Here is a 57671-nt window from a genome sequence, read left to right on the forward strand (position 1 = left end):
CACAAGCCCAAGTTGGCAAAGGGCGTAAACAATGCCGAGCGTGTCCCCAACAAAACTTTCACCTGATTTGATTGCACCATATACCAAGCGCAATGGCGTTCTTTATCAGTTAAATCTGAGTGCATTACCGCCACAGGTTGATTCAAAAATCGCTCAAACCGATCAACCGTTTGTGGCGTCAAACCAATCTCCGGCACCAACACCAACACCTGTTTGCCTTGTGCAATCACCTCTTCAATCATACCGAGATAGGTTTCGGTCTTACCGCTGCCCGTCACCCCCTCCAATAAAAAGGCATTGAACCCCTCGTTTTGCAACACCATATCCACAGCCGCTTGCTGCTGCTCATTTAACGCATGATTCACTTCTTCATTTCGCTGCCAGGCATGAAGACAATTTTTTTCGGTTTTATCCACCCAGCCCATTTCGTGAAAGCGCTTCATCGGCACACGCCAACCACTCAAACAAGTCGCTATGGTTGATTCGGTTACAGGGTAAGGGTGAGATTTAAGAAATTCCAATAAGTTCAGTTGCTGAATCGCATTCGAACGAATTTTATCTGTCGCTTCGGCACGACCCGAGTCATTCAATTGCCAAGCAGTGACACCATCTAATACAACCGATTCACCTTCTTTCAAACGCTTCGGCAAGGCCGTTTGCATTACATTACCGATTGGCTCGTGATAGTAGTGCGCCGCCCATTGCAAAAACTGCAAATCCCGCTCTGAAAAAATCGGTTCGCCATCCACTATCTCCGTCACCGCACGAATCTTTTTCGCGTCCAGCTCCGTCGTTTCTTTTATCGACATGACAATACCAATCAGTTTTCGATTACGAAACGGCACCCAGACACGTCCGCCCACTACAGGCAGAATCTGCTTATCATCATAAACATATTGGTAATCCAGCGGCGTTAAAAACGGCCCCGGCACGGCGACTTGAATAAACATAAAGGGTCAATTTACATTAAAATGGCGTTTATTTTACGTTAACTTATCCATACAAAAAATGATTCTGATTAATTGCGACATGGGTGAAAACCTCACACCCAACCCAGACGCTTTAGTAATGCCGCACATTCATCTGGCAAACATCGCCTGTGGCGGTCATGCCGGAGATGCAACCAGCATAATGGAAACGCTCGCGCTGGCAAAACAACATAGCGTAAAAATCGGCGCGCATCCAAGCTATCCAGACAAAGACAACTTTGGTCGCCAATCGCAATCACTTTCAGAAGCAGCATTACATCAAACACTCACCGAACAAGTCTCTGCGTTGGAAAATCTTGCCAGTAGTTTAGGTTTGCAACTCCACCACATCAAACCGCATGGCGCGCTTTATCTCGATATGATGCGTTCCGAACAAATCTTTCTACAACTGCTGTCTTTTTGCCAAGCTTTCAATCAAGGCAAAGCGCAACCAATCAAGCTTATGATACAAGGCGGCCTAAAAGATAAAGATTACCAAACCCTTGCAGATACCTATAGCATCGAGCTTTTGTTTGAAGCCTTTGCCGACCGAGCTTATTTGCCAAACGGTCAGCTTGCCCCACGCAGTCAACCAAATAGCCTATACCAACACACCGACAATATCATTGAACAAAGCTGGCAATTTCACAAAACTCATCAGCAAGCATCTACCCCGAACACCCTGTGCTTTCACTCAGACAATCCTGTTTCGGTTGATGCCTTGATTGCCTTTGCAAAAGAACTCAAAGAATCCTCATGACGTTTCATTACCAAATCCAACCCGCTGCGGAAAACGCTTTATTACTGACGTTTACCTCCACCAGCAAAGCTGATGCAGGGTTAATGGATTTTTTGCCCGTATTACAAAAGTTCATTCCTCAGGTTGAAAGTACTTTTGCCGAAAACTTACGCGAGTTGGTGCCGTCTTATCACAGCTTATTATTGGTGTTCAAAAACCCGAATCTTGCCTCAGCAACCCAGCAATTAAATGATTTATTGATCGAGTTGCAGCAAAACCCTACCGACCCCAGCCTGGCAGATTTTCAAGGTCAAACGCATACTATTCCAGTGTGTTACGATCAAAGCTTCGGGCTCGATTTACTCACGCTTGCCGAGCAAAAATCACTGTCGATTGATGAAATCATCCAACTGCACAGCCAACAAACCTATCAAGTTTGCGCCATTGGTTTCGCCCCCGCTTTTGCTTATTTAGGCGAAGTAGACGAACGCCTTGCCTCACCCAGACACGCCTCGCCACGCTTAAAGATTCCCGCGGGCAGTGTCGGCATTGCAGACCGACAAACCGCCATCTACCCCAAAGCTTCTCCCGCTGGTTGGCAAATACTTGGGCAAACGCCGTGGGATTTATCGCTCACCAACCCCGATAACCTCACCCGCTTTCGTGTGGGCGACCAAGTGAAGTTTGAGCCGATTAGCCTTGAAGCGTTTCTCGCCATTCAAAACGGAGAAACATTATGAACACCCAAACTTGTACAGGCTTCAAGGTAATAAAAGCCGGCTTTCAAGCAAGCATTCAAGATGCCGGACGTTTCGGCTATCAACAATTCGGTTTGGCGACTTCCGGCGCGTTGGACGATGTCAGTTATGAGTGGGCAAACAAACTGCTCGGCAACGCCGACAATGCCGCCGTGTTGGAAATCCCCTACGGGCATGTCACTTTGGTTGCCAATGCCGCAACGCGCATTGTCATTACCGGTGCCAATCTCGGTGCCACCTGCAATGGCAAGCCAGTGCTTCGCTACCAACCTTTACAGATAAACGCGGGGGATAAAATTGAATTTCATCAGGCGCAGACTTTAGACGGCGTTCGGGCTTATTTAGGCGTGGACGGAGGCTTTCAAACCGAGGAATTTTGGGGCAGTCGTTCGGTGAATTTTCGTGAAGGCATTGGTCGTGCAATTCAGGTAGAAGATTGTTTGCCGTTTAGCCCAACTACAGAAGAAAAAGAAGCGCCCTATTTTCCACAATCCGAGTTAACGGAATATTTGGAATTCGGAGATGTGGTCACCTTGAGATTGCTACCCGCACACCAATTCTATGACTTTGACGAAGCGCAACGCCAAGCGTTTTTCAAACAAACCTTTGAAGCCTCAAATGAATTCGACCGTACCGCTTGCCGCTTAATTGCCGAGCAAGAAATAAAACCGCCCTACACCCAAATGGTGTCACAAGGCATGACACCCGGCACCGTGCAAATACCACCATCAGGTCACCCCATTATCATGCTAAAAGATCACCCAACCATTGGCGGCTATCCCAAAATTGGTACGGTGATTGCAAAAGATTTGGCTAAACTGGCACAAAGCCAGCCTCGACAGAAACTCCACTTTAAGCTAGTATCTTTACGTAATTAGTTTCAAGGCAAACAAACTATCAAGGAAGATAACTGGTGTTAAAGTCACTTAAAATAGCTCTACTTGTATTGTGTATTTCTTTCATTCCAATGACTCTGTGGAATGCTGGATACCTCTTTACTTCCGAATCATGCGATCCTAAATTTGGCTGCCAAGGTACATTTTTCTTAAAAACCTATATCCTTAGTTTCAGCGTAATCCTTTCTACCTTTACAATAACTATTGCCCACTACTTCATTCTTGGTAGACATAACATTCAAAACACACGTAAAGTCATTATTTTTACCTTTATTTTTGCTTTGATATTGGGAGTTATTGGCAATGAATCTATAATGATTGCTCAAAAAATAGGCATTGCAACTTTAATTGCCTTATGGGTAGCGATTCCACTATTTATCTCCATAGGCTTTTTTGAGTCCGAAAAAAACAAACTCGAACAATCAACTCAACACTCTTAACCCCAACCTGGCAGATTTTTCCAATTAATAAAGAACTTTTACCAAAATATTCGCTCTTTAGTTGATCATTTAGTTTAATTAAAAATCACCGCCTATTTGTGACTATCAATGTAAGCAGAGGAAAATATATGTTCGGACCTAATCCAAATGATAAAGAACCCATGAAAGGTTTTCCTCAAGTCGGCTTTTTGAAAAACTTTATTACGCGAGATAACATCGAAGTGGGTGATTACACCTATTACGATGACTTGGACGGGCCGGAAAACTTTGAGAAAAATGTCCTCTATCACTATCCGTTCATCGGCGACAAACTCATTATTGGAAAGTTCTGCGCCATCGCAACCAATGTGAAATTCATCATGAATGGTGCCAATCACAAAATGTCCGGCCTTTCGACCTATCCTTTCGGCATTTTCGGTCAAGGCTGGGAAGCGGCAATCCCTAAACCTGAAGACTTGCCTTTTAAGGGAAATACCGAAATCGGCAACGATGTTTGGATTGGGTATAACGCTACGATTATGCCCGGCGTCAAAATCGGGCATGGTGCGATTATCGCAGCAGAGTCGGTTGTGGTTAAAGACATCCCTCCCTATGCCATAGTTGGAGGAAATCCTGCTCAAGTGGTTCGTATGCGCTTCAACCAAGACGAGATAGACAAACTGATTGATATCGCTTGGTGGGAATGGCCTGTCGAAAAAATCACTAAAAATCTCTCTGCCATTACTGGCGGCGATCTTTCTTCACTACAAAAAGTAACATAAAGTTTAGGCTTGAATTAACTCAACCATTGGCGGCTACCAAAAATCGGAACAGTGATTGCCAAAGAGTTGGCGAAGCTAATGCAAAGTCAGCCAAGACAAAAAATTCAGTTTAAACTTACAAGCGTTTAAAACGAGCGCCTACGCCTTGACCGTCATAGGAAAATACGTCTCATAGCCATTACCCGTAACAATCAAATGAAACGGCGACTTGTTTCGAGCGATTTCTGATTCCACAAGAGCGCTTTGGGCTGCGGGATTTCCCTTTAACATCTCATATTGATTACTGTATTCAGTGTAGTGCTCGGCTGCTCGATGCAGGCTTGATACTGCAGATATTTTCGCGTAACGCTGTTGCAATTCAGGGTGATCTTTGAACATTTGCTCAATGCGCTGTTTATCAGGATGATCATTCGCAACCCGTACATACCCCTGACGATCATTCGTTAACGCAACTTCAGGTGGAACATGAATTCCTGCTTTCTCTAGTAGCTGGCGAACATCCTCTGAAAAGCTTTTTGTTTCTTTTTCTAATTCCGCTCGAGTCGGCAGCTCCAGTGGTGGCAATTCAAGTTTAGTCGAATTAAATGCTACTTGTCCGTTTGCTGCTTTTTGCTGCGGCAAAGCTGTTGGATATACCGTACTTGATGTGGCTGTCACAGATGTCATGATAATTCCCCTTGTTTAATGACTATCCAGCACCCAAAAGAAAAGCAAAAGACATTCCATAATAATCAACAAGGTCAAACTCGATTGATTTGTGAAGTCCATTCATACCCCAGCCTGGCAGATTCTTATGTGTAACAACAGAAGGTTTACCTTCGCAAGCTATCCCTGATAAGGTAGTTTTAGCAATTTTTATATACTATAAAATTTCAGCTACCTGGTTATCCGCATAGTGCTTTACATCTTCTCTTGGGTTGATTCCAAAGTAAGCGGAATAATCCCGACTGAATTGTGAAGCGCTCTGGTAGCCGGCTTGAAAAGAGGCCGTGGTGACATTCATTTTATTAAGTAACATGAACTTTCTAGCATGTTGCAGACGCTGTATTTTGATATAGCGTAAGGGGCTGACTTGTGTCATGTTTTTGAAGTGCTTATGAAAAGTCGATACCCCCATATTGGCGTATTCGGCAAGTTCATCGACACTCAAGTCTTCAAAAAGATGTTCGTTAATATAGGAAATCGTTTTAGAGATTTGATAAGCGGCTCCGCCACTATAGGCGTATTGCAACAAAACATAATTGTCGTTGGAGTGCAGCAATCGATAGAGTATTTCTTTCAGGTAAAGGTCTTCCAAAGCAGAGATATCTTCAGTTTTTTGCTGAAGCTTTGCCAACCTCACCACAACTTCTAATAATTCTTCTGTGATGTCATTTGATCCCATTGCAAGATCAGTATGGTTTTTATGTTCTATCTGAAAAGAATATTCCTTAACGGCTTCGAGAATTTTGGGTACCGAGAAAACAATCTGCAAAGATAAAAAAGGGGTTTCCGGCGATGCCTCGGTAATTTGGCCTGTCACCGGCAAGAAGGCGGTTGATAGCAAATATTTTTGCGGACAATACTCAAACAAATACTGGTCAAGGTAGACATTCTTGGCGCCTTGAACAATCACAAACAACGCCGGTTCATAAACGCTCTGCAACGGCTTGGTTATCGTAGAAGACTTAAACACTCGGACGGACGGAACCGCAGTTTGATTCAATCCTTCGTTTAAGTCTTCTGCAACAAGCAGCGCTTTCAATTGTGTTAATAAATCTGCTGTCATAATCAAACTATAGTAGCGTACCGCCTGACAATTCTACTCTCTGCCCATTTAACCACTTACAGTCATCAGAAACCAGAACGGCAAGTGCCGCACCAATATCATCCGGCAACCCTGCTCGCCCTAATGCGGTTCTAGAGGCAGTCAAATCATTCACTTCTTGGTTGTCTCTCACCAAACCACCACCAAAGTCGGTTTCAATAGCGCCAGGTGCGATCGTGTTTACCGTAATTTGTCGGTGACCTAATTCCACCGCCAGATAACGTGTCATCACTTCTACTGCGCCTTTCATTATGGCATAAGCACCAAAATTCGGGAGCGTGAAGCGAGTTAAACCGGAAGAAATATTCACAATATTGCCGCCATCTTTAACACTAGACAATAACTTTTGCGTCAAAAAAAACGGTGTCTTAATGTGAATATTCACCATCTCATCAAACGTCGTTTCAGTCGTGTCTGCAATGGGTGAATACGCACCTATCCCTGCATTATTGACCAATAAATCCAGTTGGTCTGTTTGCCAATTTAACTGCATTGCCGCTCTGACATCTGACACAAATTGATCTAACGTCGCCGGAGCGGAAGCATCGAATTGTAGAGCAACCGCTTGCTGACCAAACCCCTCAATTTCTTTTACGGTTTCTAGCGCTTGCGCTTCTGACTGCTTATAGGTCACAATCAAATTATAATTTTTTTGAGCAAGGTGAACCGCCATACTCTTGCCTAGACCTCTACTACCACCTGTTACAAGTGCAACTTTCATTGGTAAACTCCTTTTAAAATGACTTCGATTTTTTGATAAAACCTGCTGGAATCAGCTAAAAGTCATACTAAAGAAGGGTTGCCAACAATCCTATACAGATTATCTTCAATTCTTGCCTGATTCTCTAAATTCAATCAAAAAGTTCATTCCCCCAGCCTGGCAGATTTTCATAGCCATATTTCATATGTCGTTTTTCTTCAATAAATCCACTTAACGAGTGCCTACCATTGAAGCTGTCTAACACAGGAGGCACACTATGACTAAACGCATCAACTACGCAGCTATTTCGCCGGAAGATGAAAGTAAAAAACCAATAAACTTGTATCATACATTCTAATAATGATAGTATTCGCTTACCTTGTCGCGACACTCTAACAAAACAGGCCATTTTATGGCGCTTAGCGAGCTTTAACCAAGTGCAGCAATAGCGAAATCAATGCAGTTTTAAATCATAGCTTCAAGGCAAAAAACTTATAAAAACTCTAAAGATAAAGAGGAATTATCATGTCTGAAACAAAATTTTCTAACCCTGCTCCGCTAGGCTTAATCTCCTTCGGTCTGACCACTTGGATGCTAAGCATGGTGAATGCTGGCTGGTTTACTGGTCACAGCATGGGAATGGTTCTATCACTAGCCTTCGCTTTCGGTGGTACAGCTCAAATCATCGCTGGTATTATGGAGCTACCACGAGGCAACACTTTTGGTACGACTGCTTTCATCAGTTATGGTGCATTCTGGTGGTCTTTTGCTTTGTTTGTGCATTTCTTCGGCGCAGGCGTGCCAGCAGCTTTTGTTGGCTGGTATCTGTTTATGTGGGGTGTTTTCACTTTCTATATGTGGATTGCCACTTTCCCTGCTCCAAAAGCACTACAGTTGGTTTTCCTAGCGTTATGGATCACCTTCGTACTGCTTGCAATTGGCGAATGGACGGCTTCTATCACTTGGCATCACGCCGGTGGTTATGTAGGTTTGGTAACGGCCATCCTAGCGATTTATTTGTCAGCAGCTGAAGTGATTAACGAGCAGCATGGTCGCACGGTTCTGCCTATCGGCGCTAAAGCTTAAGCGTCTTTAAAATAAGGTTGCCTACACCAAAAGCGTTTCGCAGGTAAAGGCAACCTCACACAGCAATCATTAGGTGGGGGCAAAGTAGATTTATTTTGAGCGTTCACACGAATGCTTTTACCTTGCTTCCCCAGCCTGGCAGATTTTTACTTCACAAACTATTATTTTGTCTGCCCGCCTTTCCATTTGGCACCATTCATTCTTATAATGCACCATCCTATATTTTCAGAGAGCACTCTATGTCCAACACCCGACTTGCCTATCTTTTATTAATCCTCACCACTTTCTTTTGGGCAGGTAATTTTGTGCTCGCGCGTGCGGTGCATGCGAGTGTGCCGCCAATTGGGTTGGCGTTTTGGCGTTGGTTTGCGGTGGCAGTATTTATTGTGCCTTGGGCTTGGAAAGACTTAAAACAGCAATGGCCTGTCATGCGTGCGCACCCTTGGTTGATGCTGACATTTGGTGTCTTTAGTGTGGGGGCGTTTAACACTCTGGTGTATATCGGCTTGCAAACCACTACGGCGGTGAATGCTCTATTGCTATTGTCAGCAGGGCCTGTATTTATCATGCTGTTGTCGGCAATCATTCTTGGGCATGGGCTTAAGGCTGTTCAGGTTGTTGGGCTGACCATCTCTGCTGCCGGGGTATTAATGGTGCTGACACATGGCGATTTATCAAACCTTGCCGGTTTTGAAAACAATGCGGGGGTGCTTTGGGTTTTGGGCGGAGTAATTAGTTGGGCGCTATACTCGGTATTGCTTCATAAAAAACCTAGCGGCATTGGTGGGCAGGGCTTCTTCGCGATGACGGTTATTATCGGCGTGATCGGACTCTTACCTTTTTACCTGATGGAAACCTTTGTACAAAACAGACCAGTTCATATTGATATGAACTTGGTGCTTACAGTCGCTTATGTTGCTATTTTCGCTTCCATCCTAGCTTATTTGTTTTGGAATAAAGCTGTGGAGTTGATTGGCGCAAACCGTTCCAGCCCGTTTATTCATTTGATTCCTGCTTTTGGTTTAGTGCTATCTGTGCTGTTTATTGGTGAGCAAATTACGACCTCCGGCTTTGTAGGGCTGGCGCTTATTTTTGCGGGGCTTGTGGTGGCTGCGGGTAAATTTGGATTAGGAAAACAAGGCTAGAAAATGTTAAGGCTTTCAACCGGACAAATCATTCCCGAATCCGAAATCACTTGGCACGCCATGCGCGCGCAAGGTGCCGGCGGGCAAAACGTAAATAAGGTTGAAACAGCGATTCATCTGCGCTTTGACATCAAGCAGTCATCTTTGCCAGAAGACTTCAAGCTACGGTTGTTGAGAAAATCTGACCGACGCATTACCAAAGATGGCGTGATTATTATCAAAGCGCAATCTCACCGCACACAAGCAGCAAACAAAGAAGAAGCACTACAGCGATTACAAGCGATATTGGAAGAATCCGCGGTGCGACCCAAGGCGCGCATACCGACTCGCCCCAGTAAAAATGCACGCCTCAAACGCGTGAATGAGAAAAAACAGCGCGGCCAAATCAAAAATCTCCGGCAACGAGTGCGACATGACGATTAAAATAACCCCATCTCTTCATACTCATAAAGACTAACCAGATAATTGTATGACCGATTCCAGACCCATTGGCGTATTTGACTCAGGCATTGGCGGCTTGCCCATAGCCAAAAAAATTCGTGAATTGTTGCCAAACGAAAACCTGATCTATGTTGCAGACACACACTATGCTCCCTATGGCGAAAAGTCGGAAGACACTATTCTGCAACGCTCATTAGCTGTGACAGACTTTTTACGCTCACAAGATGTGAAGGCCATTGTCGTTGCTTGCAATACCGCCACCATGGTCAGTATTAAAACCCTTAGAGCGGAATATGGCGAAAAATATGACTTGCCATTTATTGGTGTAGAACCAGGCGTAAAACCTGCCGCCATCCATACCAAAACGGGCGTTATTGGTGTATTGGCAACAGAAAAGACTTTGACCAGCCATGCGTTTGATGCACTGGCAAAACGCGTAGCGGGCAATGCTCACATGGAAATACAACCCTCTCCCAAACTGGTTCGCTTGGTGGAAAATTTACAACTGGATGATGACGCAGCCGTCAAAGCCGTGGAAGAATATGTTCATCCATTGATAGAAAAAGATGCAGACACCATTATCCTAGGTTGCACACACTTTGCCCACCTAGCGCCTGTGATTGAAAAGGTAGCGGGAGACAAGGTTTCGGTTATCAGCACCGAACTGGCAGTTGCCAAAGAAGTAGTAAGACGCCTAAAAGTGGAAAACCTGTTAACGACACAACCGGATTTCGGAACAACAGAGTTTTTCAGCAATGGAGACTTGGCGCTTTTCCAACAACAAATCCAATACCTATGGGGAATAGATGCGCAAGCACAGCGCTTCTAACGCCACTCTGTTTACCCCAGCCTGGTAGATTTTGCATTTAAAAATCTACACTCGGTTCACCTAAGAAAAATATTCTTGCTGATTCAACAACAATGAATTCTCTAAATATAAACAAAAATGCAAAAATGTCTTGCTAAAATCCTAACCAAAATAAGCACAATCAGTCTAGTTTCAATCCTAAGGAGTCATACGTGGATACCTACAACAAGCTCAGCAAACAAACTATTTTTCTTCACTGGGTGGTCGCCACCTTTATGATCGCACTTCTGGCAGTCGGTGTGTATATGCACGAGACCAAAAGCTTCTTTTTATACTCTTGGCACAAGTCTTTCGGTGTGTTGATTGTTGTGTTTGTCGTTTGGCGTATTGTCAACCGCATGAAAAACGGCTGGTTGGAACCAGTTAGACAATACACGCCGATTGAAATCAGCCTATCGAAAATTGTACATTGGTTGCTGATTATCGGTACCATCCTGATGCCTATTTCCGGGATGATGATGTCTGGTCTGGGCGGTTACGGTATCCCGTTCTTCGGTTTAGAATTAGTCGCACCAAATCCGAACCCTGACGACCCGACTAAAATGATTCCGCTGAATGCGCCTTTGGCTCAAGCGGGTAAAGTAGTACACAGTTTGGCGGGTGATATTTTGATTGGTGCGGTGGCATTACATATTGCCGGTGCATTGAAACACCACTTCATCGATAAGGACAACACCCTGAACCGTATGAAAGGCGCAGACATTTCCCCTAAATAATCAATAAGCTCTCCTAGCTTAAAATTTATGCGCTTCAATCAACCTCGTTGAAGCGCATCTTTTTATTTACAACGCCCAAACTGGGTAGATTTCAAGTAGAGTTCCGCTAAGCTAATTGAGCAGGCCGTCCAAGCAGATAGCCTTGGAATAGATCCACCTCTTTATTTTCCAACCAACGTTTTTGAGCTTCGGTCTCGACACCTTCAATCAACACTTTCAGGTTCATAGCTTTCGACATAGCAATCATGGCTTTAACCATCTCCTGCGTTTCGTTCGAGGTTTCTATGTCGTTAACAAACTCACGGTCAATTTTCACAATATCAATTGGAAGTTTCTTCAATATCGCCAATGATGCATACCCAGTCCCAAAATCGTCCAACAGAATATGGCAACCTTCTTTCCTTAACTTCTGTAAGGCATCAATCGTCGCGCTTACATTGTGCATAATAGCGGTTTCAGTGACTTCAAAGTTGAATCTATTGATGGGAACCGACTTGTTATGTGAAATGGCACAGAGTTTTTCAACCAGTTTAGGGTTATCCAATTGCACAGCTGACAGGTTGATGCCAATCTTTATATTGTCATCCAATCTCTTTGCGTTAATGTCATCACACACTTTTTCAAACAGCGCAAACCCTAACTGAGAAATCAAACCATTTTGTTCCGCATATTCAATGAAATTAATAGGATAAATTAACTTACCATCATCGTTTTTTAGGCGTATCAACGCTTCATACTCCACAGGGGTTACAAAACTGTCTTTGCGAAAAATTGGTTGATAATGCATTTCAATATAACTTTTAGGCTTCTCTATCGCCTGCCAAATCAAACGAGCCATTAAATTCATTTCTATGAGGTCTTGCTCATCTCTTTCTTCAAAGAGCTGGCAACTATTCCTACCCTGCTCCTTGGCGCGGCACATAGCCGAATCTGCTCGACGCAATAATTCTTCGACATTATCGCCATGTTCCGGGTAGAAGGTTACGCCAATCGAGGCTGTCAAACGATGTATATGCTTACCACGAACATAGGGTTTGGATAGCCTTCTAACCAAACTTTCCGCCATTTCTTCGACGCTTCTATCACGAACAATTTGCGTCAAAACGATCACAAATTCATCCCCACCAAATCGGCATGCCAAGTCCGGCTCTCGTATATAGGAAGAAATCCTTTTTGAGGCTTCTTGCAGTATCCAGTCACCTTCACTATGACCAAAATGATCATTCACATATTTGAACTTATCCAAATCTACGAACAACACGGCAACTTTTCCACCATTGTTTTTTTGTGATTCGATGATACTTGTTTCCAAATAGCGTGTGAGCAAGGTGCGGTTTGCCAGTCCGGTAAGTGAATCATAATAGGCCAGTCTATCAAGGCGTTTTTCATCGGCTTTTTTCGTACTCATGTCGGCCATAACACCAACATAAAATGGCTTACCGGAAAACTCATCAACAATTTTGGAAGCCTGCAACCAACCAGGATAAATGGTTCCGTTTTTTCGCCGACTCCATATTTCACCTCTCCAGCTCCCTTCATCATCCAGACTTTTCCATAAATTCTGGTAATAGTCATCATTATGAACACCGGAGCGGAATAAAGTAGGTCGCTGATTGATCACTTCCATTTGTGCATAGCCAGTAGTTACTGAAAATGCCCTATTCGCCTTAATGATTTTGCCTTGCTCATCCATTAAAAGTACACCATCTCCAATCTGGTCAATTAAGGCATTTGCAAGGTGTAAAGAATGAATATTGGAAGATTCTTCGGTTAATGGGTTGAGATACACCAAACAATAAGATTCTTCAGAAGGGTCCAGCTTGAGCAACTGGCTATGCAAAGTGAAAAAACTGCCGTCATGCAGCTCGAATACATGGTTTTGATGAACCACTTGATGGCCGATGGATTCATCCCTTGTATTAAGGAATCTTATAAAAATTTCCGTGCTATCAGAGGACAACAAATCATGGAAGTGCCTGCCGACAATACTTTCTGACAAGCTTAAAAAATCACAAGCCGGCGTATTGATAAAAACAATTTTTCCATTGGGACATAGAAGAATGGCAGGTGTCAGACAAGACTCAAACAGGGCGTGATAGAACCTCAAGCTTTTAAACGGCTTCCTTTCCAAAACGTTACTTGCAGTAAAATTCGTTCTTTTTTGTTGGCTCACCATAACTAATCCTTATTATGGGCATCCTATTAGATCTAGCTAGCGTCAAAATATATGAATTTATAACTTTAAACACCCTTAACCACTCGCTCAGGTCATTTTCAGGTGTTTCACATTAATCTTCTGCAGAATTCCTTCCTTTAGAAGAACATATTACAATCTACATAAATAAAATTTATCTATCTATATAAATAAAACTAAATTATTTTAAACAAAACGTATGTATTTTTACTTAAACCTACCCATAGGTAGGCGATTAAAATTCATTCTAGCATAAACATACCTACTAATAGGTATGTTTTATTGTGAGACTTTATGAATCAAAAAAATAAAAAACAAAAGAAAGAATGGATTCGCAATGTGTATCTTCAGATTGGGCAAAACGTCAAAAGGTATCGTACAGAAAAAGGATTTTCTCAAGTTACGCTAGCACATGCATTAGGACATGATTCTGTCGGCGTAATATCAACAGCTGAACTTTGCTTAAACGGCAAACATTTCAATATTGAACATTTAACAAAAATCGCCTGTGTTTTGGAGATTGATATTTGCTGCCTTTTCGAAGGGGTAAACGAACTCGCCGACGCTCAAAAGAAAGCATCAACAGATTGCTGACCCAGTCAGGCAGGTTTTTTGTATCCTGGGTACAAATGATCATTACCACAAAGGACTTCCAGCTCCCAAACAGCTTTTGAAGAGCGTCTCCGTTCAAATATTTATTATTCGGACAATGATAATTCTAGGTCTACTACTCTTTATTTATACTCTCGCTGATTTCTGCCACCCTATTCCCAAGAGGTTCAGTAATGTGACTAGCCACCTTGGCTTCGCAGACGATGATCTGATGTTTAGGGCAACGACTGCGTTTTCAGTTTGTTTTGAGTGAATTCATAAAGCATAGGTGTGCCTGTCGGGATTTCCAACTGCAGAACATCATCTTTAGACAGGTTTTCGATGTGCATCACAATCGAACGCAAGCTGTTACCGTGCGCAGACACCAGTACATTTTTGTTCTCAGCCAATAGCGGCATCACGCTTTCTACAAAAAAAGGAATAGTGCGCTCCGCAGTCTCTTTTAAACATTCACCATTCGGTGGCGGCACATCATAACTTCTTCGCCAGATATGCACCTGCTCATCCCCGAACTCTTCCGCCACTTGCGCTTTGTTTCGCCCTTGTAACCCACCGTAATAGCGTTCGTTCAAATGCCAGTTGTGATACACAGGCAACACATTCGCCAGCGTTTCCTCGCTGTAAATACCGGTTTTGTCCTTCATCTCCGGGTCGTCATGCAACACCACCGGGGTTTTCTCGCTATGCGATTGCACCAACGCAATCATCGCGGTTTCCATCGCGCGAATCTGCATAGAGCTGAACACCACATCAAACTCAATACCCGCGATTTTCTGCCCAGCGGCTTCCGCCTCCTTGATGCCGTTTTGCGACAAAGGCACATCCACCCAACCGGTAAAGATATTCTTCAGATTCCACACGGACTCACCGTGCCGCAATAAAACTAGCTTTGACATCACGCACCTCAAACAAAGGAAGATAGAGTTTTATCATAATAATTTTGGTGATTGTTTTGTATGGAAGAAGTCGTGAGATGAATGTTTACGACACATAAAACACCTTTCCTGAACGAACTATATAAACATGACGGCACGAAACTCCCTACAACATCTTAGCGAGGTGTAAACCTTGTATCTTCCAATCCACCCTTTGTTAGAAAATATTTAACTACTCATTTACAGTAAATAATTATCGTATTACAATAATTTTTTACTGCAATTCAATTTTAAACATTTGGTACTCTAATGCTATATGAGGATTTCTTAAATGAATCAAAATATTAATAAAATTAAAAAACTCAGTTCCACACTTCGTTTACTTGTAAGGTTTTTGATTGTTGCCATTCCTTCTTATTATTTAATCTATTGGGTTTTTATCAATCAGCTTCCAACGACTCTTATTAGCGTTAATACAGAACCTAAGATGATTTTGGAATATCCTTTAGAAGTAAAATTTCAAATAATCGGTTTCCTGTTTGCCTTACCAGTCTTACTGTCGTTGCTATACGGCTTGGTAAATGTCGACAAACTATTCATTTTTTACCAAAAGGGCGTAGTTTTTTCATATGACCAAGTTAGACTTTTTAAAAACATTTCAAAAGCTTTAATTTTTTGGGTAGTGGCTTCCACTATTTATCAATCCGCTAAAAGCGTTTTATTTACTTTACATAATCCTCCTGGGGAAAGAATGATAACTATTGGATTTGGCTCGGCAGAAGTCATGATTTTAGTTGTTGCGGCATTGGCTATTTTAGTTGCTTGGACTGTCGAAGAAGGACAGCATTTGTCAGAAGAACAAAAATATACGATTTAAGGATTAATACATGGCAATTATTGTAAATTTGGATGTTGTTTTGGCAAAAAACAAAATGAGATCAAACGATTTAGCAAAGCTGATTGGAATTACTGAACAAAATTTGTCCATCCTAAAAACTGGAAAAGCTAAGGCAATAAAATTGACTACCTTGAATTCCATTTGCAAGCATTTAAATTGTCAACCTGGCGATTTATTAGAGTTTAAGGAAGATTAGGTTTAAATAACTGGATATAAAAAACCGCCAGACCCAACCTGGCAGTTTTTTCAGCATTTAGAATGAATTAGGCGCTTTGAACTTTTTCTTCAAACTGCTTTCTTAAAACCCTCGCGGCTTCAACCATATTGGCAAGCGCGGGTTCGGTTTCTTTCCAGCTGCGGGTTTTGAGGCCGCAGTCCGGGTTCACCCAGAGTCTTTCCGCGGGAATATTCTTAGCCGCCTTTTGAATCAAATCCACCATCTGCTCAACCGTTGGGATATTCGGTGAGTGGATGTCGTAAACCCCCGGCCCGATTTCATTCGGATATTGGAAATCGACGAAGGCATCCAACAGTTTCATTTGCGACTTGGACGTTTCAATGGTGATGACATCGGCATCCATTTTCGCCACGGCTTCGATAATGTCATTGAACTCGGAATAACACATATGGGTATGGATTTGCGTGTCGTTCTGCACCCCGGAAGTGGTGAGGCGGAAGCTGTTGACCGCCCAATAGAGATAATCCTCCCAATCGGAACGCTTCAACGGCAAGCCTTCACGCAATGCGGCTTCGTCAATTTGAATCATGTGAATGCCGGCGGCTTCCAAGTCCAGCACTTCATCTCTGAGAGCCAAGGCAATCTGATTGCAGGTGGTTTCACGGGTTTGATCGTTACGCACGAACGACCATTGCAACATAGTCACCGCACCGGTCAGCATACCTTTCATAATCTTGTCGGTCTGGCTTTGTGCATAGGTTGACCAGTTGACCGTCATCGGCAATGGACGCGAGACATCCCCGAAAATAATCGGTGGTTTAACACAACGCGAACCATAGGACTGCACCCAACCGTACTGGGTAAAGGCATAGCCGTCCAACTGCTCGCCGAAGTATTCGACCATGTCGTTGCGCTCGGGTTCGCCATGCACAAATACATCAATACCGATGCGTTCCTGACGCTCGCAGACATCGCGAATTTCCGCCTGCATGGCTTCAATATAATCCAACTCATCCAGCTCACCGTTTTTGAACTTGCGTCTGGCCTGACGGATTTCCTGCGTTTGCGGGAAGGAACCAATGGTAGTGGTCGGGAACAAAGGCAGATTGAATTTGGTTTTCTGCAACTTAGCCCGGACAGCATAAGGTTCGTCTCGGGTCAGCGAGATTTCATCCAACTTGGCAAGGCGAGTTTGCACCTCGGCATTATGAATCAGCTTGGAATTGGCTTTGGCTGCCAATGCTTGTCGATTATCTTCTAATGCTTTTTTATCTGCCTTGCCATGCAACGCATCATTCAGCAGTTTGACTTCACCGAGTTTCTGTTTGGCGAATGACAGGTAGTTTTTCAACTCGGGATTGAGCTTGGTTTCCACTTCGAGATTGACCGGCACGTGCAACAGCGAACAACTCGGCGCTATCCATAGGTTATCGCCAAACTTGGCTTTGACGTCTTGAAGCTGTTCGATAGCATCGGTGATGTCGGTTTTCCAAATATTACGCCCGTCCACCAGACCAATAGACAAAACCTTGTCTGCCGGGTACCGCTCAACCAAGTCATCCAACTGCTTGGCGCCACGCAAACCGTCATAATGCAGCCCCGAAACAGGTAACTGACATGCCAAATCAAGATTGTCCCCCAGGGTTTCAAAATAGGTTGCCAAAAGCAGTTTGACCGGAGATTGCGCCAGTGTTTGATAAGCGTCTTTAAAGGCGTTTTGCCACTCGGCTTCCAGCTCCAGCACCAAAATCGGTTCGTCGATTTGTACCCACTCAACACCCTGCTCCGCCAAGCGTTGCAAGATTTGCCTATAGACTTCCAACAACGCAGGCAAACGACTGAGCTTAGGAATAGCCGTGCCTTTGTTTTCTGCCAGATACAAATAGGTCACGGGACCAACCAACACCGGTTTGAAATCAATATTGTTTCCATCCTGCTTTAGGGTCAATGCCTCCGCCACTTCATCGAAAAGACGTGTGTCTGTAATGGCGAACTCTGTGTCGTCTTCCAACTCCGGCACAATGTAGTGGTAGTTGGTGTCGAACCATTTTTTCATCGCTCCGGCGTAATCGGCTTTAGACTGTGTTTCACAACCATGTCCTGCACAACAACCATGCCTATCATCAGAAGGCGCACGGCCACGCGCCATACGAAACGCAACTTCCACATCGAAATCTTCTTGACGGAAACGCTTTGGAATCACACCCAGCAACGTACTCATGTTCAACACTTGATCGTAGTAGGCGAAATCATTGACTGGTATCAGCTCCACCCCGGCTTTGATTTGCGTTTGAAAATTCTGATAACGAATTTCTCTAGCTTGCGCTTCGAGATCCGCTAAACTTTTTTCGCCCTTCCAATAGGCTTCTAGCGTAAATTTCAATTCACGAAAATCGCCGATACGTGGGTAGCCAAGATTGTGTAATGCCATGATGTTTGTCTCCTTAAATGGTTTGCTTGATGCACGACTCGCATAGTAAGCTTGGACAAACATGAAAACAAACGAATAAAATTCACATAAACATGAAAATAATTCATAATACTGCTCATGTTAGAAATCAAACACCTCAAAACCATCCTGTCACTGGCGGAAACGCATTCGGTGAATATCAGTGCGCAGCAGTTACACATGACGCAGTCAGCACTGTCGCATCAAATAAAACTGCTGGAGTCGCAACTGGGGCAAAACCTGTTCGAGCGAAAATCCAACCCGATTCGTTTTACCCCTGCTGGTGAAACCCTGCTGGCTTGCGCCAAAGAAGTGCTACCGAAAATCCAGCACACCGAGCAGGTGCTGACGGCAATGGAACAAGGCAACCTTGGACGCTTATTAATTGGGGTCGATTGCCATACCTGTTTCGACTGGCTACTGCCTTTGGTGCAAAGCTACCAGGAGAAATGGCAGGGCGTGGACCTGGATATTTTGAACGTGTTCGGCAACAATCCGGAGCTAAGTGGTGAGTTGACCCTTGCCAAGCTGGATAATCAGGAGTTGGATTTGGTCATCACTTCCGACCCTGAGTCTTCAGAAGACAGAGTTTTTACCCCGTTGTTCAGCTATGAGCAGGTTTGCGTGTTTTCTCCGCAACATGCTTTTGCACAAAAAGACGTTTTACTGCCGAAGGACTTCAAAGATCAAACCCTGATTGTCTATCCGGTAGATAAACAGAAACTCGATTTTTTCCGTCGTTTCTTAAACCCTGCGAATATCAAGCCGAAGGAAATCCGCCACTCACAACTCACGGTGATGATGTTGCAGAATGTCGCTTTGAATCGCGGCGTGTGCATTTTGCCGAAATGGCTTATCAAAACCTTACCAGAGTTCAGTCACCTGCCGACCAAACCGCTCGGTAAAGAAGGCTTGTGGTCAACGCTTTACGTCGCTACTCGCCAAAGCGAACAGAAACGGCCTTACATAGAAGACTTTATCCACTTGATAGCGGATAATATGAACCCTTAACTTTTACATACTTTGAACATGAACGCGACCCTTGCCCTGATTTCGGAAACCGACCCTGCATTGAACACGGCCTTGCAAGCGCTGACGCAAGCGCTCGATTTGCCCTTACTAGACCGGGAATCGGCACTGAAAAAACACACCAATATCAGCAATTACGACTTTCTGTTGGGTTGGTTAAACACAAATGAAAATGTTCTCCCCCCCAGGCTGGCACTTTTTTCCAAAAAAACCGGCCCTGTTTTTATCGACTTTTTAGGGGGCAAAAAGAATCATCGCCGTCAATTCGGTGGAGGCAAAGGTCAACCACTTGCCAGAGCCGTTGGTGCTTCGGCAGAACATCCGCCAAAACTGATTGATGCGACAGCGGGCATGGGGGGAGATGCCTTTGTGTTTGCGACACTTGGTTGTGACGTATTGATGATTGAACGCTCACCAGTTATCGCCGCACTATTACAAGATGCCTTAAATAGAGCAAAAACCGAACTTAAATTGGAACACGAAGGTCAAACAACGAGATTCGATGCGGAAGAGCGTACATTTTTAGAAGAAACCATTGAGCATATGAGTTTGGTGAATGCTGATGCGGCTGATTTTCTCAATAATGAAAAACCTGATGCTGATGTTATTTATCTCGACCCGATGTACCCAGAAAAAAAGAAAAAGGCGGCGACCAATAAAGAAATGACCGCATTACAGGGATTAGTTGGCCCAGACATGGACTCTAGCAATCTACTGGAAGCGGCATTGCAAGTGGCGAAAAAACGAGTAGTAGTGAAACGCCCAACCAAAGCCGAACCGATTCAACTTGCGGATGGTCGATTGCCTTCTGCCAACATCCAAAGCCCAAACACTCGTTATGACCTTTACACGCTAAGTCGCCTCTAAAACCACCTAAAACCTAAACAAAACGCGACAACCCTGAATTTCAATTAGGGAAAAATCTTTATATTTCTTGCACTTATTAGTAATTCTATCCACCTTGATACAAATAATTTATAGCTAATATTACAAGCAACTTATATAAAAAATATTTGGCTAAAATTTTCTATAAAACCTTGTTAAATCAATTGGTTGAAATAAATTATTTTTAAAAATTTAATGCATTCTTCACACAAAATGCTAGAATACTGCTCCCTTCCCCCTCCACCCTACTATTGAACCTACTGTCTTCTACCCATAAAATTGAAAGGTTGATGCAGATCAAAAAAACAATGGAGTTTTCCTATGTCAAATTTGTTAAACGATATTTCGGACGTTTTTAAAAACCTTTGGTTCCGAGATACGAAAGAAGACGTGATCTTCTTGAATGACGCTGCGGTTCGTATTCGTGCGGGGATGTTGTTATTTATTTCTATTTATATGAGTTTCACACTTTGGAACGCTTTTTTTGTCTCCCACTGGGTGGTCGATGGCAATACTGCGGTGGATAGTGGTGATATGGATTGGGATAACAATATTATCTACAGTGTACAAGCGATCAAGCGTGTATATGATTGGACTTTCCAAACCAACTTACTTTGGTATGGTTTATTTGAAATGCTTGCGGGCATGACGGTATTTACTTCCCGTTTCTCCCCTACGATTTATATCGCTGCATTTCTAGCAAAAAGAACAGCAAAACCTATTTGGAAACCTTTGCTACCAAAACGTTTTGCTTGGTCCATTGGTGCCACTATTATTGCTACTTGTTTAATATTCTTTAACCCTGATGTATTTGCGAACTGGGTCAATACTTTAACAGGCCATGAATTATTGCCGACAGATCGTCAATACATGTCTTATTACATTCCATTGAGCTTAGTTTGGGTATGTTTGGGCTTTATGTGGATGGAAGCGGTGCTTGGTTTCTGTGTAGGCTGTAAAGTACATGCTTTACTGGTGAAAGTAGGTGTACTGAAAGATGCTTGTGAAGCCTGTAACAATATTGATTGGGACGAGATTGCGCGTAAAAACCAAGAACGTCTTGCTAAAGAAGCTGCTCAAAACAACAAAGAGCAACACGCTTCTTAACGAATTCCTCCCCCCTTGTTTCAGGATGATTACAGATTAAACGGCACGGATGCCGTTTTTTTATGCCTGCAATTCAAGGGGATTGTTTAGGCAGAAAGATTTTCTTCCGTTACTTTCTTTTTCTCTTTGTGTTTGTCTTTATCATCATGAGACTTACCTGAGGACTTCTTGGCAAAGCCGACCCCTTTTTTGGTTTTCGCTTGTAAATCTAATGAGCCAATCAACTCTCGATAATCCACGCCAAGGCGGTGAAATTCTGCAAAGCTTTTGACTATAACGGCGATAGTATTTGGGACTTCGCCCTTTTTCTTATAAGCCTGTAGGTTCTTTTCACTCACTTTAATTAAGCGGCTAAACTTAGGCAAAGAAATATCCGCATCCAACAAAGTTTTCTTAAACTCAATAAATGTCATAACTCGCCCTCCTTAAATAAATAACAACCACTTTTTTTGATTGCCCGAGTATTCTCTGGCAATTCCGGCGCCGAATTATAACCTCTCTTGCAACCACTGGTTATATAAACGCGTTTGACAAACACTATAAAATCATTAGAATCGTAATAACTTATTACTATTAGACCTATTCTATTACAGTTTTTGAACAATAGTAATAAGAAACCACTTTAACTTTTAACACTCGTCAAGGAGTACCTCATGTCAAAAGCTCTTAAGAAAAAAGCTGTAAAAAAAGTTGCATCAAAAATGAGTAAGAAATTGGTTTCTAAAAAGAAAGCAAAAAAAATCACTAGCAAAGTTGCTAAGGCAGTAATGAAGAAAAAGCCTTCAAGCAAAAAAAGTGCACGTAAAGCGGCTAAAAAAGCTGTGAAGCGTATTGCTTAATTAACGATCAACTCGTTAATTTAATGCAAAAAGCTCCTTAGAAACGTCTAGGGAGTTTTCCATTCCACCTTCATCAAACATCATTCTTCACTTTCTTTTACTGACATCTTCACATTACCTTGTATAAAATGATTAAATAACAGTTAGTTAGCCCTTAAATTGTTATCGGTTTTTTGCGTAAATACTCTAACGCTTAGCTCACCGACAAAGGAGTTTGTGATGACTGAAACAACCACTTCAATAAAGATTCCAGAAAAAATGAAGGCGATTGCAGCGCTTGCTGCTAAAGAAACCAATACAACCAAAAATCTCGTCGAAATATCATTACCAACACCTAGTCCAGCACATCGAGAGCTGTTGGTTAAAATTGAAGCCGTCTCCGTTAACCCCGTCGATACCAAAGTTCGTCAACGTCATGCAACTCAATCAGATGACACTAATCCTAAAGTGCTGGGTTGGGATGCTGCAGGTACCGTAGTTGCCGTAGGTGATGAGGCCATAGACTTTAAAATCGGCGATGAAGTTTGGTACGCTGGAGAACTCACACGTCAAGGATCCAATGCGGAGTATCAGCTGGTAGATGAACGCTTGGTCAGCCTAAAACCGAAAAGCTTAAATTTTGCGGAAGCAGCCGCCATGCCCCTTACAATACTGACTGCATGGGAAATGTTATTTGATCGTTTACAACTTAAGCAAGATGACAATAAATGCCTACTGATTATCGGTGCTGCTGGCGGTGTGGGCTCCATTATGATTCAACTTGCCAAGCTACTAACGCAAAAAATCATTATCGGTACCGCTTCCCGACCAGACTCAGAACAATGGCTTAAAGATTTAGGCTGTCACCATACAATCAACCATCAAGAATTACTCGTACCGCAAATCAAAGCATTGCATTTACCAGCAATCAATCACATTATTTCTTTGAACCATACTGATCAACACCTGGATGAAATTGCAGAACTCATTGCCCCACAAGGTAAATTCGGTTTAATTGATGACCCGCTAACTTTTGATATAAGAGTACTTAAACAAAAAAGCGTATCCGTTCATTGGGAATTTATGTACACCCGTTCTTTATTCAAAACTGATGACATGAACCAACAACACATTATTTTGAATGAAACAGCACAAATGATTGATAAAGGCCTAATCAAATCTACGTTAAACCACCACTTCGGCAAGCTCAATTTAGAAAACCTGAAAGCTGCTCATGAGTTTATAGAAACGCATTCGGCCATTGGAAAAGTGGTACTAGAAGGCTTCTAAGCACCGATTTTAGACAAAATATAAAAAAAGGATTTGCAATCCAACCACTGAGATGTTGTAATAATTATCGTTATGTTCAGTCGTACATAACGTATCAGAAATAATCATTAGGGTATTCGAATTGGCTCAGCCAATTTTTTTATGGTTACCGTTATACCTTTCTGAACATAACGTTTCATCTTTGATGATGAATTACTCTCTTTAGTTTTTATATTTATCTGTCATTTAACTAAAGCTTTTAAGCCAGGGTTTCACCTGGCTTTTTTTTGCCCAAAATCGGGTGACCCCAGCCTGGTAGATTTTGACGAGACTTTTTGACTAAGCTTGACGCAGTAGATTTAAAAACTCGAAACCGTAGCGGCTGAGTTTAGTTTCACCCACCCCGCTAATTTTCAGGAGTTCATGGTCACTTTTCGGCAGGGCGACCGCCATTTCCAGCAAGGTGGCATCACCAAACACCTGATAGGCGGGTTTGTCCTCACTGTCGGCAATCTCTTTGCGTAAGGCCCTCAAATTCTCAAACACAGATTGCTGAGATTCGGTCAGACCTTCTCTTGCAGTCGCCCGACCCTGACTGGCAGATTTTGTCGATTTAATTCGTGGTTTTGCCAGCTGCAGTTCGACCTTACCTTTCAGCACATCACCAGACGATGCGGTCAACTTCAATACAGAATAGTTGCGAATATCCTGCATCAAATAGCCACGGTGAATCAGTTGACGGAAAATACTTTGCCACTCGGCAACCGAAAATTCCTTGCCGATGCCATAGGTGCTGAGCTGTTGATGCCCAGATTGGCGAATGCGTTCATTGTCCGCCCCTCTCAACACTTCAATCACATAGCTCATGCCAAAGCCCTGTTGTAATCGGTACACACAAGACAAGGCTTTTTGCGCGACGACCTTACCGTCAAACAACACAGGCGGGTTCAAACACACATCACAATTACCACAGGCATGATGCATGGGGTCGCCAAAATAATTCAGCAGAACACTACGACGGCAGGTCTGGGCTTCAGCAAACTCAACCATGCTGGCGAGCTTGAAACTTTCTATCCGTTTTTGATCCTCATTGCCGACCTGTTCGATAAAATGCCGAGCCGTCACCACATCCTGCGAACCGTAAAGCAACAAGGCTTCAGACGCCAGTCCATCACGCCCGGCGCGTCCGGTTTCCTGATAATAGCCTTCGATGTTTTTTGGCAAATCGTAATGCACCACAAAGCGGACATTGGGCTTATCGATCCCCATGCCGAATGCCACCGTCGCCACCACAATGCTTACTTCATCTCGCATAAACTGTTGATGCACTTTGTGGCGTATTTCAGCTGGTAGCCCCGCATGGTAAGCCTGTGCGCGATAGCCTTTTTGTTGTAATTGCAACGCCACTTCTTCCACCCGCTTGCGGCTTAAACAATAGACCACGCCACTTTCTTCCGCTGCGTTTCGCTGGTCTAAAAAATCGGCCAGTTGTTTAAATGGCTGTCGTTTTTCCAATACGGTATAGCGAATATTCGGGCGGTCAAATCCGCTGACATGCACCCTTGGCGACTGCAACGACAAACGCTGCACAATATCCTCACGGGTGGCGGCATCTGCCGTCGCGGTCAAGGCAATAAAAGGCACCTGGGCAAACAGGTGACGCAACTGACCGATACGACTGTATTCCGGCCTAAAATCATGCCCCCATTGTGAAATACAATGCGCTTCATCAATGGCAAACAGACTGATCGGCAAGCTCTGCAACTGTTGAACAAAATCCTGATTCAACAATCTTTCGGGCGCGACATACAATAAATCCAATTGCCCGGTATGCAACTGCATCAACACTTGGTTGGCTTCTTCCAGACCGAGAGTTGAGTTGTAATAAGCCGCTTGCACACCATTCGCCTTCAAAGCGCTGACTTGATCTTGCATCAGTGAAATCAATGGCGACACCACGATTGCCGTGCCTTCGCGCAACAAGGCTGGAATCTGATAACACAAGGATTTTCCGCCCCCGGTCGGCATCAACACAAAGCAATCAGCACCCTGCATCACATCCTCAATTACTTCGATTTGATGCGAACGAAATTCGGTATAACCAAAGGTCGATTGCAGACAATCTAATGCCTGTTGCTGACAAAAAACAGAATGGGACTCAAGTGACATAGTGCGGGGGAAAACCTAGATTTTTATTCGAGAAGGCAACAGGATTATTGCTTTGTTTATCGGCAGTATTATACCCGTTACAAGACTATTTATCGGCATCATTGCCAAACAAAACCGAACATTAAGTGGGCGCCGAGCAAACCTCAACACCTACTTAAAAGGGGCAATCTTTGCTTTACCCCAGCCTGGCAGATTTTAATTATTTTTTAACGTCGAAATTCTGCAGTGCCGCTTCTAGCTTACGCGTTGAGCGAAGTGGTGAACCGCTACGTTTAGCCAATAAGGCATAAGCAATAGGGATAACAAACAGACTCAACAGCGTGGAGAAGGTCACACCCCAAAAGAGCACTTCACCGAGAATCTGGCGGGATTCAGCACCTGCACCACTTGATAGAATCAACGGCACCGTCCCCGCTACAGTGGTGATGGAGGTCATGATAATTGGGCGAAAACGCAACTGGGTTGCCGTTACCAATGCGGTATAGAGAGACAATCCTTTATCACGCAATTGGTTGGTGAACTCGACAATCAAAATCCCGTTTTTGGTCGCCAATCCAAGTAACATCACCATCGCGATTTCACTATAGATATTGAACGTCAGCCCATACATTTTCATGGCAAACACGCCACCGGCCAAGGCAAGCGGTACGGTGAGCATAATGACCAAGGGTTGGATAAAGCTTTCAAATTGTGCAGACAGAACAAGGAAAATCACCACCAAACCAAACAGGAAGACAAACACCATCGAGCTGGTGGATGACTGGAAATCTTTTGATTGCCCTTTGTAGTCGATTGTGGCGTCTTCCGGTAGTGTTTTGCGCGTGAGCTTATTGAGATAATCCAATGCTTGCCCAAGTGAATAACCATCATCCAGTTTTGCCGACAGCGTGATGGATTTGATTCGGTTGTAGCGGTACAAACTGGAAGCAACCCCTTCTACCTTGGCACTGACAAACATGGATAAGGGCACCATGCCATTAGTGGTTGATGAGCGTAGGTAGATTTGTTCCAAATCCTGCGGCGATTCAAACCACTTGGAATCCGCTTTGAGAATAATATCGTACTCTTCACCATTGTATTTGATGGTCGTGACGTTTTTACTACCAAGCAGGGTTTGTAGCGTTTCACTAATGTCTTGATAGGTGATGCCGAGCGCTTTGGCCTTGTCGTAATCTACCTTCAGACGAAGTTGTGGTTTATTGGGCTCAAAATCCCAATCCAAACTATTAAGCCCAGGATTGGTTTTAGCGATGGCCTCATCCATTTGGTCTTTCCATTTCGCCAACGCTGCATAACTTGGCCCACCAATAACAAATTGCACCGGCTTTTGAATACGCCCACCAATGGCAGAACGCATCACAGGAATCGCTTTTACCCCCGTTAGATCAGAAAGCTTTTGACGCACTTCTTTCATAATCGTAAAGGCGGACCGACGCTCCGACCAGTCGTTTAACACCACAATCACGAAACCGGAGTTGAAGATTTCGGAGTTGCTGAACGAACGCGGCGCACGCACCAATAATCGCTTGGCTTCGCCATTGTTCACCAACGGCATCAGACGTTTTTCGATTTCGGCCATATAACTTTGCATATAGTCGAAGGTCGCACCTTCAGGCCCCTTCACCATTACAAAGAAAACACCTCTATCTTCTTTTGGTGCATATTCTTTTGGCACCTGTTGACCAAAATACGCCATGCTTGCCGTCAACACTGCCAATATCGTCAACATCAGCCAAGGATAACGCAAATTTTTAATCAACAATTTTCGGAACCAAAATAATCGTTTATCCAGTTTTTTTGGTTTATCTGTTTGGTTTGCACTTGTTTTAGGTTTGCTGCCTTTCAACAACACCGAGGCCAAAGCGGGTGACAAGGTTAAAGCCACCCACATCGAAAACATCACCGCCACCGCGAGCGTGACGGCAAACTCGGAAAACAGCCGCCCGATATTCCCTTCCAAAAAGCCTATCGGCATAAAAACAGCGACCAATACCATTGTTGTTGCCAGTACCGCAAAGCCAACTTGCCTTGTGCCCAAGAAGGCTGCAGCAATCGGTTTATGCCCCATTTCAATATGACGCTGGGTGTTTTCCAAAACCACGATGGCATCATCCACCACCAGGCCGATCGCCAGAACCAATGCCAACAAAGTTAAAAGGTTGACGGAGAAACCAAGCATCCACAGCACCCAAAAGGTCGCCATAATCGACACAGGCAAGGTCACCATCGGTACCATCGCAGCACGGAAACTGCGCAAAAAAACCAGCATGACACCGACCACCAACGCCAAGGCAATGGCAAAAGTCTTGTACACCTCATCAATCGCTTCTTGTACAAACACCGAAGCATCATAGCTCGCGTGCAGCTTTAACCCTTTGGGCAAGGTTTTATTGACCAAATCTTTGCGATCCCGCGCCAGCTTAGCCACCGTCAGGGTATTGGCGGTGGATTGCTTCACAATGCCGATACCCACCATCGGAATCCCGTTACCGTTAAAAATACGACGACGCTCAACCGCCCCCATATAGACCTGGGCGATATCGCCTAAAGTGACCTGCCCGATTTGTTTGTCTTGTTTGACGATGAGATTCTTGAAATCCTGTACCGTTTGCATAGGTTTATCCACATGCAAACTGAGCTGAACCTGACTGCCTTGTAAAGAACCAATTGGCAACTCGACGTTGGCGGAGCGTAACTGATTCTCCACGTCTTGCGTGGTCAGACCGTAAACCGCCATTTTTTGCGGGTTTAGCCAAATGCGCAATGCCAGGGTTTGTCCGCCACCAACACGCACGTTTGCCACACCATCCAGCACGGAAAAGCGGTCTACGATATAACGCTCGGCATAGTCGGTGAGCTGCGGTACGGTCATGCGATCGCTGGCAAGGTTAAACCATAGAATCGGGCTGGCATCACTATCGGCTTTCTGCACTCTCGGTGGATCGGCCTGTTCTGGCAGTTTATTGATGACACGGGAAACCCTGTCGCGAATATCGTTGGCGGCATCGTCAGTATCCCGGTCGATGCTAAACTCGACTTTAATCGAAGAGCGCCCATCGGATGAGGTGGAGTCAATGGAATCAATCCCCGCGACCCCGGAAATCTGGTCTTCAATGAGCTTGGTTATGCGGTTATCGACCACTTCGGAAGACGCCCCGAGATAATCGGTGGTGATGGTGACAATCGGTGGATCGACATTCGGATATTCGCGCAAGCTCATGCGGTCAAACGACATCAAACCAAAAGCAAACAACAATAGAGAAACAACGGCAGCAAAAACCGGCCTTTTAACGGACGTATCGGAAAGCCACATATTATTTCACCACTGCGGTATCAGACGGTTTTTTGCCCGACTTCTTTTGAGATTCCAGCAATTCGGATTGTGGCTGATCGGTTTGCATCACCTTTATTTTGACCGCCTTGCCAGGACGTAAACTCATAATGCCTTGGCTAACAATCACATCGCCAGGGGTAATACCTTTTAGCACCTGCGTTTGTTTGAAACCACGCTCACCTGTTTGAATTTCAACTCTTTGCGTTTTGTAAGAGCCTTCCACTTTGCCAGGCTTTAAACGGTAAACATATTGGTGATCGCCTATCGCTAAAATAGCGCTAGAAGGAATACGTAATTGCTTTTGTGGCGGCAATAATAAGTGTGCTTCCACAAGCATATTGGTTTTCAAACGGCTATCTGTATTAGGCACTCTTGCTTGCACTTGAACCATACGTAAATTGGACTGCAAACGAGGAGCAATCGCAAAAATCGCTCCTTTAAAAATTCGATTCGGATAAGAAGCGGTGGTAAGTTGCACAGGTTGACCGACTTTCAAATCTTTTAGGTAACGACTCGGCAATAACAACTCCACCTTCATTTGACTGGTATCTTCCAAAGATACAATCGTGGCGCCTGCCGACACATACGCGCCAACACTGAATTGATGGAACCCCACTTGTCCTGCAAAAGGCGCATAAAGACGACGATCGGCAACTTGCGCTTCGATAACCTTACGCTTGGCAATCGCAGCTTTCCAATCACTATAATATTGGTCAACCATCGCTTTGGTGACGTTACCACGCCCTTCCACTTCTTTGACACGCTTATATTGTCGGTTGGCTTCTTCAGCCACTTCTTTTGCTTCTTCCAACAAAGCCAGTTGCTCTTGGGCATTCAATTCAACCAACAGCTGGCTCTTACGCACCATTTGACCATCTTTAAAGTGCAGTGCCTTCAACACTTCAGAAACGGAAGCAGCAATATTTACGGAATCCTTTGCCTTTAAGCTCCCCAAAGCGCGTAAACTTTGCTGTACAGGCTTAGAGCTTACTTTGTATGCAATGACATCAATTGCCTTGCCTGCTGCGACAACTTGAGTGCTCGTAGCAAAGACAGAGACCAAAAATAACCGTGAAAAAATACGTGCTAGTAGCGACATAAAAAAGAAGTTCCAAAGTCGAGTAAAACTAAATGAAAGAAATTAAATAGAAGAAAACAATTGTAGTCCGAACCCTTTTCTTTGCAAAGGAGTATCGTGCCAGAAACCTGACATTTTCATGAATCGGGCCTCTCTAACAACAAGTGATTTGACTCGGCAACACCCGATGTTTAGAATCATTACATAACACCCACTTTTTATGGGGAGACAACATCAAATGACATTAACCCTTTCACCTTTTTGCCGAAGCCACAAATCTGTGAAATCACTCGGCTTAATGCTCTTCTTTTTATTTTCTGTAACGACTCAAGCAGCTTTTGCAAATGACTCGTCAAAAGAAATTGATATACAAGCGTTGGTTCGCCATGTAGATAACCTTTGGCGCGGCACCACCTCTCACGCACATATGTCGATGATAGTAAAAACCCGCCATTATCAACGTACGCTCACTCTGGAAGCTTGGTCTCACGGAAAAGACAATTCACTGGTCGTCATTCAAGCACCTATAAAAGACCGAGGCATTGCCACTTTGAAGGTGGGTGAAAACATCTGGAACTACCTACCCAAAATCAACCGTGTCACCAAAATTCCACCGAGCATGATGTCAGGCTCTTGGATGGGAAGCCATTTTACCAATGATGACTTGGTAAAAGAAAACACTTTTGAAGCGGACTATAACGTCAGTTTGACTTTCTCCGGTGAACGCAACGGACAACAAATTTATGAAATCACCGCCATTCCAAAGCCTAACGCAGCCGTGGTTTGGGGCAAAGTGATTATGGATGTGATTCAGTCATCACTCACACCGACCCGTGCCGATTATTATGATGAAGACGGAAGCTTGATTCGTCGCATGACATTTGCAGACTTCAAACAAATAGACGGCAAAACCGTGCCGATGATTATGCGTTTGCAACCGGAAGACAAACCTAATGAGTCGACAACGCTTGAATACAAAGACATCGAATTTGATGTCCCTATTCCGAAAAGCTTCTTCTCTTTGCAGTCCCTTAAAAGACGCCACTAAAAAAGAGTTTTTCAAAGGTCACTATGGAAAAGTGTAATCGTTTTCACTTAATTGCCAAGGTAGAAAATTCATGAAAATTCTTTTTTTCATCGCTTGGCGCAATATCTGGCGTAACCCGCTGAGAAGCCTATTAACGATTTCCGCGCTCTCCGGTAGCTTGGTCATGCTGATTCTTTACTCAGCCTTTCTGCAAGGGATGTCAGATCAAATGGTGAGTTATGCTACCGACATTTCCACCGGAAAACTACAAATTCACCGTAAAGCCTACCTTGACGACCAAGACATCTATGCCACCCTTTCTTGGCAAACGCTTTCAAAACTAGAAAAACAAAATCCAGATCTTAAATTCACTCCTAGACTTTATTCCGCAGGGCTGGCGAGCTCCAAACAAAACTCGACAGGCGTCTTGATAGAAGCCGTTAGCCCAACACAAGAGAATCAAGTCACGCACCTACTTGAGCATTTGCGGACAGGCACTGCGAATTTAGGAATAGCACCGCTAACGTCAGACACTAATAAAGACGAAATTGCGCCGGAAGTTTACTCGGTCCTTGTTGGAACACAGCTGGCAAAAAACCTTAAGCTCACCATCGGTAGTGAATTGATTTTAATGACGCAAGCGGTGGATGGCAGTATTGGGAACGCCCTTTATCGTGTCTCGGGAATTTTGAGTCCATTTGATCCCAACTTTGATCGCATGGGCGTACTTATGTCCGTTCCCGCTTATCAAGATTTAATGGCATTGCAAAACGGCATACATGAAATCGCAATCAAAACACCGAGTGATGCAAATTTAACGGATGTGCAACAACGCCTACAACATCAGCTACAACAAATTTCAACACAGCAGCTGCAATCCGGCAAAACACTCAAAGACCTTGGCGGTAAACCTATTGTTGAAACCTGGAAACAAATCAATCCATCTGTCGCCAGCATGCTATCACTCAGCCATTCAATGCTATTGATTATTGGCGCAATCGTTATCAGCTTAGCGGCGCTGGGCATGATTAATACGCTCATGATGGCCATTCACGAACGTACTCATGAATTTGGTATTTTGCTCTCTATCGGCTTAAAACGCTGGGCACTATTGGCGATGGTGCTACTCGAATCTTTTTATTTGGCAATTTTATCCGCAGTAATCGGCGCGATCATTGGCGGCTTTTTGGCCTTGCACTTTGAACATCACGGTATTGATTTCAGCAGCCAATTACCTGACGGGTACGATTGGGCAGGAGTTGTATTTGAACCTGTAATGAAAGGTGCCATTTCAACTGAACAAATCATCCAAGCGGTCGTGTTGATGTTAATTTTAACGATCATCGCCTCTTTAATCCCAGCACTTCGTACCTTAAAGCTAAATACCGCGGAGGCGATACGATGAAACAAACATCTTATCACCCTACCCCAGCCTGGCAGATTTTAACGGCAACGCTAATCAGAATGGCATGGCGTAATCTTTGGCGTAATCGTAAACGTACCTTAATTACACTCAGCTCAATTGCCATTGGTTTTGCCTTAGCGGTACTGTTTATCGGCATGGGAGATGGTAGTCATAACTCGATGATTCGCAATGCGATTCAACTGGGTGAAGGGCATATCACCATACAACCCAAAAACTACCAGGCTGCCCCCAGCAACCACTTATTTCTGGCCGATGGCAAACGACTAGAACAAACCATCAAAACGCTACATATTCCCGGAAAAGTCATGCCGAGAATCACCATACAAACTCTTGCAAGTACAGCCAATAATGCGGTTGGCGCAGGATTATTGGGGATTGAAACAGATAGCAAAACAGCGCTTGATCCAATGGAAGAAAAGCTCAAGCCAACCCTTGTTTCTGGAGGCTGGCTCAAACCTAACGACAATCGAGGCGTGGTTATTGGTTCGGGCATGGCTCGCAAACTCAAAGCGAAAGTTGGCAATAAAATCGTGCTCATGGCGGGTAAAAAAGGCGGGGATTCACAGGCTTATCTGGCAAAAGTGCGTGGTATTTTCAATGCCCCCCTGGATGAAATGAACGACTTCTTTATTGTGAGTCACTTATCTTTTGCGCGCCAATTTTTATTGGGTGAAGGCGGAAAAGCCTCTCTTGAACCGGTTACCCGTTTCGCTATTTTCCTTAATAACTCCGACACACAAGACGACTGGAAACAGCAACTAAAAATCGCTGTTAATAAAGCTTTTCCAGTAGGCAGCAAAACCGACACTAAAACTGGCGAAGATACTGCAACACCTGTCGTTTTGGATTGGCAGGAAATGATGCCACAACTGATTCAATTCATTGCGCTGGACAATGCTGGCAACTATGTCTTTTTGGTGTTTATTTTAATCATGGTGGTGTTTGGTATTCTGAACACTGTCTTGATGAGTGTACTGGAACGCACACGTGAATTTGGGTTATTGCGCGCGCTTGGCATGAACCGCCGTCACCTGCTTTTTCTGGTGCTGTTTGAATCTTTGTTACTGAGTTTTCTTGCCATTATTGTCGGTTGGTTTTTGGGTGGACTCACACAGCTTTGGTTTAGCCATCACGGCATAGACTTCTCTGCCTTTATGGAAGGTGGTACCAGCTTGATGGGCACGATGATGGATCCAATCATTTATACCGAATTATCTTGGGATCGCGTTAAACAACTGACGATTATTGTATTTGTAACCACATTGATCACAGGCATTTACCCTGCGGTTAAAGCCGCTAAAGTAACGCCAATTGAAGCATTACGCACCTAGCAAAACGAATGACTTACAAAGAATATGGGAGAACAGCATGTCAGACAAAACAGGTGAGGTTATGACAGCCGACAAAAGCAGTGTCGATGCTGAATCGCCTCTACTGGCACTTAGCCATATCAACAAAATTTACCGACAAGGCGAACTTCAAGTTGATGCGCTGACCGATATAGAATTGACTATTAATAAAGGCGAATTTGCTGCTTTAGTTGGCCCATCAGGCTCAGGAAAAACGACTTTACTTAATATTATCGGTGGTTTGGACCGCCCATCACAAGGTTCGGTACACCTTAATGGCGTGGATATGACACAACTTTCAGAATCCGCTTTATCCGATTTTCGCCTTTACCAACTTGGCTTTATTTTTCAGGCTTACAACCTCGTACCTGTCTTAAGTGCTCTGGAAAATGTCGAGTTGATTATGGTACTGCAAGGCATTGATGAAAAAGAACGCAGAGAACGAGCTGAACATTATCTTGGTCTTGTTGGTTTGCAAGATGTACTAAATCGTCGCCCTGCCGCCCTGAGTGGTGGACAACAACAACGTGTGGCCGTTGCACGTGCTTTGGCAGCAAACCCAACATTGGTACTTGCAGATGAACCAACTGCGAACCTGGATTCAGAAAACGCGTTTGCGCTGCTCGACATTATGCATAAGCTTTCGCATGAAGAGAAAACTACCTTTTTGTTTTCCACACATGACCCTCGAGTTATGGAACGTGCCGAACGTATTATTCGTTTACGTGACGGTAAGATTGAGCATGATGGTAATCACAATTCCGGCCATAAAAACCCAACGATGTGATGAATATTCTCAATCATTTGACCCTACGCTTTATTCTACCGATACTCGCTTTTGGCTATGCTTCCGTAAGCTATGCAACCCCACAATTTACGGGTAGAGTTTCCGTATTAGGCGCTTTATCTCACGCAGATGCGGATCAAGTAAGTACCGGAAAAGACACTTATCTACATGCAAACCAACAAGGTTTACGTCTGATGTTAGATGACACTTCTGACCAAGACCAATGGTCTGTTCATTTACGCACAGTTCGCCAGTATTTAGAAAACTACCCCACAACGTCATTACACAGTTCCGATTTGTTTCGCGTGAAACCTTTATCAAATGGTTGGACAGACACCTCCACACACACACAAACCAAAATCGGTTATGTATTAGACCGTGCCGTCTACAGAACCCAATTACCCAAATTTTCACAGCTAATGAATGATGGCTCCGCCAGTGTTTCCATTGGTCGTCAACCGATTGACTGGGGAGCTGGGCGTTTTTGGCAACCGATGAACGTGTTTGGTGGTTTTGCCCCGACCGACCTAGATACCGAATTTAAACCCGGTATTGATGCGGCAACACTCGATATCTACCCAAGTGCTTTCTCTTCACTCACTGCGGCCTATGTGCTTTCCTCCGACAAACAGGCACTGTCAAAAGGCAAAAACAACCTGGCACTGCATTACCGCGCGCAGGTTGGTGATCAATCAGAGTTAAGTTTGCTTGCAGCAGATGTTTTGGACAATCGTATTTTAGGCGGTGCACTTGAAACCAGTTGGCAAGGCATCGGCTTGCGCTGGGAAGGCACGAGAACGCATGATAATACAATGGAAAAAGACTATAACTTTTGGGTAGCTGGACTAGATTATCAGTTCGATAACGGTACTTTGATTATGGCAGAAGTTTACGACAATGAACGAGGGGCTGAGAAAACCAGTGAGCTAAATACCGTGGCTGCACAACCTTGGTTTCGCTATGGGTTACAACCGCAACTCAGTCGTCATGTCGCAGGTGTGAGTATTCAAAAAGATGTAACACCACTTTGGCAAGTGCAATATCTGGCATTATCGAGTTGGCTAAAAGACAATAACAACCAGAACCGTTCATCCTGGCTTCATCAAATCAATGCCACCTATTCACTAAGCAACGAATCAAGCCTGTTACTTTCGGCTCTTTTCACTCAAGGCAAAGGATTGAACAGTAGCCAACAACTCCAGTCTGAGTTTGGTGCCGTTCCCGTCAGTGTCACTGCTAAGTTTGTGATGTACTTTTAAGACGCTCGCAAACTTCTTGTAGCGCAACCGGCCTTGCCAAAAAGTAGCCTTGAATAATATCGCAGCCTAATTCTCTAAGGGTTTGCAACTGAACTTCTTGCTCCACCCCTTCGGCAACAACTTTTTTGCCTAATGCTTTCGCCATGGATATGGTTGCCGCTACAATTGCATAATCATCTTCATTGGTATGCACATGCTCAACAAACTGCTTATCAATTTTGAGGTGCGTACTTTTAAACTGACGTAAAGATGCTAATGAAGAATAACCTGTTCCAAAGTCATCAACTGCAATAGTGCCTCCACTATCCTTAAACTCTTTCAACAAGACTTTCACCTCATCGGAAAGTTCTGCATAAGCTGTTTCAGTAATCTCAAACTCCAGGTCATCAAACTCTAGGCTTGAGTCCTGAATGGCTTGCCGTAACTCAATCAAATCCTCTACGTGATTGAGCTGCTTACCCGACAAGTTGATCGAAATACGACTTGTAAAACCAGCCTGGCGCAAAATAGGTAAATCTCGTTCTACTTCGCCTATTTCCCATAAACATAAATCTTGAATCAGGTTTCGGCTTTCCGCCACGGGAATAAAAACAGATGGCACATTATTGGGCCTAACATTTTCAGGTGCATGTGGCCAGCGAACCAGTGCTTCAGCACCAACAGGTTCCAATGTCATTGCATCAAATTGCAATTGATAGTGCAGTTCGAACTCATTATTTTGTATCGCATGGGTTAAGGAATTAAAGAGCACCATATCCTTATGCACTTTATCCAACATGGAAGGCTCATAGAATACATAAGCATTTCGACCCGAATTTTTCGCTTCATACAAGGCGGTATCAGCTTGAGAAATAATGGTATTACAAGACAATGTAGGATCACAAAATACAATACCGATGCTGGTTGATGTTTTTACATGATGCTCACCAATTTCAAAAGCTGAGTGAAAACTTTTAATAATCTTTTCAGCAACATTGGAGGCCTCAATACCCCCTGTTTCCTGATTCAACAAAATGGCAAACTCATCCCCTCCCATGCGAGCAAACACATCATTATCCCGCAAAATACGACGCACTCGATTCACCACTCTTAACAGCAATTGATCCCCTATTGGGTGTCCTAACGAATCATTAATTTCTTTAAAATGATCCAAATCTAAGTACAAAATAACGGCACGGTGAGTGCTATCTCGTTCCTTTGTCAGCTCTTCGGTCAGGCTATCCAAAAACATGCGACGATTCGGTAGGCCAGTCAGAGGATCGTGGTAAGACAAACGACTGATTCTTTCCTTTTGCTCGACAACTTGCGAAATATCACGAAAGGTAATGACCGAACCAATAATTTCACAATCCTTTTGAATTGGGGTGCTCCAGTATTCGACTGGAAATGATGAGCCATCTTTACGCCAGAGTACTTCATCCGTTACATGATAATCTGCACCGGTACGAATCGGCATCATCATTTTACATTCACTGACGGGAATCTCTCGTCCAGATGGGTAGGTATGATGTATGAGCTCTTGATTAACCTTGCCCACCAACTCTTCTTCTTGATATCCCAGCATTTTTAAAGCCGCAGGATTAACAAACGTCGTCACCCCTTTAAGATCGATGCCAAAAATCCCTTCATTAGCACTGTTTAACAGCAGGTTAGAAAACTCTTGTGCCTTGAAGTAATCGGTCATGTCCACAAAATAACCGTAAAGGGATTTTACCTCTCCATTTTTGTGATATTCAACCTGACTGTAATCATAAAAATCTCGGTAATGACCAGACTTGGTCTTGAGACGATAAGACTGTTCAAAACTATGATATTGGTCAAAAATACTTTCTTCCACTTCCGTTTTAACCCGATCATAGTCTTGAGGGTGGATTAATTTCTCGAAAGAGAAATCCGGGGATAAAACCTCTTCCTGTGTATAACCTAATACGTTTTCAACATTTTTCGATGCATAAACAATCGGCCAACCATCCACCGGCTTCCACTGCAAAATAACGGTTGGCCCGCCAGCAAAAAGGTTACGCTCTGCACGCAACGCCTGTTCAACCGCTTTCGAGTCTGAAATATCATCAATAACCCAAATCACGCCTTTTGATAGGTCAGCGGGCACATTATTATCGATGGCTTTTCCACTAAGACGCGCCCAGAAAAGTTCACCCGTGAATCTTCTAAACTGGTATTCAACATGTATTGATTTTTGTTGTGTTAGCGAATAAAAATAATGTTCACCAAACTCTTTATAGCTTTCTTCCGAAACATGGAAAGATTTAACCGACAAGCCAATAACGTCTTCTAAAGAAGATGCGCCCAGCATTGCCACCATTGTTTGATTACAACGTTCGATAATCCGATTTTCATCGACTTGGAAAATGCCTACTTGAGAGTTCTCAAAAATCGCTGTCACTTCCTGGCGCTGCCGCTCAAGTTGTTCTAAAGCAGCCATCCGCTTTTCAATAGAATGGAAGAAACCAATCACACAAGTCTTATTCTGCCAATTAACCATATTGGCAGTAATTTGCACGGGAATAATCTTGCCATCGCCGCGGACAATATGATTGTCTAACGTAATGACTTCTTTGTTTTCTAAAGCATTTAAATGCTGTTTGAAAGTATTTACATCGTCGGTATTCTTAGGGTGAAGAACCCCTTGGTGTTGCCCAATTAATTCACGACCTTTATAGCCAAAAAGCTTCAGCGCTTGCTGATTAACATAACAAATATGCCCTGTTTCAGGTTCAGCCGCAGCAATAGCAATCGGCATCTCGTCTAACACATCAAATCCGAGTTCCAAACCTTGTTTTAAAATCTTATTTAAAATATTCAAAGGGCGCTCTACTTTTGAATTAATACGATCAATAATCTAACACTTGAGCCAAATCTATTTTAGAAGGTGCAAACCAATAACTTCCTGTCACTGCTTTTGAATACTCAATTAATTGGTCTATTTTTTTATCTTCCGTCAGTCCATACATGCTATCCAATTGGGTAGAGAATCGTCGTAACTCACAACCAAATGCGAGAAACATCAAACCATTCTCCGTTAAATTCCCAAATGCAGTGGAACGACGATAAATTTTCATTGCCACACCGTCAATTTTTAAATCCGTTCGACTGATATGAGAATCGTCTGGCATAGCATCACCTTCCAATTCTTCATTTTCGATTTTGGTTCGACCAACAATGGCTTCTTGGCAATGCAAAGGTACTTGCTGCCATTTAGTCATATCATGCACCCACTTTTGACTTAGTACGAGACTACCACCCGCACCAGGACTCCCTTCTGGAATAACCGCAGCAGCAACTTTTAATTCATCGGTTTTCGGATTAGCAGTTCCATCTTCAAATCCGATCATATCCAAGCTGTGATAATAATTGAAAGCAACCTGCTCAAAAGCCAACTCAGCAACATGTTTCATTTGATGTTGAATCCAAACGGCTTGGTCATAAAGTGCGGAAAAATCATCCGCCTGCAACCAGAAAAACACATCCCTTTGCGTGGAGGGCGCTACATGCCCATGCTGTCCATTTAAGGAATGAAAGTCTTCCAAATCATCGGGCATCATTGTTTTTGGTGCAAGCATTCTCCAAGCGCGTTTACCAAAACTGACTACAGTGTGTACTTTCAGAGCATCTTTAGGGTAACGATTCAAGATCACTTCATCTATCGGGCGTGGTTCCAGGCTTATTGCTAATGCTTTGCGAAGTTGATCAATTTGAGAGTGGGTGAGTTGATATTCAAGAAAATAGGTATGACGGGCGCCTTCGTGAAAAATTCCATTTTGAGACAATGGAAAAGCATCTGTTACCATACTACTTCCTTATAGAGAAAATTAAGTAAACATCTTTAACACAGAATACCAACAAAACACGGATGCTAACTGATTTTGTGTTTTCTATCCGCGACTGCGCAGATTAGATTACCACAGTTTTATTAAGGACGTTGAAAGGGATTATACTCAAACAACCCCAAATAAAAGAATTGAATTTTCCCGGAAGACCCCGGGAAACTATAAATTAATTGTCAGTTTTAAATTGACCAATCAAACTGCTAAGCTGAGTTGCATAGCTGCCAACTAAAGCACTGGATTCATAGGTTTTAGCCGCTCCATCAGATACCGTGTTAGCAATCTCATTAATTTCATGAACATTTCCACCAACCACTTCGGATTGTGTGCGCTGATTTGCAGCAAAGGTCGCAATTTGACTGTTCATTTGGTTAATGGTCTTCACGGCTTCGGCAATAGACTTCAAAGCTTCACCAGCTTCATTCGCTTGGTTTACACTGGTGTGCGCCTGTTCACGTCCTTGATTCATTACACCCACAGCCTCCAAAGCAACATCTTGAAGTTTCTCAATCATGCCTTCGATTTGCTTAGTAGATTCTTGCGTTTTGCTTGCCAAAACTCGTACTTCGTCAGCAACGACAGCAAAACCACGACCATGCTCACCGGCTCTTGCCGCTTCAATTGCCGCATTCAATGCCAATAAGTTGGTTTGCTCGGCGATATCTTTAATAACATCCAATACCGAACCGATATTTTCGCTATCTTCCTTCAAGCGCTGAATAACAACTGCGGTTTGTTCAACCTCATCTGCCAATTTTTTGATGGATAACACTGTGCTGTTTACTACTGTTGACCCTTTTTCGGTGGCAATATTCGCCTCATTTGCCGCCTCAGATGCCGCTTGAGTATTGTTCGACATTTCAACCATGGTGTTCGACATCTCTTCAATAGCACGCGATGCATGCTGTGTGCTGTCTTGCTGACGAACGACACCCGCTTGTGTTTCTTGAGTAACAGACGTCATTTCATCGGATGCACGATTTAACTCACCAGACACCTGCGCTATACGCATGACCATATCTCTCAGGTTGCCTGCCATACTGTTGAAGCTAAGCGCCATATCACCAATAAAGTCTTTACTGACTAGACTACATTTCTGCGAAATGTCATTATTACTAATTGCATTAGCCACTTCACCAATACGCTTCAGTCTGTTTAGAAGCATGACATTAAGTAGCCAGTAATTGAACACACCAATACTGACGCCAGCCGCGATACAGGCCAATACAAACCATAGCAACATACCAGGTTTCCAGTTTACAAACAGGTTGGCGAACACGGGAAAGATCAACCCCATCCCGAGACCAAAGGCGAGGAATGCCAAGAACATTCTGCGCAAAATACTTGGTTGTCTAAAATCGAACGATACCATCTATTTCTTCCTTATAGATTTTTTGCTTTGCTAGCATACAGCAAATTGCTTGCCAACTTAAAAACATCAATTCCCAGTATTTTCCTAAGGTTATCGCTCGTCCCAATAGGCTTTTTGCTGAAAAAATTCGAGTAGAAAATCGATCATCACGCGCGTCTTTTTCGATACAAAACGGTTGCGTGGATAAACGGCATAAACATAAATCTCAGGGCGATGATAATTCGTCAAAACCGGTACTAGCGTGCCTTCTTTTAAATCTTGCCAGATAATAAAGGTCGGTTCCATCACAATGCCATGACCTGACTTGGCCATTTCCTTTAAGAATTCGCCATTATTGGCTTGTAAGCGTGTTGAAAAGCTGATGTCATGTGTCTCGCCATGCTCATCTGTCAATCGCCAGGAGTTCATACCTTCATTGCCATACTTGAGCAATTGATGATTTTTTAAATCTTGCAGAGTGGCCGGTGTTCCATTCTTTTTCAAATACTCAGGACTGGCGACCAGTTCAAAACGAATCGGAGCAATTTTTCTCGCTTGCATACTAGAGTCTTTCAAATCCGATATGCGTATCGCCATATCAAACCCAGAACTCACCAAATCGACCTCTGCATCTGAAAAATCAATATTCAAGCGAATACCTGGGTAGGTCTTCATAAACGCATCGAATACTTTGGGCAAATGGTTTAATCCAAACGTCAACGGCACCGCGATTCTTAAAACACCAGACAAAGACTGCTCGCCTTCATTTACACTTTGCGTCAACTCTGAAAACGCTGCAACCACCCCCAATGACTTTTCATAAAACTGCTGACCAGCTTCCGTTAAGTTAGAGGTGCGCGTGGTTCGATGAATCAACTTTGCCCCAAGTTTATCTTCCAGCTCGCTTAGACGACGACTCACTGCCGACTTTGCCAGATTCATTTGCTCTGCAGCCTTACCGATGCCCCCTGCTTCCACAACACGGATGAATATTTGAATTTTTTCTAGCTCGCCCATCGTCCTAATCGCCTCTTATTGTTCTTGAAATAGCAACAGTCATTTTTTATTTTGCTTATTTTTCTTATAGATAACAAGTTTTACTATAAGCATGAAAGTTAACAATTGTTCATCAGCTAGGAGAAATTAACATGAACTCACTTATTAAATTATCTGCTCCGCTTGGTCGCGTCATGCTCGCAGCCATTTTTATCATTGCCGGTTTAGGCAAAATCGGTAACTATACTGGTACACAAGGTTATATGGAATCCATGGGCGTTCCTGGCGGACTGCTACCTTTGGTTATCATTACCGAAATCTTTGGCGGTTTAGCCATTGCATTAGGTTGGCATACACGTATTGCTGCTTTCCTACTAGCAGGCTTTACATTATTGGCGGCATTGATTTTCCACACTCATTTTGCCGATCAAATGCAGCAAATCATGTTTTTGAAAAACATGGCGATTATTGGTGGTTTCTTGACATTAATTCACCACGGTGCAGGCGTTTGTTCGCTTGATTATCGTAGAGAAAATGCACAAAAAGCCAATGATACCAATGCGACCGCGGAATCCGCCTAGCAAATGACAGAGGTTCTACCTCAAGGATAGACTATGGCAACAAAAGAAATCAGAATGCTGACGCTTGGCATGCCGACCTCGGATGGCGCAGGCGTAAAGTTGACGCGCATTATCGGTAGCCCAGAGCTGAATTTTCTAGATCCGTTTTTGATGCTCGACCGGTTTGAAACGGAAAACCCGGAAGATTATATCGCAGGGTTTCCACCACATCCGCATCGAGGGTTTGAAACGGTCACCTACATGCTTGAAGGCACCATGCGCCATGAAGACAACTTGGGTAATAACGGCTTACTAAAACCCGGCGGCATCCAATGGATGACGGCTGGGCGTGGTATCATCCACTCCGAAATGCCGGAACAGATTGATGGCGCCATGCGTGGTTTCCAGCTTTGGATCAACTTGCCAAGCCATGCCAAAATGCAAGACCCGCACTATCAGGATTATGATCCTGAGCAGTTACCAGTAGAAATACGTGACAACGGAACAGAGGTTCGTGTCATCAGCGGCAAAACGGATATGGGCACGCAAGGTCCCATCGTCAATGATTGGGTAAAACCCACTTATTTCGATGTCTCTTTGCCTGCTGAAGAAATGTTCGAACAAACCTTGTCTGCCGATGACAATAGTTTTCTATTTGTCATTTCCGGCAAAGTGGCCGTTGGCGAACAAGGGCGTATTGCCAAACCCAGCAGTCTGGCGGTGTTAACCGCGGGCGATAAACTGGTCGTCAAATCAGTTGATGACGTTGCGCGCTTCTTACTGATTTCAGGACAACCCTTGAACGAACCTATCGCGCGTGGTGGACCGTTTGTAATGAACACTCAAGAAGAAATCCGCCAAGCATTTAGCGATTTTAGACAAGGGAATTTTTAATTAAAATCTGCCAGGCTGGGGTCTGGCATTTCAACTGGAGAACTCAATGGGGTTTTTAATCAACGGAAAATGGTCAACCACTTGGTACGACACCGATGCATCCAAGGGCGAATTCAAACGCTTGGAATCGGTTTTCCGTCATTGGATAACGCCTGATGGATCACCAGGCATTTCAGGTGAAGGAGGTTTTGAGGCGGAAGCTGGGCGCTACCACCTTTATGTCTCCCTAGCCTGCCCTTGGGCGCATCGCGCACTGATTATGCGTAAGCTAAAGGGATTAGAAGAGATGATTTCCGTATCCGTCGTCAATTCTTTTATGAACGATGAAGATGGCTGGACGTTTGACGAAGGCCCTGGCGTCGTACCCGACACGGTTAACCATAAACGACTGTTGCACGAACTTTACACCCTGGCAAAACCGGATTTTACCGGAGTGGCAAGCGTGCCTTTGCTGTGGGATAAAAAACGCAATACTGCGGTCAATAATGAATCTTCCGAAATCATCCGTATGTTCAATTCGGCATTTGATGACGTTGGCGCACGTGAAGGCGATTATTATCCAGCATTGCTTCGCGAGGAAATCGATGCCGTGAATCAACGCGTTTACGACACCTTGAATAATGGTGTTTATCGTGCAGGCTTCGCCACCAAACAAAAGGCTTATGACCGCGCCGTGACAGAAGTGTTCAACACACTGGACTGGCTAGAGGAGAAACTATCGGTTCAGCGCTACCTAGTCGGCGAACAATTGACCGAAGCTGATATCCGTTTGTTCACCACTTTGATTCGCTTTGATGCGGTTTATTTCGGTCATTTCAAATGCAACCTCAAACGCATTGCAGACTACCCGAATCTGTTTGCCTATATGCTAGATATCTATCAGCATAACAATATCTCGGAAACCGTAGACCTAGAGCATACCAAGGCGCATTACTATGGCAGCCATGACAAACTTAACCCAACACTCATCATTCCTAAAGGGCCAATCCAAAACCTAAATCAACCGCACAACCGAGCTAACTTGATTTAAAAACCCGACAAAATAGAGGGAAGTCGCGAACTTGCTTTTTCATTGGAAGTGGCATTCAATAACGGAGAAATAAATAAAACATATACATATCGCAAACAGACAACTCACTACCATCCAGGAGGGCTTATGAGAGTTCTACGCGCATCTGACTTAATTCTATCGATCCGACTTCCCATTTTCACAGCACTATTCGCCATGCTGACGCTTGGCATTTCGCCCTTAGCGCAAGCGGCCGATGACGGTGCAAAAGTGGTTTACCATGTGGATTTCAAAAACCCGACCCGCTATTCCGCAACCCTAACCTCCATCAACAACATCTTGAACTACTACGACAGCCAATTGATGGATGCTGATGTACAACTGGTATTTGTAGGTTACGGACTACGCTTTGCCACTGATGACGATTTAAAAGGCACCCCGTATGTTGCAGACAAGGCTTTGAATGCCCGACGAGCAGAATTAAAAGGACGCTTATTGTCTTTAATCAAAGTGCGTGGCGTAAAAGTTTGGTTATGTGATAAAACTCGTAGCGATGTGAATTTACCAAAAAGTAAGGTTTACCCAGGCATAAAAATGACGCCATCCGGTGTCGCCAAAATCGCTATTTTGGAATCAGAAGGTTACTCTTACCTTAAAATCCAATAAATACCGTTCACACCTTGTTCTGCCGGGTACCCAGCCTGGCAGATTTTGCAACATTTCCTGAAACTCATTTTTCTCATACATTTTTATGAAAAATGTCTAATGCAAAGATCAGCGCAACCAAGTAAAATACCGCGCAATGAATGCATTTATCTCATCTTTAAATCTTTGGCTTTCAAAGTTCGTACACTATCAAGACAGAGCACAACAGACTCTGGGGCACATTATCGCCTGGGGACTTCTGTCCTTAGTGGTTATCGCCGCATCTGTCGTCATCCTTCGGTACGGCTTTAATTCCGGTTCAATCGCTCTACAAGAAGTGGTTATCTACAATCACGCCATCGTTTTCATGCTCGGTATGGCTTACACCCTACAACAGAATAAGCATGTGCGAGTAGATGTGTTTTACACCAATTTTTCACCAAAGCGCAAAGCTTGGATTGACCTTCTAGGCGGATTATTTTTAGCACTCCCAACGCTAGCATTTATTCTCTGGTCGAGCTGGAACTACGTCCTATTAAGCTGGAAAATTAAAGAAGCTTCTGCCGAAGCCGGTGGATTGGACTATGTTTACCTGCTTAAGACTGTGATTTGGGTAATGGCGATTTTATTGATTTTCCAAGTACTGTCTATGATCGCTAGATCTTATTTAACCCTAGTCAACGGCGATACTAACGACGAATCGGTTCAAGACCATGTAGAGGGCAAAGTCTAAACATGGAATACTTAGCTTTACTTCTATTTGCATTCGTTTTTATTTTTCTGCTGGTCGGTTTTCCAGTTGCCCTAACTCTTTCTGGCGTTTCATTACTGTTTGCACTGGTTGCCAATGCATTTGGCGCGTTTGACATTGCCTTTTTAGAGAGTGTTCCCAACCGAATTTTCAGCATTATGAATAACCAAACACTCTTGGCCGTGCCGCTATTTGTGTTCATGGGGATTATGCTAGAGCAATCAAAAATCGCCGAGCAACTGTTACAAACCATGGATGAAGTGATGCGTGGCTTTAAAGGCGGGCTGGGCATCTCGGTTATTTTGGTAGGGGCTCTTTTGGCCGCCAGCACCGGGATTGTCGGCGCAACAGTTGTAACCATGGGATTATTGGCGCTACCGACCATGATTAAACAAGGTTACTGCCCCAAACTTGCAGCAGGCACCATTTGTGCATCCGGCACACTTGGGCAGATTATTCCGCCATCTATTGTTCTGATTCTATTAGGCGATGTACTTTCTTCAGCCTATCAGCAAGCGCAACTCAATCAAGGCATCTTTTCACCAGAACCTCTATCGGTTGGTGACTTATTTGTCGGAGCACTATTCCCTGGCATGTTGCTGGTTGTACTTTATATGTTCTATGTATTTTTTACTGCCCTTCTTAAGCCAGAAAAGGTACCAGCACTTGATCAACAAACTAAGCAACCTGGGCTTGGTAAACGCGTGCTTAACAGCCTACTACCTCCTTTAGCACTCATTATTTTGGTACTAGGGTCTATTCTCGCCGGCTTTGCCACCCCAACTGAAGCGGCTTCATTGGGTGCACTGGGTGCCGTCTTATTGGCTGCAGCAAAAAAACGACTCTCTATCTCTATTTTGCAAGAAGTCATGCGCGGCAGCTTACAAGTGACCAGCATGATTTTCTTAATTTTCGTCGGCGCCGCTTTCTTTTCACTTACCTTCCGTGGTCTGGGTGGTGATGAGTTAATCGATGGTTTCCTTAGAGACTTACCAGGCGGAAAATTCACTGCCATCTTTATTGTCATGCTATTGATGTTTGTACTAGGCTTCTTCTTAGACTTTATCGAAATTACCTACGTTATCGTCCCTGTTGTTGCACCTGTACTATTTATGATGGGGGTTGACCCAATTTGGTTAGGCATTATGATCGCCATCAACCTGCAAACTGCATTTTTAACCCCCCCCTTCGGCTTTGCACTCTTTTACTTAAAGGGCGTCGCCCCTACATCAGTCAAGACATTGGACATTTATAAGGGTGTTATTCCTTTCATCATCATTCAACTTTCGGTACTGATTTTGCTAGCACTATGGCCAGAATTAGCTACGTGGTTACCAACGGTAATTTACGGCAAATAAAAGATAGGCATGCAAGATACCGAACAAAACAACTCCAATAACAGAAACGATCTGTCTCACTTGATTGAAGAGCGTCATTTAAAAGATGACATCATCGAATCGATTCATGACGGATTGGTGGTGTTTAATCCTGATTTCTCAATTCAAGTCATTAACTCTCAAGCAAGAACTCTACTTGATTTCTTTAATGACTCCGATCATTTCTTTGAAGACCTGAATCTCTTTAAAAACAAAAAAGCGACCCTGAACTTCAAACTTAAAGATTGGCTACAACAGATCAGTCGACGCATTGCAAAACATCCCAAAGAATTTTTCGTCTGGCAAAGAGTGGATTTTGAACACCCACTGAAACCTCTGTTACTTTCTGCCAAACCGATTGTAGATGACAACCAACACATCACCTCTATTCTGCTGATGATTTATGACCGCAGACTGCAAGCGGAAGCCGATGAGAAAAAACGTATTCTCAGCGCGGCACTCAATAGTTTTGATGGTCAATTCATCACCAATGACAAAGGGTATATCACACAGCCAAATATGGCTTTCTCGGCCTATACAGGGTTAATGCAAGAAGAACTGTCAACCATGAGCATTCTTGCATGGATGCAAAAACAACTCATTTCAAAAACCTCAGAAGAACAAATTTTGCGTGCACTATTGGAAGATGGTCGTTGGAGTGGTGAAGTTGAAGTACACCCTAATGAAGACACCACTTTTTATGCCGTATTGAGCTTATCGATGATTACAGACTCTCATCGTAATATCGAGTGTTATGTTGGTACACTCCAAGACATTACCGACATAAAACAAGCGCAAGCAGAAGTTGAATACCTCGCCTTCTACGATGAACTTACGGGACTGGCAAATAGACGCCTACTTCTTGAGCACCTTGAACACAACCTATTACACCACATGCGTCAACGCACCTTTAGTGCCTTAATGTTCTTGGACTTAGACCGTTTCAAAAACACCAACGACACTTTTGGGCATACCGCTGGTGATGAGCTACTAAAAACCACAGCTCACCGTTTAAAAGAACACCTTCGCGCCGAAGACACGATTTCTCGCCTTGGCGGTGATGAATTCGTTATCTTGACACATATGGACGCGCCATCGCTAGAAGTTGCTACGCAACATGCCTTGACGCTTAGCAATAAGATTATGGATGCTCTTTGCGAAGACTATCACATCATGGACCAAACCCTGAAAAACTCGGTAAGCATTGGTGTCTGCTGCTTCCCGCTTTATCAACATGAAACACCAGAAGAGTTAATCGGTTTTGCAGACATGGCCATGTATGAATCTAAAAAACTTGGTCGTAACCGCGTGCATTTTTATGACCAAACGCTATCAGAAAGCATTCAAAACCGTCATGCACTTGAGCGTTCTTTGAACAGTGCCGTTATTGAAGAAGAATTTGAGATGTTCTTCCAGCCTCAATTTAATTTGAATGAAGAATTGGTTTCTGCTGAAGCGCTAGTGCGCTGGAAACACCCGACACTTGGACTTGTCCCTCCTTCAGAATTCATCCCGATTGCGGAAGATGGCAGACAAATTCTTAAAATTGGTCAATTTGTCATTCGTGAATCCTTTTTGAAAGCAAAAGACTGGAATGAACGTTTTGGCTTGATGAATCTATCTATCAATATCAGTCCAATTCAATTTCACGAAACCAGCTTCGTGGCAAGCCTCAGAAAAATGCAGGAAGAAACCGGGGTTTCTCCTGAGTTAATCACTTTGGAAATTACCGAAGGCATTCTGATTTCCGAAATGGAGTTAGCATTACGTAAAATGGCCGCTTTAGTAGAAATGGGCTATAAGTTCTCAATTGACGACTTTGGTACAGGCTATTCGTCGCTTAGCTACTTCCAGAAATTACCGATTCAAGAGATCAAAATCGATCAAAGCTTCGTTTTCCGCATTCCTGACAGTGAAGAAGACATCGCCATTATCGACACCATTCTTAACTTGGCCAAAAGTAAACAGCTACAGATTGTCGCCGAAGGTGTTGAAACTCCGGAACAAGTTGAGTTTTTCAAAAACACTCATGAATCACATCACAGCAAACTATTAATTCAGGGCTTCCACTTCAGCAAACCTCTAGAATCAGACGCTTTTGAAGAACGTTTTTTCAAAGCTTAACGTCAGCACTGGGCCGCGACAAACATTCCTTCTTAAACAATACCGAATATTCATTTCATCCTACCCACAAATACGCTAAGATTAAGCTTATTTAATTGCCATAATTTTTACCAAACTGAATGACAACTCAATCGATTGAAAACCGTCTGCAACAAACCCTCTCATTTGAAGATGCGTTAAAAATTCTTAACCACTCAGAAAAGGGCGTGATTCTGTTTTCTGACACCTTTGAAGTTGTCATGTTCAATCAAACACTAGAGCGCTATGGTTGCTTTTACCAACCAACAGATTCAGAAGCACTTTCCCTCGATTCGATTCGACTTTATGAAGAAAAACGCACTGGTGTTCGTTTTCCACTATTTGATTGGTTAACCTCTTGCGCCTCTGTCGAAGGTGAAACCCATGTTTCCCCTCAACTCTGGTTAAAGTCTCTCGCCGACCATGCTCTGCCGGTTGTATTACAACTCAGTCGAATTGAGTTCAACAACCGACTTTATTGGCTACTCTCATTGAACGATAAATCCTGGGAGCGAAAAGCTGAAGCACAGCAAAGGCTAATGAATGCTACACATACTGGCCAATTCATTACCAGCAGTAACGGTTTTATCATGCATCCTAATGAAGCCTTTTTACAGTTAACAGGGCTAGACCAAAACACACTATCTAATCTAACGTATATTGACTGGCTGAAAAAGCAGGTTTCACTACAAGTACCATTTGACAAGGTCATTGCAACTCTACTGAATAAACATCACTGGTCGGGTGAAGTTGAAATTTTCACCGAGACGAACGAACAATTTAAAGCGCAGTTCAGCATTTCCATGCTGGTCGATCCTAAGAACAATATCGAGCATTTTATCGGTTTATTGCAAGACCTAACCGAACAAGAAGAAGCGCAAGCGACCATTGAAAAACTCTCTTACTATGATCGCTTAACGGGACTGGCCAACAAATCGTTATTACACGATTTAATTCAATCATCTCTTACGCAATCTGAAGTCAACCAAAGCCATCATGCATTGCTTTATATCGGCCTAGACGGTGTCAAAATCATTAACGATACCTTTGGTCATAGAGCGGGCGATGATTTGTTAATTCAAGTCGCTGAAAAGGTTAGCCAACAACTTTCACGAGTGGCTACCGAAAACGCAACACTTGCTAGACTGGACGGAAGTAACTTTGCCATCCTCTATAATGCAAGCACGCAAGATAAAGATGCCGTTAAAGAAGAGGTTGCCAAACTTTCCGAGGAATTGATTGAAACCATTCATGGGCGTTATCAATTGCCACAAGGATCGGTACACACTTCGGCCAGCATCGGAAGCTGCGTTTTTCCACTTACGCCAGAGTTAGACTATGCCGCAGATCAAATTCTCAGCTTTGCAGACATGGCCATGTTTGAAGCTAAAAAACATGGCGGAAATCAATCCTTCCTGTTTGAAACATCATTGGTTGAAAAAGCACAAAAACGCCTTGAGTTGATTGAAGCGCTTAATCACTCCGAACTGGATGAAGAGTTCCAAATTTACTTTCAACCACAAGTTGATTCTGACGGAAAAGCCGTATCTGCTGAAACGTTGATTCGATGGTTCCATCCCGAGCTAGGACTTGTATCCCCTTCCAAATTCATCCCTATCGCCGAAGAAGGCAGACAAATCATCAAAATCGGTCTTTGGGTGTTACATAAAGCCTTTTTACAAATTAAAGCTTGGAATAGAATTCGCCCCGACTTTCGCGTTGCAATTAACATCAGTCCAGTTCAGTTCCACGAACAAAGCTTTATCGAAATCATTATCGGCTTAGTGAAATTTACCCACGTCAATCCACAAAACATCACTTTGGAGCTGACTGAGGGGGTACTGATCAAAAATGCCAAGCTGGCTATGCAAAAAATACAGCACTTGGTCTCACTTGGGTTTGAAATCTCGATTGATGACTTCGGCACAGGCTATTCTTCGCTCAGTTATTTACAAAAATTACCGATTCACGAGTTAAAAATTGACCAATCCTTCATTCATCATTTGCGCGAAAATCCAGATGACGAAGCCATAGTAAACTCTATTATTCAGCTCGCCCAAAGCAAGAATCTAAAGCTGGTGGCAGAAGGTATTGAAACTCAACAACAAGTTGAAACACTGACCGCTAAACAACCAGAAATCAAACTACAAGGGTATCACTTCAGCAAGCCGATTCCGGCTATTGAGTTTGAAAAACGCTACATCCAGCAAACAGATAATCATATCCATTCTGCATAAAAATCTGCCAGTCTGGGGTACCTCTCATAAACATTCTTAATAAATTTCAAATATTTCTGATCATTTCGAGTACAATACGCCAAGTTGTTTATTTGCAAATAAAAATAATTTGTGGCGATTTAAAAACTTTGCCCTTAAATAATCAACTCCAAGTCCAGAATATAATTGGTGATCCCCGTCAAGATTAACTTGCTCAGACAGACTTCCTGTCATGTACGTAATCGCAAACAGTTAAGCCTTCGAACCTTTATGGAATGTATATATTCAGGACATCCGACATGCAGTGAATTACGCTGCTGATATCTGAAAACATCCATTAAGGAACATCATGAATACTGATATTAAATTTGCAGACCTCGGCTTACCAGCTAATATTTTAAAAACACTAACCGAAATCGGTTACGAAACCCCTTCTCCTATCCAGGCGCAAGCCATTCCAACCCTTTTGAAGGGCGGCGATATTTTGGGTATGGCTCAGACAGGTACAGGTAAAACGGCAGCGTTTGCTTTACCAATTTTGGCAAAAATTGATCTCAAGCAAAAAGACCCACAAGTGTTGGTTTTAGCGCCAACACGCGAACTCGCTATCCAGGTAGCAGAAGCTTTCCAAACTTTTTCTCGCAACATCAAAGGACTACATGTCTTACCTATCTATGGTGGGTCTGAATATGGCGGGCAAATCCGTGCACTAAAACGTGGAGTCCATGTTGTAGTAGGAACACCTGGTCGTGTTATGGACCATATCAAAAAAGGTACGCTAAAGCTTGATAAGCTTACACAAATGGTACTGGACGAAGCCGATGAAATGTTGCGTATGGGCTTCATCGACGATGTAGAGTGGATTTTAAAGCACACACCTGACAACCGTCAGATTGCATTATTCTCAGCAACCATGCCAAAAGAAGTGCATCGCATTGCGTCCACTTATTTGAATAATCCGACTGAAGTTATCATCAAGCAAAAAACATCTACCGCAACCACGATCCAACAAAAATACTGGTTAGTCAGCGGCTTGCATAAGCTTGATGCACTAACCCGTATTCTGGAAGCAGAAGATTTTGACGGTATTATTATCTTCGTGCGTACTAAAAATGCGACAGTAGAGTTAGCAGAAAAACTTGAAGCCCGTGGTTACGCTGCAGCAGCACTAAACGGTGATATTGCACAAAACCAACGTGAACGTATTGTTGACCAATTGAAAAAAGGTAAATTGGACATTCTTGTTGCCACAGATGTGGTTGCCCGTGGTTTGGATGTCGAACGTATCAGTCATGTTATTAACTACGACATTCCTTATGACAATGAATCTTACGTGCACCGTATCGGTCGTACAGGTCGTGCTGGTCGAAGTGGTACTGCTATTTTGTTTGTTGCGCCACGCGAACGTCGTTTACTACGCTCAATTGAAGCAACAACTAATAAAAAAATTGACCAGATGGAATTACCATCTACGCAAGACATTAACCAAAACCGTGTCGTTAAGTTTAAAGATAAAATCGTTAATGCTGTACAGGACGGTGACTTAAAACTTTATCAAGAGATGATAGAGAGTATCGAGTCAGAAAATAATATTCCTGCGATAGAACTTGCCGCTGCGCTGGCTAAAATCATGCAAGGCGATGTTCCTTTCTTCTTGGACGATAAACCAATTAAGCAAGGTCGTTTTGATGAGCGCTCGGATAGAGATTCTAGACCTTCCCGTGATCGTGGTGGGGATACTCGTCGTCCAAAACGTGGTGATAGAGGTGGAGAGCCTAATGAAGGTATGAACCGCTACCGCATTGAAGTGGGTCGTAACCACGGTGTAAAACCAGGCAACATTATCGGCTGTATTGCGAATGAAGCTGGATTAGACGGTGAGTTTATTCAAAAACTAACTATTGAGGACAACTATAGCTTAGTTGATCTGCCAGATCAGATGCCTAAAGAAGTCTTTAATGATCTAAAAGGTGCATGGATTTGCGGAAGACAACTTGGGTTAACAAAAGTGAATGGTGCTGGTTCACCTAAACGTCGCTTAAAACCAAAAGCAAAACCTGCTACTAAGAAACCTCGTCCTAAAAGCTAAGCTTTAGCGAATATCCAAGCCTCTAACTGGTTGTGACCAACCAGTTAGAGTACAACTTAACCCATCTTAAAAACTTTTTATTCAGATAAACACAACGCACTACTGTCTTTTTCAGCAGATAACGCAATGGTTTCCAGTGCCTGTTGTACTTCCTCACTTGCAACTTCCATTCGTTTAAGCGCTTCCACACCATGCGTGAAATCACCCAACTCATACAACTCTAAAGCACGACTACCTGCTTGATGTACTTCTATATGTGCCGCTTCTAGTTGGACATAGCCATCTAGCTTAGAATAACACTGTACGCCTTGACCTTCGTAATACCATTGACCCAAACGACAAGATTTATAATCACTAAGGTCTGACTGCCCCATACTGGATAGCCCCATATAAACCTTATAGATATCCATCTTATAAACCATATGGTCAACTTTTGCCGCACTAATAAAACTACGCAATGCGCCAGCAGAAATAACACCTTCCATCGTTTTATTTGCACCAATCAATTCAGAAATACTATTACCCGCACTTTCACTTTGAGTTTGTAAGTTACTTGCTTTATCAGACAGGCTGATCATCTGACTTTGTGCGTCTTTTACTTCCGACTGAATAACTGACACCAGCTTGGAAATATCAGATGTCGCTTGTGCAGTTTTAGAAGAAAGTACACGCACTTCATCTGCTACCACAGCAAAACCTCGTCCTGCATCTCCAGCTCTGGCTGCCTCAATTGCAGCGTTTAATGCCAACAAGTTTGTTTGCTCAGAAATATCTTCAATCAAGGAAACAATACCGCCAATTTCTTCTGCACGCTCTTCAAGCGTTGATACAGAATCTGAGGTAGCAATTGCCGCAGAGCTTAAACCACTTACGCCACCGGTAATTTGCTGTAATCCTATTTGCGCTTCTTTAGAAACCGATAAAGAACTAATAACCTCTTCACGTCCATGAGAAAGGTTGGATCCCAACACATTCATACTCGTCTGAAATTTACGGACCCCCTCCGCATAGAACTCAATAGATTCAAACAATGATTTCGTCACATCTTTGGCATAAATCCCATCATCGCTATGATTATCCATTGCTGCCGAATTGGCTTGAAGCAATTCGGTCTGTAAAGACTCTATTTGTTGTTCACAAGCTGCTTTTTCTATAGCTGCCGCTTCCAGTTTTTTTTGGGCTTCTGCCAGTTCTTTTTTTATTTTTGAATTACTGAATAACGAAACCATTAAAACCTCACTAAAAATACCATTATTATTTTTCCGTTAAGCATAAGCACGTAATATACCAGCTACGATTTAATGGCATTTCCAGAATGGCAGTCCTTAAGGCAAATAAAGATAATAAGAACCTGGTTTTAAAGATAAAGCAGAGTCTAGCAGGTTGGATTTAATTAAACTCATCTCCAACGGTTTTGTCTGTGTCTGCATTGTTGGACTATAAGAAGTTGCGTTGACATTGGTATCAAAGCGGTAACTCACAAGATCACAGGCTTTATCTCCTCCTAACTGACAAGCTTGTTTGACAGCGTCTGACAAGTAACCAATAGAATCAACCAATCCGGCTTTCAATGCATCTTTTCCAACATAAATTCTGGCAGTTTTTACCGCCTTCAACACCTCAGGGGATAAATGTCTATTTGATTGCACCACGTGATAAAAACGCTGCGCCATTTGATTGACCATAGACTGCATTTCGGCATCATCTGCCGGTGTAAACTTTCTGAAAGGAGAACCGGTATCTTTCATAGGGCCAGTTTTATAAGTCTTCACTTCAACCCCAATTTTTTGAGTCAAATCATAAATTTCCGGCAAAATCGTAATCACACCCACAGAACCTGTTACCGTGGTGGGATGCGCCTGTATATGATCTGCTGCCATTGAAATATAATAGCCACCAGATGCCGTCACATCCATCATCTGGACATAAATTTTCTTACCCGTACGCTTTTTGAACGACATAAGTTCGTGGTAAAGAATATCACTGGTCGTCACGCCACCACCTGGCGTATTGATTTTCAGCAGAACCGTTTTAATTTTCTTATCTTTTTCTGCTTTTTTTAACTGCATCATCACTCTATCAAGCAGGCTAGGTCCAGAGCTCAACAACCCTGTTTGGGGTTGATCAGAAATAACACCGTTTACATTAATCAATAAAACCTTGGCGGTTGCATTTGGTTCTGATTCTATTACCTGTTGCTTCAACGGTTCATCATAACTGGGTCCCAACTTAATGGTTGCGCACCCTGTTAAACTGGCAAAAATCAACCCCGTCAAACTTAATGTTAGTAGCTTAAACTTCTTCATCCCACACTCCCTCTAACTTTTGCATCAAGAGACTATCTCAACTTTTCTGCGTTGAATTCCATTTATAATAACCTATAACTTCATCAATCAGCCTTGGATTTGTGCATATGCTTCTAACGCTCGCTTTATCAGTTAAAACACCTATTTTAGGACGTTTGATCCCAAAAGTCGTCTCATTACTATTGTTGGGGTTTGCACTAAATGCTTACGCTGACACCTCAACAACAAGCACACAATCAAAAGCGCTTAAACCTTTGAATCATCATGATTATGCGCTATGGAACAGCCTGCCGACTCGAGATATTGACTTACCCAATGGAGATAGTCTCACTGTAACTGAGGTCAAATCCTCCAAAGATAGACTTTATATTTGGATTGGCAACTCTTACCCGCCAAATGATGGTACCGCACTGCTAGCTCAACATCTAAGTAAGACAGGCACCGTTTGGTACTTAGACACACCAGATGCCATGTTTTTACCTCGTACAAGAATAGCCTTGCGCAATCTCAAGGGTGACTATTTAGTACCACTACTAAATTTAGCGACGAAAAAATACAAACAAGTCGTGGTTATATCACTTGAAGTGGCTTCAATTTCTGCATTACGAGGCATACGTGAATGGCAGGTCAGCACTAAAAGCGCTGCTCAAAGAAACAGATTGAAAAATGCTGTACTCATGTTCCCTAACCTTTATGTTTCTACACCCATCGCAGGCACTGAACGCAGTCTATTTCCGATTGCCACAGCGACTGCTTTACCAATTACCATCATACAGGCAGAACGTGGCGCGCTTGCCAATGAAATCGATAAAACCATTCTTGCGCTTCGTTCAGGTGGTAGTCTCGTTCACCGTGTCATTTTAAAAGACAGTACCGATGGAGAGTTCCACTTTCATAACATGAGAAAAATGGCAAAAGTAACTGCCGATGCGATCATGAAAGGCATCAGCCAACAGCAAGAACATGCGCAAAAGATCGGCTACCACATTGCTCAACTGGAACCCTCAGACGCTTTAAAACACCCCCCAGTCAGTACAGTGATACGAGGAATGAAACGATTTGACCCGCCTATTCCAATGCCTAGCAATATCGTACTAACAGACTTGGATGGTAATAAAATTGACGTTAAAAAAGATTATGCAGGGAAAGCATTATTGATTAATTTCTGGGCAACATGGTGCCCACATTGTGTCGAAGAAATTCCATCCATGAATCGCGCTTTGGCACAATTGGATGCGAAACACTTTGCGATGGTTTCCATCTCTTACCGAGAACCTGAATCTATCGTTAGACCTTTCACTGAAAAGGTAGCTGTTGATTTCCCAATCCTGCTCGACAAACAAGGAAAAGTGGCTGCTAAATGGAAGGTCTTCGCCTTTCCATCGAGTTTCTTAGTTGATAAAAACGGGATGATTCGTTACAG

At 43.4% G+C, this 57671-nt stretch carries 50 protein-coding genes (2 of these 50 cut by a window edge); 33 read left to right on the forward strand and 17 right to left on the reverse strand.

The annotated features are described in order from the left end of the window. Nucleotides 1–950, reverse strand: partial view of a primosomal protein N' gene (locus N745_RS0110035; protein ID WP_024851991.1) — the 5' portion only. The gene continues 1285 nt to the left of window position 1, outside the view; 950 of the gene's 2235 nt are visible here — the first part of the coding sequence; its start codon is at nucleotides 948–950; its stop codon lies beyond the left edge, outside the window. A gap of 58 nt (nucleotides 951–1008) precedes the next feature. On the opposite strand from N745_RS0110035, the gene N745_RS0110040 reads away from it, so the two are divergent. From N745_RS0110040 to N745_RS0110060, 5 genes are all read left to right on the forward strand, one after another. Continuing rightward, complete coding sequence (locus N745_RS0110040) at nucleotides 1009–1728, forward strand: 5-oxoprolinase subunit PxpA (RefSeq protein WP_038070729.1); 720 nt, start codon at nucleotides 1009–1011, stop codon at nucleotides 1726–1728. Next, entirely contained in the window at nucleotides 1725–2447 is a 723-nt protein-coding gene (locus N745_RS0110045; protein ID WP_024851993.1) for a 5-oxoprolinase subunit B family protein, read from the forward strand. Before N745_RS0110040 ends, N745_RS0110045 begins: the two co-directional genes overlap by 4 nt. Beyond that, nucleotides 2444–3343 carry a 5-oxoprolinase subunit C family protein gene (locus tag N745_RS0110050; protein ID WP_024851994.1) on the forward strand — a complete coding sequence of 300 codons (900 nt, stop codon included), beginning with the start codon at nucleotides 2444–2446 and terminating at the stop codon, nucleotides 3341–3343. The genes N745_RS0110045 and N745_RS0110050 overlap by 4 nt, the downstream gene beginning before the upstream one ends. Before the next feature lie 35 nt (nucleotides 3344–3378). Next, complete coding sequence (locus N745_RS0110055; RefSeq protein WP_024851995.1) at nucleotides 3379–3801, forward strand: hypothetical protein; 423 nt, start codon at nucleotides 3379–3381, stop codon at nucleotides 3799–3801. A 128-nt stretch (nucleotides 3802–3929) separates the two neighbouring features. Beyond that, on the forward strand, nucleotides 3930–4562 hold the full coding sequence (locus N745_RS0110060; protein ID WP_024851996.1) for a Vat family streptogramin A O-acetyltransferase: 633 nt from the start codon (nucleotides 3930–3932) through the stop codon (nucleotides 4560–4562). Nucleotides 4563–4700: 138 nt separating this feature from the next. On the opposite strand, the gene N745_RS0110065 is transcribed toward N745_RS0110060, so the two are convergent. The 3 genes from N745_RS0110065 to N745_RS0110075 form a co-directional block, all read right to left on the reverse strand. Then, nucleotides 4701–5228, reverse strand: a complete 528-nt coding sequence (locus N745_RS0110065) for a hypothetical protein (RefSeq protein WP_024851997.1) — start codon at nucleotides 5226–5228, stop codon at nucleotides 4701–4703. 196 nt (nucleotides 5229–5424) lie between these two features. After that, entirely contained in the window at nucleotides 5425–6330 is a 906-nt protein-coding gene (locus N745_RS0110070) for an AraC family transcriptional regulator (protein WP_024851998.1), read from the reverse strand. A gap of 7 nt (nucleotides 6331–6337) precedes the next feature. Continuing rightward, on the reverse strand, nucleotides 6338–7090 hold the full coding sequence (locus N745_RS0110075; RefSeq protein ID WP_024851999.1) for an SDR family NAD(P)-dependent oxidoreductase: 753 nt from the start codon (nucleotides 7088–7090) through the stop codon (nucleotides 6338–6340). 504 nt (nucleotides 7091–7594) lie between these two features. On the opposite strand from N745_RS0110075, the gene N745_RS0110080 reads away from it, so the two are divergent. From N745_RS0110080 to N745_RS0110100, 5 genes are all read left to right on the forward strand, one after another. Then, nucleotides 7595–8155 (forward strand): acetate uptake transporter, encoded by a 561-nt coding sequence (locus N745_RS0110080; RefSeq protein WP_024852000.1) that lies wholly within the window; start codon nucleotides 7595–7597, stop codon nucleotides 8153–8155. 239 nt (nucleotides 8156–8394) lie between these two features. Further along, entirely contained in the window at nucleotides 8395–9300 is a 906-nt protein-coding gene (locus tag N745_RS0110085) for a DMT family transporter (RefSeq protein ID WP_024852001.1), read from the forward strand. Nucleotides 9301–9303: 3 nt separating this feature from the next. After that, nucleotides 9304–9723: an alternative ribosome rescue aminoacyl-tRNA hydrolase ArfB gene (gene arfB / locus N745_RS0110090; protein WP_024852002.1), complete on the forward strand. Its 420-nt coding sequence runs from the start codon at nucleotides 9304–9306 to the stop codon at nucleotides 9721–9723. Nucleotides 9724–9769: 46 nt separating this feature from the next. Beyond that, nucleotides 9770–10570 (forward strand): glutamate racemase, encoded by an 801-nt coding sequence (gene murI, locus N745_RS0110095; RefSeq protein ID WP_024852003.1) that lies wholly within the window; start codon nucleotides 9770–9772, stop codon nucleotides 10568–10570. A 191-nt stretch (nucleotides 10571–10761) separates the two neighbouring features. Further along, on the forward strand, nucleotides 10762–11325 hold the full coding sequence (locus N745_RS0110100; RefSeq protein WP_024852004.1) for a cytochrome b: 564 nt from the start codon (nucleotides 10762–10764) through the stop codon (nucleotides 11323–11325). A gap of 106 nt (nucleotides 11326–11431) precedes the next feature. Here N745_RS0110100 and N745_RS0110105 read toward each other — a convergent pair whose 3' ends face one another. Then, nucleotides 11432–13501, reverse strand: coding sequence for a putative bifunctional diguanylate cyclase/phosphodiesterase (locus tag N745_RS0110105; RefSeq protein ID WP_024852005.1), 2070 nt, complete (start codon nucleotides 13499–13501; stop codon nucleotides 11432–11434). Between the two features lie 312 nt (nucleotides 13502–13813). Between N745_RS0110105 and N745_RS0110110 the strand changes: the two genes are divergently transcribed. Beyond that, nucleotides 13814–14113, forward strand: coding sequence for a helix-turn-helix domain-containing protein (locus N745_RS0110110; protein WP_024852006.1), 300 nt, complete (start codon nucleotides 13814–13816; stop codon nucleotides 14111–14113). Nucleotides 14114–14346: 233 nt separating this feature from the next. On the opposite strand, the gene N745_RS0110115 is transcribed toward N745_RS0110110, so the two are convergent. Continuing rightward, nucleotides 14347–15027 carry a 2,3-bisphosphoglycerate-dependent phosphoglycerate mutase gene (locus tag N745_RS0110115; protein ID WP_024852007.1) on the reverse strand — a complete coding sequence of 227 codons (681 nt, stop codon included), beginning with the start codon at nucleotides 15025–15027 and terminating at the stop codon, nucleotides 14347–14349. Nucleotides 15028–15337: 310 nt separating this feature from the next. Here N745_RS0110115 and N745_RS0110120 point away from each other — a divergent pair, with 310 nt between their 5' ends. Together N745_RS0110120 and N745_RS0110125 are read left to right on the forward strand one after the other, a co-directional pair. Continuing rightward, nucleotides 15338–15883 (forward strand): DUF2975 domain-containing protein, encoded by a 546-nt coding sequence (locus tag N745_RS0110120; protein ID WP_024852008.1) that lies wholly within the window; start codon nucleotides 15338–15340, stop codon nucleotides 15881–15883. Between the two features lie 10 nt (nucleotides 15884–15893). Continuing rightward, nucleotides 15894–16100, forward strand: a complete 207-nt coding sequence (locus N745_RS0110125) for a helix-turn-helix domain-containing protein (protein WP_024852009.1) — start codon at nucleotides 15894–15896, stop codon at nucleotides 16098–16100. A 67-nt stretch (nucleotides 16101–16167) separates the two neighbouring features. On the opposite strand, the gene metE is transcribed toward N745_RS0110125, so the two are convergent. Next, complete coding sequence (gene metE / locus N745_RS0110130; protein WP_024852010.1) at nucleotides 16168–18513, reverse strand: 5-methyltetrahydropteroyltriglutamate--homocysteine S-methyltransferase; 2346 nt, start codon at nucleotides 18511–18513, stop codon at nucleotides 16168–16170. 117 nt (nucleotides 18514–18630) lie between these two features. Here metE and N745_RS0110135 point away from each other — a divergent pair, with 117 nt between their 5' ends. The 3 genes from N745_RS0110135 to N745_RS0110145 all read left to right on the forward strand — a co-directional run bounded on the left by N745_RS0110135 (nucleotide 18631) and on the right by N745_RS0110145 (nucleotide 21552). Then, nucleotides 18631–19542 (forward strand): LysR family transcriptional regulator, encoded by a 912-nt coding sequence (locus N745_RS0110135; protein ID WP_024852011.1) that lies wholly within the window; start codon nucleotides 18631–18633, stop codon nucleotides 19540–19542. An 18-nt stretch (nucleotides 19543–19560) separates the two neighbouring features. Next, nucleotides 19561–20427, forward strand: coding sequence for a class I SAM-dependent methyltransferase (locus N745_RS12010; protein ID WP_024852012.1), 867 nt, complete (start codon nucleotides 19561–19563; stop codon nucleotides 20425–20427). Nucleotides 20428–20766: 339 nt separating this feature from the next. Continuing rightward, a complete protein-coding gene (locus N745_RS0110145) occupies nucleotides 20767–21552 on the forward strand; it encodes a DUF4395 domain-containing protein (RefSeq protein WP_051453398.1) in 786 nt (261 codons plus the stop codon). A gap of 86 nt (nucleotides 21553–21638) precedes the next feature. Here the strand turns inward: N745_RS0110145 and N745_RS12015 are convergent, their stop codons facing one another. Then, complete coding sequence (locus tag N745_RS12015; RefSeq protein WP_024852014.1) at nucleotides 21639–21965, reverse strand: hypothetical protein; 327 nt, start codon at nucleotides 21963–21965, stop codon at nucleotides 21639–21641. A 240-nt stretch (nucleotides 21966–22205) separates the two neighbouring features. Between N745_RS12015 and N745_RS0110155 the strand changes: the two genes are divergently transcribed. Both N745_RS0110155 and N745_RS0110160 read left to right on the forward strand, forming a co-directional pair. Then, nucleotides 22206–22391 (forward strand): hypothetical protein, encoded by a 186-nt coding sequence (locus N745_RS0110155; RefSeq protein WP_024852015.1) that lies wholly within the window; start codon nucleotides 22206–22208, stop codon nucleotides 22389–22391. 219 nt (nucleotides 22392–22610) lie between these two features. Next, nucleotides 22611–23660, forward strand: coding sequence for a zinc-binding alcohol dehydrogenase family protein (locus N745_RS0110160; RefSeq protein ID WP_245595681.1), 1050 nt, complete (start codon nucleotides 22611–22613; stop codon nucleotides 23658–23660). A gap of 318 nt (nucleotides 23661–23978) precedes the next feature. Here N745_RS0110160 and recQ read toward each other — a convergent pair whose 3' ends face one another. The 3 genes from recQ to N745_RS0110175 all read right to left on the reverse strand — a co-directional run bounded on the left by recQ (nucleotide 23979) and on the right by N745_RS0110175 (nucleotide 30241). Then, nucleotides 23979–25808, reverse strand: coding sequence for a DNA helicase RecQ (gene recQ / locus N745_RS0110165; protein ID WP_024852017.1), 1830 nt, complete (start codon nucleotides 25806–25808; stop codon nucleotides 23979–23981). Nucleotides 25809–26007: 199 nt separating this feature from the next. Further along, nucleotides 26008–29121, reverse strand: a complete 3114-nt coding sequence (locus N745_RS0110170; protein WP_024852018.1) for an efflux RND transporter permease subunit — start codon at nucleotides 29119–29121, stop codon at nucleotides 26008–26010. A 1-nt stretch (nucleotide 29122) separates the two neighbouring features. Then, entirely contained in the window at nucleotides 29123–30241 is a 1119-nt protein-coding gene (locus tag N745_RS0110175; protein WP_024852019.1) for an efflux RND transporter periplasmic adaptor subunit, read from the reverse strand. Between the two features lie 217 nt (nucleotides 30242–30458). Here N745_RS0110175 and N745_RS0110180 point away from each other — a divergent pair, with 217 nt between their 5' ends. The 5 genes from N745_RS0110180 to N745_RS0110200 all read left to right on the forward strand — a co-directional run bounded on the left by N745_RS0110180 (nucleotide 30459) and on the right by N745_RS0110200 (nucleotide 36068). Further along, nucleotides 30459–31268, forward strand: a complete 810-nt coding sequence (locus tag N745_RS0110180; RefSeq protein ID WP_024852020.1) for an outer membrane lipoprotein-sorting protein — start codon at nucleotides 30459–30461, stop codon at nucleotides 31266–31268. Nucleotides 31269–31338: 70 nt separating this feature from the next. Further along, on the forward strand, nucleotides 31339–32652 hold the full coding sequence (locus N745_RS0110185; RefSeq protein ID WP_024852021.1) for an ABC transporter permease: 1314 nt from the start codon (nucleotides 31339–31341) through the stop codon (nucleotides 32650–32652). Then, nucleotides 32649–34004: an ABC transporter permease gene (locus N745_RS0110190; RefSeq protein ID WP_024852022.1), complete on the forward strand. Its 1356-nt coding sequence runs from the start codon at nucleotides 32649–32651 to the stop codon at nucleotides 34002–34004. Before N745_RS0110185 ends, N745_RS0110190 begins: the two co-directional genes overlap by 4 nt. Nucleotides 34005–34041: 37 nt before the next feature. Next, complete coding sequence (locus N745_RS0110195) at nucleotides 34042–34809, forward strand: ABC transporter ATP-binding protein (protein ID WP_024852023.1); 768 nt, start codon at nucleotides 34042–34044, stop codon at nucleotides 34807–34809. Continuing rightward, nucleotides 34809–36068 carry a hypothetical protein gene (locus N745_RS0110200; RefSeq protein WP_024852024.1) on the forward strand — a complete coding sequence of 420 codons (1260 nt, stop codon included), beginning with the start codon at nucleotides 34809–34811 and terminating at the stop codon, nucleotides 36066–36068. The genes N745_RS0110195 and N745_RS0110200 overlap by 1 nt, the downstream gene beginning before the upstream one ends. Here N745_RS0110200 and N745_RS12375 read toward each other — a convergent pair. The 4 genes from N745_RS12375 to N745_RS0110220 all read right to left on the reverse strand — a co-directional run bounded on the left by N745_RS12375 (nucleotide 36046) and on the right by N745_RS0110220 (nucleotide 42281). Further along, nucleotides 36046–38892 carry a sensor domain-containing protein gene (locus N745_RS12375; protein ID WP_024852025.1) on the reverse strand — a complete coding sequence of 949 codons (2847 nt, stop codon included), beginning with the start codon at nucleotides 38890–38892 and terminating at the stop codon, nucleotides 36046–36048. The two genes, N745_RS0110200 and N745_RS12375, sit on opposite strands and share 23 nt — an antisense overlap. Nucleotides 38893–38920: 28 nt before the next feature. Beyond that, entirely contained in the window at nucleotides 38921–39877 is a 957-nt protein-coding gene (locus N745_RS0110210) for a Dyp-type peroxidase (protein ID WP_024852026.1), read from the reverse strand. Between the two features lie 205 nt (nucleotides 39878–40082). Next, nucleotides 40083–41285 carry a methyl-accepting chemotaxis protein gene (locus N745_RS0110215; protein WP_024852027.1) on the reverse strand — a complete coding sequence of 401 codons (1203 nt, stop codon included), beginning with the start codon at nucleotides 41283–41285 and terminating at the stop codon, nucleotides 40083–40085. Between the two features lie 90 nt (nucleotides 41286–41375). Continuing rightward, nucleotides 41376–42281 carry a LysR family transcriptional regulator gene (locus N745_RS0110220; RefSeq protein WP_024852028.1) on the reverse strand — a complete coding sequence of 302 codons (906 nt, stop codon included), beginning with the start codon at nucleotides 42279–42281 and terminating at the stop codon, nucleotides 41376–41378. Between the two features lie 131 nt (nucleotides 42282–42412). On the opposite strand from N745_RS0110220, the gene N745_RS0110225 reads away from it, so the two are divergent. From N745_RS0110225 to N745_RS0110265, 9 genes are all read left to right on the forward strand, one after another. Next, complete coding sequence (locus N745_RS0110225) at nucleotides 42413–42841, forward strand: DoxX family protein (protein WP_024852029.1); 429 nt, start codon at nucleotides 42413–42415, stop codon at nucleotides 42839–42841. A gap of 33 nt (nucleotides 42842–42874) precedes the next feature. Then, a complete protein-coding gene (locus N745_RS0110230; RefSeq protein ID WP_024852030.1) occupies nucleotides 42875–43714 on the forward strand; it encodes a pirin family protein in 840 nt (279 codons plus the stop codon). Nucleotides 43715–43760: 46 nt separating this feature from the next. After that, nucleotides 43761–44744 (forward strand): glutathione S-transferase family protein, encoded by a 984-nt coding sequence (locus tag N745_RS0110235; protein ID WP_024852031.1) that lies wholly within the window; start codon nucleotides 43761–43763, stop codon nucleotides 44742–44744. Between the two features lie 126 nt (nucleotides 44745–44870). Then, the gene (locus N745_RS0110240; protein WP_024852032.1) at nucleotides 44871–45389 is read left to right on the forward strand and encodes a DsrE family protein; all 519 of its coding nucleotides are present in this window, start codon (nucleotides 44871–44873) and stop codon (nucleotides 45387–45389) included. Between the two features lie 136 nt (nucleotides 45390–45525). Further along, nucleotides 45526–46101 (forward strand): TRAP transporter small permease subunit, encoded by a 576-nt coding sequence (locus N745_RS0110245; RefSeq protein WP_024852033.1) that lies wholly within the window; start codon nucleotides 45526–45528, stop codon nucleotides 46099–46101. 2 nt (nucleotides 46102–46103) lie between these two features. Then, complete coding sequence (locus N745_RS0110250; RefSeq protein WP_024852034.1) at nucleotides 46104–47477, forward strand: TRAP transporter large permease; 1374 nt, start codon at nucleotides 46104–46106, stop codon at nucleotides 47475–47477. A gap of 9 nt (nucleotides 47478–47486) precedes the next feature. Further along, the gene (locus N745_RS0110255) at nucleotides 47487–49619 is read left to right on the forward strand and encodes a putative bifunctional diguanylate cyclase/phosphodiesterase (protein WP_024852035.1); all 2133 of its coding nucleotides are present in this window, start codon (nucleotides 47487–47489) and stop codon (nucleotides 49617–49619) included. A 119-nt stretch (nucleotides 49620–49738) separates the two neighbouring features. Continuing rightward, nucleotides 49739–51874, forward strand: a complete 2136-nt coding sequence (locus N745_RS0110260; RefSeq protein WP_024852036.1) for a sensor domain-containing protein — start codon at nucleotides 49739–49741, stop codon at nucleotides 51872–51874. 328 nt (nucleotides 51875–52202) lie between these two features. Further along, on the forward strand, nucleotides 52203–53942 hold the full coding sequence (locus N745_RS0110265; protein WP_024852037.1) for a DEAD/DEAH box helicase: 1740 nt from the start codon (nucleotides 52203–52205) through the stop codon (nucleotides 53940–53942). A gap of 77 nt (nucleotides 53943–54019) precedes the next feature. On the opposite strand, the gene N745_RS0110270 is transcribed toward N745_RS0110265, so the two are convergent. Continuing rightward, nucleotides 54020–55171: a methyl-accepting chemotaxis protein gene (locus tag N745_RS0110270; RefSeq protein ID WP_024852038.1), complete on the reverse strand. Its 1152-nt coding sequence runs from the start codon at nucleotides 55169–55171 to the stop codon at nucleotides 54020–54022. A gap of 96 nt (nucleotides 55172–55267) precedes the next feature. Continuing rightward, nucleotides 55268–56248, reverse strand: a complete 981-nt coding sequence (sppA, locus tag N745_RS12025; RefSeq protein ID WP_038070731.1) for a signal peptide peptidase SppA — start codon at nucleotides 56246–56248, stop codon at nucleotides 55268–55270. A gap of 107 nt (nucleotides 56249–56355) precedes the next feature. On the opposite strand from sppA, the gene N745_RS0110280 reads away from it, so the two are divergent. Next, a protein-coding gene (locus N745_RS0110280) for a TlpA disulfide reductase family protein (RefSeq protein WP_024852039.1) crosses the window boundary here: on the forward strand, nucleotides 56356–57671 show its 5' portion. 73 nt of this gene lie beyond the right edge of the window; only the first 1316 of its 1389 coding nucleotides appear in the window; it begins with the start codon at nucleotides 56356–56358; the stop codon falls past the right edge of the window.

The organism is Hydrogenovibrio kuenenii DSM 12350, from assembly GCF_000526715.1.
GTDB classification, from domain to species: Bacteria; Pseudomonadota; Gammaproteobacteria; order Thiomicrospirales; family Thiomicrospiraceae; genus Hydrogenovibrio; species Hydrogenovibrio kuenenii.

What these genes read in the sequence shown, in the direction of transcription:
- metE (WP_024852010.1), bottom strand. Translation starts at nt 18,513, where the DNA reads ATGGCATTACACAATCTTGGCTACCCACGTATCGGCGATTTTCGTGAA.
- N745_RS0110215 (WP_024852027.1), bottom strand. Translation starts at nt 41,285, where the DNA reads ATGGTATCGTTCGATTTTAGACAACCAAGTATTTTGCGCAGAATGTTC.
- arfB (WP_024852002.1), top strand. Translation starts at nt 9,304, where the DNA reads ATGTTAAGGCTTTCAACCGGACAAATCATTCCCGAATCCGAAATCACT.
- sppA (WP_038070731.1), bottom strand. Translation starts at nt 56,248, where the DNA reads ATGAAGAAGTTTAAGCTACTAACATTAAGTTTGACGGGGTTGATTTTT.
- N745_RS0110085 (WP_024852001.1), top strand. Translation starts at nt 8,395, where the DNA reads ATGTCCAACACCCGACTTGCCTATCTTTTATTAATCCTCACCACTTTC.
- N745_RS0110120 (WP_024852008.1), top strand. Translation starts at nt 15,338, where the DNA reads ATGAATCAAAATATTAATAAAATTAAAAAACTCAGTTCCACACTTCGT.
- N745_RS0110075 (WP_024851999.1), bottom strand. Translation starts at nt 7,090, where the DNA reads ATGAAAGTTGCACTTGTAACAGGTGGTAGTAGAGGTCTAGGCAAGAGT.
- N745_RS12015 (WP_024852014.1), bottom strand. Translation starts at nt 21,965, where the DNA reads ATGACATTTATTGAGTTTAAGAAAACTTTGTTGGATGCGGATATTTCT.
- N745_RS0110260 (WP_024852036.1), top strand. Translation starts at nt 49,739, where the DNA reads ATGACAACTCAATCGATTGAAAACCGTCTGCAACAAACCCTCTCATTT.
- N745_RS0110180 (WP_024852020.1), top strand. Translation starts at nt 30,459, where the DNA reads ATGACATTAACCCTTTCACCTTTTTGCCGAAGCCACAAATCTGTGAAA.
- N745_RS0110145 (WP_051453398.1), top strand. Translation starts at nt 20,767, where the DNA reads ATGTCAAATTTGTTAAACGATATTTCGGACGTTTTTAAAAACCTTTGG.
- N745_RS0110185 (WP_024852021.1), top strand. Translation starts at nt 31,339, where the DNA reads ATGAAAATTCTTTTTTTCATCGCTTGGCGCAATATCTGGCGTAACCCG.
- N745_RS0110235 (WP_024852031.1), top strand. Translation starts at nt 43,761, where the DNA reads ATGGGGTTTTTAATCAACGGAAAATGGTCAACCACTTGGTACGACACC.
- N745_RS0110155 (WP_024852015.1), top strand. Translation starts at nt 22,206, where the DNA reads ATGTCAAAAGCTCTTAAGAAAAAAGCTGTAAAAAAAGTTGCATCAAAA.
- N745_RS0110175 (WP_024852019.1), bottom strand. Translation starts at nt 30,241, where the DNA reads ATGTCGCTACTAGCACGTATTTTTTCACGGTTATTTTTGGTCTCTGTC.
- murI (WP_024852003.1), top strand. Translation starts at nt 9,770, where the DNA reads ATGACCGATTCCAGACCCATTGGCGTATTTGACTCAGGCATTGGCGGC.
- N745_RS0110040 (WP_038070729.1), top strand. Translation starts at nt 1,009, where the DNA reads ATGATTCTGATTAATTGCGACATGGGTGAAAACCTCACACCCAACCCA.
- N745_RS0110080 (WP_024852000.1), top strand. Translation starts at nt 7,595, where the DNA reads ATGTCTGAAACAAAATTTTCTAACCCTGCTCCGCTAGGCTTAATCTCC.
- N745_RS0110265 (WP_024852037.1), top strand. Translation starts at nt 52,203, where the DNA reads ATGAATACTGATATTAAATTTGCAGACCTCGGCTTACCAGCTAATATT.
- N745_RS0110225 (WP_024852029.1), top strand. Translation starts at nt 42,413, where the DNA reads ATGAACTCACTTATTAAATTATCTGCTCCGCTTGGTCGCGTCATGCTC.
- N745_RS0110045 (WP_024851993.1), top strand. Translation starts at nt 1,725, where the DNA reads ATGACGTTTCATTACCAAATCCAACCCGCTGCGGAAAACGCTTTATTA.
- recQ (WP_024852017.1), bottom strand. Translation starts at nt 25,808, where the DNA reads ATGTCACTTGAGTCCCATTCTGTTTTTTGTCAGCAACAGGCATTAGAT.
- N745_RS0110060 (WP_024851996.1), top strand. Translation starts at nt 3,930, where the DNA reads ATGTTCGGACCTAATCCAAATGATAAAGAACCCATGAAAGGTTTTCCT.
- N745_RS0110200 (WP_024852024.1), top strand. Translation starts at nt 34,809, where the DNA reads ATGAATATTCTCAATCATTTGACCCTACGCTTTATTCTACCGATACTC.
- N745_RS0110125 (WP_024852009.1), top strand. Translation starts at nt 15,894, where the DNA reads ATGGCAATTATTGTAAATTTGGATGTTGTTTTGGCAAAAAACAAAATG.
- N745_RS0110245 (WP_024852033.1), top strand. Translation starts at nt 45,526, where the DNA reads ATGAATGCATTTATCTCATCTTTAAATCTTTGGCTTTCAAAGTTCGTA.
- N745_RS0110220 (WP_024852028.1), bottom strand. Translation starts at nt 42,281, where the DNA reads ATGGGCGAGCTAGAAAAAATTCAAATATTCATCCGTGTTGTGGAAGCA.
- N745_RS0110255 (WP_024852035.1), top strand. Translation starts at nt 47,487, where the DNA reads ATGCAAGATACCGAACAAAACAACTCCAATAACAGAAACGATCTGTCT.
- N745_RS0110195 (WP_024852023.1), top strand. Translation starts at nt 34,042, where the DNA reads ATGTCAGACAAAACAGGTGAGGTTATGACAGCCGACAAAAGCAGTGTC.
- N745_RS0110160 (WP_245595681.1), top strand. Translation starts at nt 22,611, where the DNA reads ATGACTGAAACAACCACTTCAATAAAGATTCCAGAAAAAATGAAGGCG.
- N745_RS0110230 (WP_024852030.1), top strand. Translation starts at nt 42,875, where the DNA reads ATGGCAACAAAAGAAATCAGAATGCTGACGCTTGGCATGCCGACCTCG.
- N745_RS0110110 (WP_024852006.1), top strand. Translation starts at nt 13,814, where the DNA reads ATGAATCAAAAAAATAAAAAACAAAAGAAAGAATGGATTCGCAATGTG.
- N745_RS0110135 (WP_024852011.1), top strand. Translation starts at nt 18,631, where the DNA reads ATGTTAGAAATCAAACACCTCAAAACCATCCTGTCACTGGCGGAAACG.
- N745_RS0110170 (WP_024852018.1), bottom strand. Translation starts at nt 29,121, where the DNA reads ATGTGGCTTTCCGATACGTCCGTTAAAAGGCCGGTTTTTGCTGCCGTT.
- N745_RS0110190 (WP_024852022.1), top strand. Translation starts at nt 32,649, where the DNA reads ATGAAACAAACATCTTATCACCCTACCCCAGCCTGGCAGATTTTAACG.
- N745_RS0110270 (WP_024852038.1), bottom strand. Translation starts at nt 55,171, where the DNA reads ATGGTTTCGTTATTCAGTAATTCAAAAATAAAAAAAGAACTGGCAGAA.
- N745_RS0110240 (WP_024852032.1), top strand. Translation starts at nt 44,871, where the DNA reads ATGAGAGTTCTACGCGCATCTGACTTAATTCTATCGATCCGACTTCCC.
- N745_RS0110250 (WP_024852034.1), top strand. Translation starts at nt 46,104, where the DNA reads ATGGAATACTTAGCTTTACTTCTATTTGCATTCGTTTTTATTTTTCTG.
- N745_RS0110210 (WP_024852026.1), bottom strand. Translation starts at nt 39,877, where the DNA reads ATGGTAACAGATGCTTTTCCATTGTCTCAAAATGGAATTTTTCACGAA.
- N745_RS0110105 (WP_024852005.1), bottom strand. Translation starts at nt 13,501, where the DNA reads ATGGTGAGCCAACAAAAAAGAACGAATTTTACTGCAAGTAACGTTTTG.
- N745_RS12010 (WP_024852012.1), top strand. Translation starts at nt 19,561, where the DNA reads ATGAACGCGACCCTTGCCCTGATTTCGGAAACCGACCCTGCATTGAAC.
- N745_RS0110070 (WP_024851998.1), bottom strand. Translation starts at nt 6,330, where the DNA reads ATGACAGCAGATTTATTAACACAATTGAAAGCGCTGCTTGTTGCAGAA.
- N745_RS0110065 (WP_024851997.1), bottom strand. Translation starts at nt 5,228, where the DNA reads ATGACATCTGTGACAGCCACATCAAGTACGGTATATCCAACAGCTTTG.
- N745_RS0110050 (WP_024851994.1), top strand. Translation starts at nt 2,444, where the DNA reads ATGAACACCCAAACTTGTACAGGCTTCAAGGTAATAAAAGCCGGCTTT.
- N745_RS0110115 (WP_024852007.1), bottom strand. Translation starts at nt 15,027, where the DNA reads ATGTCAAAGCTAGTTTTATTGCGGCACGGTGAGTCCGTGTGGAATCTG.